Source organism: Variovorax sp. JS1663 (assembly GCF_002157355.1).
Classification (GTDB): Bacteria; Pseudomonadota; Gammaproteobacteria; order Burkholderiales; family Burkholderiaceae_C; genus Variovorax.
In genome coordinates, this window is sequence record NZ_LYMK01000029.1 from 1 (window position 1) to 56087 (window position 56087).

Here is a 56087-nt window from a genome sequence, read left to right on the forward strand (position 1 = left end):
GGCGCACCAAAGTGCGCAATCCACGATACCGGAGACGAGCCCCTCGCTGACCTATCGAGCGACCATGATGTCTAGTGTTGGCCCGAGACCTCGGGCTGCTCGGGCTGCACCGCGCGCGCATGCGGCGGCAGGTGCCAGAAGATCAGCGCCGAAGCCACCGTGATCAGTCCCATGCTGGCAAAAGTGGCCTGGAAGGCATGCAGCGTCGCCAGCGTGCTCGCGTGGCCGAACACCTCGCCGTAGCCGGCCAGCACCGCACTGGCGGCGGCCACGCCCAGGCTCATCGCCAGCATCTGCACCATCGACAACAGGCTGTTGCCGCTGCTGGCCATGTCCTGGTCGAGGTCGCGCAGCGTCACCGTGTTCATGGCGGTGAACTGGAGCGAATTGACCGCGCCGAAGGCGACGAGCTGCAGGATGTGCAGCGCCACGGGCTGCTCCGGCGCGGCCAGCCCGAAGCTGGCCATCGTGAGCCCGACCAGCGAGGTGTTGACCACCAGCACCCGGCGGTAGCCGAAGCGCGTGATCAGCGGCGTGGCCACCCGCTTCATCGCCACGCCGGCCAGCGCGATCGGCAGCATCATGAGTCCCGCCCGAAGCGGCGTGTAGCCCATCGACACCTGCAGCAGCAGCGGGATCAGGAACGGCATGCAGCCGCTGCCCAGGCGCGAGAACAGGTTGCCGAGCAGGCCGATGCTGAGCGTGGGAATGCCGAAGAGCGACGGATCGAAGAGCGGATCGGTGCGCCGCAGCGCATGCAGCCAGTAGGCGGTGATGCTCGCAAAACCGAAGACCAGCAGCAGCAGCACGCCGGCTTCACGCAGGCCGAGGCCCGAGACGCCATCCAGGGCAAGCGAGATCGCGACCATGCCGAAGGCCAGCATCGCGTAGCCGGCGCCGTCGAAGGGGCGCTGCAGCACGGCGCGCAGGTCCGGCATCAGCCGCAGGGTGGCGATGCAGCCGGCCAGCCCCACAGGCACGTTGATCAGGAAGATCCAGTGCCAGGACGCGTACTGCACCAGCCAGCCACCAAGGGTGGGGCCGAGCAGCGGGCCGATCAGCCCCGGGATCGCCACGAAACTCATCGCCGCCAGGAATTCGGCGCGCGGCACCGTGCGCAGCAACGCCAAGCGGCCCACCGGCAGCAGCAAGGCACCGCCCATCCCCTGCAGCACGCGCGCCGCCACCAGTGGCCCGATACCGCGCGACAGCGCGCAGGCCACCGAGCCGATCACGAAGAGGACAATGGCGGCGAAGAACACGCGCCGGGTACCGAAGCGATCGGCGATCCAGCCCGAGGCAGGGATCAGCATGGCCATCGTGAGCGAATAGGCCACCACCACCGACTGCATGCGCAGCGGGCTCTCGCCCAGGCTGGCGGCCATGGCGGGCAGGGCCGTGTTGATGATGGTGGCGTCCAGCGTCTGCATGAAGAAGCCGACGGCCACGAGCCACAGCAGGCTCTTGCGCGTGGAGAAGGTGGTGCTCATGAACGAGAAAGCCGCCCGAAGGCGGCTTTCGCAGGAGGCTCAGGCCCTCAGGCCGAGAAGCTGGATCCACACCCGCAGGTGCTCGTGGCGTTGGGGTTCTTGATCACGAACTGGGCGCCCTGGAGGTCTTCCTTGTAGTCGATCTCGGCGCCGACGAGGTACTGGTAGCTCATGGCGTCGATCAGCAGGGACACGCCGTTCTTGGTCATGGTCGTGTCGTCCTCGTTCACGATCTCGTCGAAGGTGAAGCCGTACTGGAAGCCCGAGCAGCCGCCGCCCTGGACGAAGACGCGCAGCTTGAGATCGGGGTTGCCCTCTTCGGCGATCAGGTCAGCCACCTTGGCGGCCGCACTGTCGGTGAAGACGATCGGGTCGGGCATCTGGGTTTGAACGTTGTCGGCGACGGCACTCATGGATGGAAACTCCTGTGGGGAGGCCGAACGCAGCGGCCAAGAAACAAATGCTACTGCAATAACCAAAAAGCCGCCCGGAGGCGGCTTTTTGACAGTGCGAGCAACAAGCCCAAAAGGCTCGGGCGACCGGTCAGCGTTTCGAGAACTGCTTGCGGCGGCGTGCGGAATGCAGACCGACCTTCTTCCGTTCCACTTCGCGGGCGTCGCGGGTCACGAAGCCGGCCTGGCTCAGCACGGGCTTGAGCGAGGCGTCATAGTCGATCAGCGCACGGGTGATACCGTGGCGGGTCGCGCCGGCCTGGCCCGATTCGCCGCCGCCAGCCACGTTGACCATGATGTCGAAGGTCTCGACGTTGTCGGTCAGGTACAGGGGCTGCTTGGCAATCATGATCGAGGTTTCACGGCCGAAGAACTCGGTGATGTCCTTGCCGTTGACCGTGATCTTGCCGGAGCCTTTTTTCAGAAACACGCGGGCGACGCTCGATTTGCGACGGCCGGTGCCATTGTTCCATTCACCAATCATTCGGAAGCTCCTTAGATTTCCAGCGCTTTGGGCTGTTGGGCGGTGTGCGGATGCTCGCCGCCGCCGTACACCTTGAGCTTCTTGATCATGGCGTAGCCCAGCGGACCCTTGGGCAGCATGCCCTTGACGGCCTTTTCCAGGGCGCGGCCCGGATGCTTGGCTTGCATGTCGCGGAAATTGGTGGCGGTGATGCCGCCCGGGTAGCCCGAATGGCGGTAGTACACCTTGTCGAGCGGCTTGGCGCCGGTGACACGCAGCTGGGCTGCATTGATGACGACGATGTAGTCGCCGGTATCGACGTGAGGCGTGTAAATGGCCTTGTGTTTGCCGCGCAAACGGAGAGCAACTTCGCTGGCTACTCGTCCGAGGACCTTGTCGGTCGCGTCAATCACAAACCACTCGTGCGTCACGTCAGCGGGTTTCGCGCTGAACGTTTTGGTCATGAGTTTTCCTGGCAGGAAAGAGGTTTGGCGGGCCCTTTTCCACGGTCGGTGTTCCTCTTTCGGGAACCTCTTAGGTGGGAAGATGGACTTCGCCGCGGGACCACTAAAGCGCTGCGAAGCCCGCGATTATATGAAATTCGGGGCAAGTCAGGCAAATCGCCCCGCAGGCGTCAGCGAAGCACGCGCACCAGCTCGATCGCCTCGTTGGTGGCACTGGCGTTCCCACGCCGGTGCTCCGCCTCGAAGCGCACGACCCGGCGCAGCTCGTTGGAATACCAGGCGGCCCCCTCGAAGCGGGTGCCGACCGGGGAAGCCCCGGTACCGTAGGAGGCGTAGATCCACCCGCTGTAGACGATCTGGAACACCCTCAGGTCGACACCATCCACCCGCATCGACCGCTCCCCGGTGACCACGGCATCCAGCTCGTGGCGCCATTTGTCCCCCGCGCTCGCCACGTAGTCCAGGTGCCAGCGCATCCCGGGCTTCACGTCCTTGCGCACCCAGCCGCCCGGCGGTGACGAGGCGTCGAACATCCCGCCGACCGGGGATGTCACGGACACCACCTGGCCGTCCGCCTTCTCAACGCGGCCGCCCATGTTGAAGAACAGCTCGTCGCCGGCAATGCGATCCAGCCGGTAGACGAACGTGGACTTGTTGCCGGTCAACCGGTCGGTGCGCACGTACTCGAGGATGTCGCCGGTGCGCAGCGGATCGGCCGGCCCGCGCACGCCCGCCAACCGGGCTTCGGCGGCCGGCCGCTGCGCCAGCGCCGCCTGGGCACGGGCGGGGACCTCCGCCAGTAACTCGGCCGGCACCGCGAAGTTCAGGTTGCCAGGGTCGCGCGCGCCGAAGGTGGTGATGCCGAGCAGACGCCCTTCGCTGTCGAACAAGCCGCCGCCGCTGGAGCCCGCCGAGAGCGCGGCTGTGGTCTGCAGCAGGCGGCCGTCCTCGCCGCCACGCAGGCCGGAAAGAATACCTTCGCTCAACGTGTTCTCCAGCCCTCGCGGACTGCCGATGGCATAGACCCGCTGTCCCACGCGCTCGGAGCCCGCCGGCGCGAACGGCACGGGCGGCTCGCGGAAGTTGGCCACCTTGATCTGGCACAGGTCGCGCTCGACGTCGGGGTATTCGAGCACGGCTTCGTAGCTGACGTTTTCCCGGTGGATCACGAAGCCGCTCGCCTTCGCCAGCACATGGCAATTGGTGACCAGCCGGCCCGGCGCCACCACGACGGCGCTGCCGCCGCCCAGCGGGCGCGCCTGTGCGTCGAAGGTGCGCACGGTCCAGACGCCGGGCGACGCCTTGGCAAACAGGACTTCGGGTTCAAGCGCCTGCGCGCTGCCTGCGGCCATGGCGATGGCCAGCAGCCCCGCCCGGATGAACGCGGCGCTCACGGCTTGGCCGGCAGCAATGCGTTGAGATCGTCCAGCGAGACCCGGACGGGCGACGCCGGACTCGCTGCTGTGGGCGCGGCGGACGCGCGCGCGACCGGAACGGGTTCCGGCGCAGCCGCTGGAGCCACTGGAGCGGCTGCCACCGCCGGGGCGGCAACGCGCTCGGCCTCGCGCTCCGCATCCTTTCGGGGCACCGTTGCCGGCGTAGGCGCCGCTGCCGCCACTTCGGTCGTGCCGAGCTTGACCCCCGCCAGGGCTTGGTCGCCCTGCTGGGCGCTGCGGTCGAAATAGCGCTGCTCGCCGAAGACCAGTTGCATCCAGCTCGGGTAGTTGAAACCCGAGCCGTTGCTGGCATCGACGGCCACGCCGATCAGCCCGCCAAGGATGATGTTGCCCACCATGCCCCCATTCACGCGCGACACCGCCTGCCCGCCCGCGGGTGCCTGGCCGTCGTGCGTGCAGTGGATCGAGAGATTGCCGCCCGACCGTTTGACCGGCACGCTCTGGCCGGACAGCGTCATGGCCTCGCTCTTGTCGTTGGCCAGCCTGCATTCGGCGCCCTCGATCACCCGGCCGGCCGGCGTGAGCGTCTCGATCTTGATCGCCTGCGTGGTGCCGTGTGTGACGGAGGCACAGCCGGTCAGAATAGACAACATGCCCGCGCACGCGCACAGGCCCCAGAATCTCCAGCTGGCTCCTCGCATTCCTCGATCCCTCAGTCATTGGTTGTAACGGCGCGAGAGTCTAGCCGTAACCCATTCTTCTTCCAGGCACTATTCCTCATGTTCAGCTACCGCCATGCCTTCCATGCCGGCAATCACGCCGACGTGCTCAAGCACACGGTGTTGATCGCCGTGCTCGACCACCTGCTGGAAAAAGAAACCGCGCTCACCGTGGTCGACACCCACGCCGGCGCCGGGCTTTACCGGCTCGACGGCGACTACGCGGGCACCAGCGGGGAGGCGGCCGAAGGGGTGCTGCGCCTGCTGTCGCCGGAAGCCCAGCCCGACGCAGCACCGGTGGCCGAAGCGCTGGCACGCTACCTGGCAGTGGTACGGGATTTCAATCCCAAGGGCGGCGCGCGCATCTACCCCGGCTCGCCCTTCATCACCCATCACCTGCTGCGCGAGCAGGACAAGCTCAAGCTCTTCGAACTGCATCCCACCGATGCGCGCACGCTCGCCGCGAACATCGCCCAATTGGAGGCCGGGCGCCAGATCGCGGTGCTGCGCGACGATGGCTTCGGCAGCGCCACCAAGTTCCTGCCACCGCCCTCGCGCCGGGCCCTGGTGCTGTGCGATCCGAGCTACGAGATCAAGAGCGACTACGCGCGCGTGCTCGACTTCATCGGCGCAGCGCTCAAGCGCTTCGCCACCGGGAGCTATGCGGTCTGGCACCCGATCATTCCGCGGCCGGAGGCACACGATCTGCCGCGCCGCCTCAAGACGCTGGCGACCAAGGCCGGCAAGCCCTGGCTGCATGCGACGCTCACGGTCAAGTCGAGCAAGATCGTGACGGACGCCGCCGGCGCCCAGCATCGTCCGGGCCTGCCGGCCAGCGGCATGTTCCTGATCAACCCGCCCTACACGCTCAAGGCGCAACTCGAGGCCGCGCTGCCGCTGATGGCCCAGCGCCTCGCGCAGGACCGCCACGCGTCCTTCTCGCTCGACGCCGGCGCCTGATCAGCGCCGCAGCCGCGGCGGCACTTCGCGGGTGCGCCGGGGCGCGAGCTGCTTGGCCGGCCTGGCGGCTGCCGCTTCAGGCGGCGCCGCATCGAGCGCGTCCGCGTCGAGCACCGTGTCGCCGCAGCGCGTGCTGTTCTTGTTCACGATGGAGAGCGCCACCTGCTTGATCCCGAGCCCCAGCATGCCCAGCGCATCTGCCGCGGCCCGGCTCAGGTCGATGATCCGCCCGGACGCATAGGGGCCACGGTCGTTGATGCGCACCAGCACCTCTCGCCCGTTGACCAGGCTGCGCACGCAGACGCGGGTGTTGAAGGGCAGCGTCTTGTGCGCGGCGGTCAAGGCCGTCATGTCGAAGCGTTCGCCGTTGGCGGTCTTGCGCTGGTGGAACTGGATGCCGTACCAGGAAGCGCCGCCGCGCTCGAAGATCTCGCTCGGCCCCGAGTCACCCGGGATGCCGTCGTCCTCCGCCGTGCCGGAGATCGCGAGGTCGTAGCGCACCGAGGGCACCTGCGACCGCGGCGGTGCACCGGCCGGCAGCGCAGGCTGGCGTGTCAGGGGACGCAGGCCGGTGCCGGGCACTTCGTTCGCCGGATCCGGCGGCTTGGGCTGCGTCGTACAGGCAGCCAGCGCGGCCGCCGCCACCACCAGCCCCAGCCTTTCCGCGAGCCGGCGCCCGCTCATCCGCCCCAGCCCAGCCGATCCAGCAACGCGAGCGTCGCCACCGACTGGTTCATGGTGTAGAAGTGCAGCGCGTGCGCCCCGCCCGCGCGCAGGCGCTCGCAGAGGTCCGTCACCACGTCCAGGCCAAAGGCCTTGATGGAGGCGGTGTCATCGCCGAAGCCCTGCAGCCGCAGCCGGATCCAGCGCGGGATCTCGGCGCCGCAGGCATCGGAGAAGCGCATCAGCTGCGTGGAACTGGTGATCGGCATGATGCCCGGCACGATCGGCGTGTCCAGGCCGAGCTTGCGTGCCTCGTCCACGAAGCGGAAGTAGGCCTCGGGGCTGAAGAAGTACTGCGTGATCGCCGAGTCGGCCCCGGCGCGCACCTTGGCCGCGAAGGCCTGCAGGTCGGCTTCGGGCGAGCGTGCCTGGGGATGCACCTCCGGATAGCAGGCCACCTCGATATGGAAGTCGCGACCGGTCTCTTCGCGGATGAAGGCCACCAGGTCGCTCGCGTAGTGGAACTCGCCGCCCATGCCGTAGCCGCTGGGCAGGTCGCCGCGCAGCGCGACCAGGCGCTTGACGCCCATGGCCTTCAGCGCCGCCAGCTGCTCGCGCACCGTGCTGCGGGTGGCGCCGATGCAGGAGAAGTGACAGGCCGCGTCGACCCCTTCCTCCAGGATCTCGCGCACCGCGCCGAAGGTGCCGGCCTGCGTGGAACCGCCGGCGCCGTAGGTCACCGAGCAGAACTCGGGTTGATGCGCATACAGCTGCTGGCGCACGGCGCGCAGCTTGACCACGCCTTCAGGCGTCTTGGGCGGAAAGAACTCAAAGCTCAACGGAAGGCGCACGGCCGGCTCCTGGTGTTCCGCTCGCGAGAGCGGCATGAATGAAGAATTCGCGGTTGCCGTCGCCGCCCGCGATCGGGCTGTCGAACCAGCCCCGCACCTGCAGGCCGAGCACCTCGCAGGCCGTGCGCAGACGTTGCTCGACCACCGGGTAGAGCGCGGCATCGCGCACGATGCCGCCCTTGCCGATCTGCGCCGGCTGCAGCTCGAATTGAGGCTTGACCAGCATCAGAAGCTCACCCTGGCTTGCGAGCAAGGGTAGCAGCGACGCCAGCACCAGGGTCAGCGAAATGAAGGACAGGTCGCCCACGATCAGGTCGAACGGAGCCTCCGCGCCCGGCGCGCCGCTCAAGATCGAGGCGTCGAGCGCACGCGCATTCACGCCTTCGAGGGCGGTCACGCGCGCATCGCCGCGCAGCCGCGCATGCAGTTGCCCATGCCCCACGTCCACGCCCACCACGTGGCGGGCCCCCTGCTGCAGCAGGCAGTCGGTAAAGCCGCCGGTGGACTGGCCGACGTCGAGGCAGCGCTTGCCCTTCACGTGGATGCCGGCAACGGCCAGCGCGCCCTCGAGCTTGAGTCCTCCGCGCGAGACGTAGCGTGCCTCGGCTGCATCGAGCAGCTCGAGCTCGGCATCCGGTGGCACCTCTTCACCGTTCTTGCCCACCGTGCGCCAGCTCATGCCGTCGCGCCAGCGCAGCCCGCCCGCGATCAGCCGCGAGGCCTGCGAGCGCGAGGCGGCCAGGCCGCGTTCGACGAGCAACTGGTCGGCGCGCACGGCTGCGCGGTCCGATCAGTAGCGGTAGGTGTCCGGCTTGTAGGGGCCGTTCTTGTCCACGCCGATGTAGGCGGCCTGGGCGTCGGTCAGCACCGTGAGCTGGGCGCCGAGCTTGGACAGCTGCAGGCGCGCGACCTTTTCGTCCAGGTGCTTGGGCAGCACATAGACCTTGCCGGCCTGGTACACGTCGGGCTTGGTGAAGAGCTCGATCTGCGCGATGGTCTGGTTGGCGAAGGAGGAGCTCATCACGTAGCTCGGGTGGCCCGTGCCGCAGCCCAGGTTCACCAGCCGGCCCTTGGCCAGCAGGATGATGCGTTTGCCATCCGGGAAGATCACGTGGTCGACCTGCGGCTTGATCTCCTCCCACTCGTACTTCTCGAGCGAGGCGACCTCGATCTCGTTGTCGAAGTGGCCGATGTTGCAGACGATCGCCTGGTCCTTCATCGCGGCCATGTGGGCGTGCGTGATGACGTCCTTGTTGCCGGTGGTGGTGACGAAGATGTCGGCCTTGTCGGCCGCATATTCCATCGTCACGACGCGGTAGCCTTCCATCGCGGCCTGCAGCGCGTTGATGGGGTCGATCTCGGTCACCCACACCTGGGCGCTCAGCGCGCGCAGGGCCTGGGCCGAGCCCTTGCCCACGTCACCGTAGCCGGCCACGCAGGCCACCTTGCCGGCGATCATCACGTCGGTGGCACGCTTGATGCCGTCCACCAGCGACTCGCGGCAGCCGTACAGGTTGTCGAACTTGCTCTTGGTCACCGAGTCGTTCACGTTGATGGCGCGGAACAGCAGCGTGCCCTTGGCGGCCATTTCGTTGAGGCGATGCACGCCGGTGGTGGTTTCCTCGGTCACGCCGATGATCTCGGCCGACTTGCGGGTGTACCAGGTGGGATCGACGGCCAGCTTGGCCTTGATCGCGGCGTAGAGGATGCGCTCTTCCTCGCTGGTCGGGTTGGCCAACACGCCCTGGTCCTTCTCGGCCTTCTGGCCCAGGTGCATGAGCAGCGTGGCATCGCCGCCGTCGTCCAGGATCATGTTCGGGCCTTCGCCGGCCGTGCCCTTGGGGCCGAAGTCGAAGATGCGGTGGGTGTAGTCCCAGTAGTCTTCCAGCGACTCGCCCTTGATCGCGAAGACCGGCGTGTCGGTCGCGGCGATGGCTGCGGCGGCATGGTCCTGCGTCGAGAAGATGTTGCAGGAGGCCCAGCGCACGGTGGCGCCCAGCGCCTGCAAGGTCTCGATCAGCACCGCGGTCTGGATCGTCATGTGCAGCGAGCCGGTGATGCGCGCGCCCTTCAGGGGCTGGCTCTTGGCGTACTCGTCGCGGATGGCCATCAGGCCGGGCATTTCGGTTTCCGCGATGCGGATTTCCTTGCGGCCCCAGGCGGCCAGGGAGATGTCGGCGATCGCCTGGTCGGCGGCGGATTTGAGAACAGCGCTCATGTTTGGCTCCAAAACAAAGTTTGAAAATGCCGCTGGGTCGGGCTGGGTCGGGGTCGAAGACTCACCGCGAGAACAGCGGGTGAGCGTGGTTGCGATGGGGTCCGAGCCTCACGCCTGATGGCGCTGCAACGCTCCTCGGAAGCGGCGAATTTTACCTGAGCGGCGCCCGGATGCCACCGGCAACGATAATCGCCGGTTCGGCCGGCCGCCGCGGCCGCCTTCGATCTCCGCGCCTTTCCATGTCCTTCGCCTCCGAAACCCGCCGCCGCCGCACCTTCGCGATCATTTCCCACCCGGACGCCGGCAAGACCACGCTGACCGAGAAGCTGCTGCTGTTCTCCGGCGCGATCCAGATCGCCGGCTCGGTGAAGGCGCGCAAGGCCTCGCGGCACGCTACCTCCGACTGGATGGAGATCGAGAAGCAGCGCGGCATCTCGGTGGCCAGCTCGGTGATGCAGATGGCCTACCGCGAGCACGTGATCAACCTGCTCGACACCCCCGGCCACAAGGACTTTTCGGAAGACACCTACCGCGTGCTGACCGCGGTCGACTCGGCCCTGATGGTGATCGACGCAGCCAACGGCGTGGAGGCGCAGACCCGGCGCCTGATCGAGGTCTGCCGCCAGCGCGACACGCCCATCATCACCTTCGTCAACAAGATGGACCGCGAGGTGCGCGAGCCGCTGGAGCTGCTCGACGAGATCGAGCGCGAACTGGGCATGCCCTGCGTGCCCATGACCTGGCCGGTGGGCCAGGGCAAGAGTTTCGGCGGCATCATCAACCTGCGCACCCAGGCGATGACGGTGTTCGAGTCGGGCAGCGAGCGCCTGCCGCAGGACTTCGAGACCATCCCCCTGTCCGACGGCGGCACGCTGCAGAAGCGCTTCGGCCACGAGTTCGAGACCGCGACGGAGAGCATGGAGCTCGCCACCGGCGCCTCCCCCGCCTGGGACCGCGAGGCCTTCCTGGCCGGCAAGCAGACGCCCGTGTTCTTCGGCTCCGGCGTCAACAACTTCGGCGTGATGGAGGTGCTGGACGCCCTGGTCGACCTGGCACCGCCGCCGCAGCCGCGCATCAGCACCACGCTGGTCAACCGCCAGCCGGTGGTGCGCGAGATCCTGCCCGACGACAAGGATTTCGCCGGCGTGGTGTTCAAGGTGCAGGCCAACATGGATGCCAACCACCGCGACCGCATCGCCTTCGTGCGCATGGCCTCGGGCAAGTACACGCCGGGCATGAAGCTGAAAGTGCAGCGCACCGCCAAGGAGCTGCGCCCGACCAGCGTGGTCACCTTCATGAGCCAGCGCCGCGAGGCGGTGGAAGAGGCCTACGCCGGTGACATCGTCGGCTTCACCACCCATGGCGGCGTGCAGCTGGGCGACACCATCACCGACGGCGCCTCGCTGCAGTTCACCGGCCTGCCCTTCTTCGCGCCCGAGCTGTTCATGACCGTGATCCTGAAGAACCCGCTGCGCACCAAGCAGTTGCAGCAAGGCCTGGCCCAGTTGGGCGAGGAAGGCGCGATCCAGGTGTTCCGGCCCGAGGTGGGCGGCCCCATGCTGCTGGGCGCCGTGGGCCAGTTGCAGTTCGAAGTGGTGCAGCATCGGCTGAAGACCGAATACGACGCCGATGTGAGGCTGGAGGGCTGCCAGTACACCGGCGCGCGCTGGATCACCGCCGACACGCCGGCCGAGCTGCGCGCCTTCACCGACGCCTACCCTGCCCGCATGGCGCGCGATGCGGCCGACACGCTGGCCTACCTGTGCACCTCGCCCTACGACGTGCGGCTGGCGCAGGAGCGCTTCCCCAAGATCCATTTCCATCCGCTGCGCGAGCATGCGGGCCTGGCGCTGCAGACGGCCGGCTGATGCAGCCCCTCTCGCAATGGCCGCCTGCGGCGCGTCGCGACCTGGTGGGCGTGTTCACCGACATCGACGACACGCTGACCACCGAGGGCGCGGTCACGTCCGATGTGCTCGACGCGCTGGGCGCCCTGCGGGCCGCCGGCCTCGCGCGGGTCGCCATCACCGGACGGCCGGTCGGCTGGAGCGAGCCCTTCGCGGCGGTCTGGCCGGTGGATGCGATCGTGGCCGAGAACGGCGCCGTGGCCCTGGTGCGCACCGCCAAGGGTGCGGTCGAGAAGCGCTACCAGCAGGACGCCGTGACGCGCGCGCACAACTTCGAACGCATGCAGGCGGTGCTGGCGCGCGTCGAGCGCGAGATCCCTGGCGCGCGCCGCGCAACCGACTCCGCGGGGCGCGAGTGCGACATTGCCGTCGACCACAGCGAGTTCACCCGGCTGGACGACGCCACCATCGCGCAGGTGGTCGCGCTGATGCGCGGCGAAGGCATGCATGCCACGGTCAGCAGCATCCACGTCAACGGCTGGTACGGCGACCACAACAAGCTCGAAGGCGCGCGCTGGATCGTGCGCGAGCTCTGGGGCCGGCAGCTCGGCGACGAAATGCAGCACTGGGCCTACGTGGGCGACTCCACCAACGATGCGCTGATGTTCGAGCATTTCGCGCACAGCATCGGGGTGGCCAACGTGCGCCGCTTCGAGAGTGCGCTGTCGCACCTGCCGCGCTACGTGGCGCCCAGCGAGCGCGGCGCGGGCTTCGCCGAGGTGGCGGCCGCCATCCTCCAGGCCCGCGCTTGAAGCGAAGGATCTTCAGGGCACGCTGAAGGCGACCGGCTTCGTGCCCGCCATGGTCCGGCCGTCGCCGTTGTTGACGAACTCGGCCCGCGCTGTGTAGCTGCCCTTGGGCGGGTGGAGCCAGAGTTCGGTCTGGCCGCCGTCGAGCTCGATCAGCTCGGCCTTTTGCCCCGGCCGCTCCAGCACGAGCCGGAAGTGGCCCGTTTCCGCCAGCTTCGGCGCCGCATGCGCGACGTTGTAGCCGCTCGCATGCAGCTGGATGCGCAGCGGCGGGACCTGCGCGCTCTTGTCCGCCGGACTCAGCATCTCGATGCGCGGCGTGCCCAGCAGGCTGGCCGGCGCGACGCCCTTGTTCTGCTTGCTGACCATGAACCGCAGCGGCTTGCTGTACACGAAAAATGGGATGTGCCCCTGGTCGGCCAGCACCAGGCGCAGCGTGTAGCTGCCCGGCGGCAGGTCCACCACCGTTTCCATCTGGCCCTTGCCGAAATGGATGTACTGCTCGGTAAAGGGCAGCGGCTTGCGGAAGTCCAGGGGCAGAGGCTGGTTGATCAGAAGGTGATGGTGGCCCGCATGGCCCGCGCTGTGCCCGGCGGGCACGATGCCGCGCATCGAGAGCCCGAATCGCGCGACGAAGGGCGATTCCAGCGTGGCGCCATCCTTCAGGTTGCTGAAGTAGGCCTCCGGCGCCCAGTTGGGCGGCGGCACCACCCACTTGTGGGTGGGGAGTTCGCCCTGCTCCGCGGGCGCGGTCGGCGCCTGTGCGAGCGCGGCGCCCATGGAAAAGACGAGGCAGGCGAGCGCCAGGATCTTGCGCAGCGACGCGCACCGACGTGGATAGACCGACATTGAGACTTCCCCCTTCGAAGAAGTTGATTTTTACATCGGTTTACATCGGACTCGCCGCACGCCATGCCCCCCCCCGTGACGCATGCCACGTACGCCGCACACATCCCCAGCTCAGCGCAGGTGCGACCGCACCCACCGCACGATGTCCGCCGCGCCCATCGCACCGGCCTGGCGTGCGATCTCGCGACCGCCCTGGAACAACGCCAGCGTCGGGATGCTGCGGATGTTGAAGCGCGCGCCGAGGCCCGGCACGGCCTCGGTGTCGACCTTGGCCAGCCGGACCTGCGGCTCCAGCTGGGCCGCCGCCTGCTCGAAGCCAGGCGCCATTTGGCGACAGGGCCCGCACCAGGGGGCCCAGAAATCCACCAGCACCGGGATCTCGTTGCGGCCGACATGGCGATCGAAGGCGGCGGCATCCAGCGCCGTCGAGTGGCCGGTGAAGAGCGGCTGGTGGCAGTTGCCGCAATCCGGTGCGCTTCCCATCTGCGCGCTGCGCACGCGGTTGGTGGTGTGGCAATGCGGGCAGACGACGTGCAGCGATTCGTTCATTGGCAGTTCCTGCGGGGTATCTGTTTGACGTGGGGCTCGCCGCGGTGATTGCAAGCCGCCTGTGGCGCCACAATGCCGCGCATGGACTGCCGCATCCGAACCATGCGCCCCGGCGAAGTCGCGCTCGCCATCGAGTGGGCGGCGCGCGAAGGCTGGAATCCCGGCCTGCACGACGCCGCGTGCTTCCACGCGGCCGATCCCGATGGCTTTCTCGTCGCCGAGCGCGAGGGCGAGGCGGTGGGCTGCATCTCCGCGGTCTCCTATGCGGGACAGCTCGGCTTCATCGGCCTGTACATCGTGCAGCCGGCCTGGCGTGGGCGCGGCGTCGGGCTGCAGTTGTGGCAGGCCGGGATGGCACGCCTGTCGGGCAGGGTGGTCGGCCTCGACGGCGTGCCGGCGCAGCAGGACAACTACCGCAAGAGCGGCTTTGTGCTGGCCTGGAACAACGCGCGCTTTGCCGGCACGGCGCGCGAAGCCGCATCTGCCACGCCGTCGCAGATCGTGGCGCTCGCCTCGGTCGACTTCGCCGCGCTGTGCACCGACGACCGCCGCGTCTTCCCTGCCCCGCGCGCAGCCTTTCTGCGCCAATGGATCGCGATGCCCGAGGCCGCGGGCGTGGCCTGGATGGAGGACGGCCGCCTGGCAGGCTGGGGCCTGATCCGCCGCTGCCGCGAGGGCCACAAGATCGGCCCGCTGGTGGCCGACGGCCGCGGGATCGCCGACGCCCTGTACGCTGCACTGTGCGCCCGCGTGCCCGCGGGCGACGCCGTCTACCTCGACGTGCCCCTTCCCAACGCGGCCGCCGTGGCATTGGCACAGGCCCAGGGCCTCCGCAGCGTCTTCGAGACCGCCCGCATGTACGCGGGCCCGGCGCCCGCCGTCGAGCTGCAGCGGATCTACGGCGTCACCACCTTCGAGCTGGGCTGACGCCTGCCCTCTGCACTCATTGCGGCTTGGCCAGCCCCAGCTTCTCGATCAGCGCCTTCTCGCGCGCGAAGGTGGTCTGGGCAAACTTCGTGTAGTCGGCCGAGCTCAGGTAGTTGGGCAGCATGTCGTAGCGCCCCAGGGCGGCCACGTAGCTGGGCTCCTCCATCGCCTGCTTGAAGGCGTCGTGCAGCTTCTTCACGACCTCCGGCGGCGTGCCCTTCGGCGCACCGATGCCGAAGGGCGAGTTCTGCACGATGTCGTAGCCCAGTTCCTTCAGCGTCGGCGCGTCGGGGAACTTGGCCAGCCGCTTCTCGCCCCAGGTGTTCAGCACGCGCAGCTTGCCGGCCTCCACCTGCGGCGCGAAGCCGGTGCTGTCGGCCGCGGCCATCAACTGGCCGCTGATCACCGCCAGCATCAGGTCGGCGCTGCCCTTGTACGGCACATGCTGCAGCTCGATGCCGGCCTGCTGCGCGATCAGCTCGGTCGTGAGGTGGGGGCTGGTCAGGGTGCCGGTCGAGCCGTAGGTCAGCTTGCCGGGATTGGCCTTGGCATAGGCGACGAAGTCCTTCCACGTCTTGAAGGGACTGTCGGCCGGCACGACGATACCGAAGGCGTAGCCGGTGACGTTGATCACGTAGTTGATGTCCTTCACCGGGTCCCAGTTGATCTTGGTGGTGTAGGGCAGGCGGAAGACGCCCAGCGGGATCTGGCCGACGGTGTAGCCGTCGGCCGGCGCCGTCTGCAGCGCCTGCGCCGGCAGCGTGCCGCCGGCTCCGGGCTTGTTCTCGACCACGATCGGCTGGCCGATGATCTTTGAGGCGTTGTCGGCCAGCTGCCGCATGGTGATGTCGGTGGGCCCGCCGGCCGGGAAGGCGATCACCAGCTTGATCGGCTTGGCGGGAAAGGCCTGGGCGTGTGCGAGGGAAACGGTCAGGCCTAGCACAGCGGCGCACAGAAGGGAACGACGAAACATGGAAGGCTCCAGGACAGCAAAGGCCGTCATTTGGCCGCGCCCGCGCCCGCCGGGGCAATCCGGACAGACCCCCGGCCTGTCGCCGCGGCGTCAGCCCGCGCGGTGCATGAAGCCGTCGAGCACGTTCACCGCGTTGATGCCCACCGCCTCCACCGCGTAGCCGCCCTCGAAGACAAACACGGTGGGCAGGCCGGCACCCGCCAGGTCCTCGCCGATGCGCAGGTAGTCGGGCGTGGCCAGACGGAAGCCGGCGATGGGGTCGCCCTCGAAGGTGTCGAGCCCGAGCGACACCACCAGCGCGCCCGGCCGGAAGTCGGCGATGCCGCGCAGCGCCTCCCGCAGCGCCTCGCGCCAGCGCTCGAAGCCGGTGCCGCGCGGCAGCGGCAGGTTGCGGTTGAAGCCCAGCCCGGCGCCAGCACCCTGCTCGTCCGCATAGCCCAGGTAATAGGGGTATTCGGTGTGCGGGTCGCCGTGGAGGCTGGTGAACTGCACGTCGGCGCGCTCGTAGAAGATCGCCTGCGTGCCGTTGCCGTGGTGGTAGTCGATGTCCAGCACCGCCACGCGCTCGACGCCCGCATCGCGCAGCGCCTGCGCCGCGATCGCGGCGTTGTTCAGGAAGCAGTAGCCGCCGAAGAAATCCACGCCGGCGTGGTGGCCTGGCGGGCGCGTCAAGGCGAAGGCGGCGCGCTCGCCCCGCAGCACGTGGCCGGCCGCGGCCAGCGCGCAGCCGGCGCCGGCGCGCGCGGCCGCCCAGGTGCCACTGGTGAGCGGCGTGCCCGCATCGTAGGAAAAGAGGCCCATGCGCGCCGCGAAGCTGGCAGGCAGCACGTCGTGGCGGAAGCTGCGGATCGGCCAGCAGGAAGGCAGCGCATCGCGCTGCGCATTGGCAGGATCCAGCGCGACCCATTCGTCCCAGGCGCCGGCCAGGAATTCGAGATAGCGCGGCGCATGGACCCGCGCCAGCACCGCCAGGTCGGGCTCGCGCGGCTCCTCCACCGGCCCGAGTCCGCGGCGCTTCAGCGCCGCCAGCACGTAGTCGGCGCGCGAGGGCACCTCGAAGCAGGGCACCAGCTCGCCGCGGAACATCTCCACCTTGCCCTGGTGCAGCACGTGCTGCGCGTTGTAGACGGTGCGCATCAGGCTTCCCTGCGGACCGGGCGCGGTTCGGCCAGTGCAGGCTGCACGGGAAGCTGCAGCACCTCGTGGCGGCCGGCGCCACGCGCCAGCACCGGCGCCAGCGCCACGCCGGTGTGGGTGCGCAGGCGCACCACCTCCTCCGGCGGCGCGGCCGCCACCACGCGGCCGCCGCCGTCGCCGCCCTCGGGACCGAGGTCGATCAGCCAGTCGGCCTCGGCGATCACGTCGAGGTCATGCTCGATCACCACCACGCTGTGCCCCCCGTTCACCAGGCGGTGCAGCACGTGGATCAGCTTCTCGACATCGGCCATGTGCAGGCCCACCGTGGGCTCGTCCAGCACGTAGAGCGTGTGCGGCGCCTTGTTGCCGCGGCGCGTGACGTCGTCGCGCACCTTGGAGAGCTCGGTCACCAGCTTGATGCGCTGCGCCTCGCCGCCCGAAAGCGTGGGCGAGGGCTGGCCCAGCGTGAGATAGCCCAGCCCCACGTCCTTGAGCAGCTGCAGCGGATGGCTGATGTTGGGCATGGAGGCGAAGAACTCCACCGCCTCGTCCACCTCCATCTGCAGCACGTCGCCGATGCTCTTGCCGCGCCAGCTCACGGCCAGCGTCTCGGGGTTGAAGCGCGCGCCGTGGCAGACCTCGCAGGGCACCTTGACGTCGGGCAGGAAGCTCATCTCGATCGTGCGCACGCCCGCGCCCTCGCAGCCCGGGCAGCGGCCCTCGCCGGTGTTGAAGCTGAAGCGGCCCGGGCCATAGCCGCGCGCCTTGGCTTCCAGGGTGTCGGCGAACAGCTTGCGGATGGTGTCCCAGAAGCCGATGTAGGTCGCGGGACAGCTGCGCGGCGTCTTGCCGATGGGCGTCTGGTCGACCTCGAGCACGCGGTCGATGGTCTCGTAGCCCTCCACGGCGGCGCAGCCCGCCCAGGCCGGGCGCTTGCCCGCGGCATCGGCATCGCGGCCCGCCTTGGTCATGCGCTGCACGACGATCGCATGCACGTTGGCCAGCAGCACGTCGCGCGCCAGCGTGGACTTGCCGGAACCGCTGACGCCGGTCACGGCCACCAGGCGATGCAACGGCAGCGAAACCGTGACCTGCTGAAGGTTGTGCAGGCTGGCGCCGCGCACGGTGAGCCAGTCGGGCGCGCCGGGCTCGGGCGCCGGTACCGGGCGGCGCGGCTGCAGCGGATGCCGGATCGCATCGCGCAGGTAGCGGCCGGTCTGGGACTCATGTGCAGCCTCCAGGTCGGCCACCATGCCCTGCGCCACCAGCCGCCCGCCGCGCTTGCCCGCGCTCGGGCCGATGTCGATGATGTGATCCGCGCGCCGGATGGTGTCCTCGTCGTGTTCCACCACCACCAGCGTGTTGCCCTTCTCGCCAAGCTTGTGCAGCGCATCCAGCAGGATGCGGTTGTCGCGCGCATGCAGGCCGATGGTGGGCTCGTCCAGCACGTAGCACACGCCCTGCAGGTTGCTGCCCAGCTGCGCCGCGAGCCGGATGCGCTGGGCCTCCCCGCCCGAGAGCGTGGGCGCGCCGCGGTCCAGCGTGAGGTAGCCCAGGCCCACCTCCTCGAGGAATTCGAGGCGGCTCCGGATCTCGGGCACCAGGTCGCGGGCGATCTCGGCCTGGCGGCCGGTCAGCGCGATGCGGTCGAACCAGATGCGGATGTCGGTCACGCTCATGCGGGCCAGTTGGGTGATGCCGATGCCCCCTTCGCCGCCGGCGCCGAAGAGCACCGCCCGCGCGGTCGGGTTCAGGCGCGTCCCCTGGCAGGTCGGACAGGCCACGTCCCCCACGTCCTCCGCCTCGGGCTCGGCGAAGGTCTGTTCGCGCCCGCGGTTGTCCTCAGCCATCGTCGAGTCGTCGTAGACCTTGCGCTGCTCCTTGGTCAGCTTGACGCCGGTCCCCACGCAGTCCGGGCACCAGCCATGCTTGCTGTTGTAGGAGAACAGGCGCGGGTCCAGCTCCGCGTAGCTGGTGCTGCACACCGGGCAGGCGCGCAGCGTGGAGAAGACATGGACACGGCCGATGCCGGCCGTGGGCGCACCGGCCATCATGGCGCCGCGCAATCCCGTCAGCTCGCTCAGCACGTGCACCACGCCCTTGCCGTGCTCCAGCGCCCGCGCCAGCGCCTCGCGCAGCTCGGCCTCCTTGTCCGGCTCCACGTCCAGGCTGGCCACCGGCAGCTCGATGGTGTGCTCCTTGAAGCGGTCGATGCGCGGAAAGCCGGTGGTCGGCAGGAACTCGCCGTCCACCCGCAAATGGGTGAAGCCGCGCGGCCGCGCCCAGTCGGCCAGCTCGGTGTAGACGCCCTTGCGGTTGCTCACCAGCGGCGCCAGCAGGCCGACGTGCTGGCCGCGGAAGTTCTTCAGCAGCTGCGCCGCGATGCTGTCCGGCGTCTGCGGCTGCACCGCCGCCCCGTCGTGCACGCAGTGCTGCACGCCCAGCTTCACGTACAACAGGCGCAGGAAATGCCAGACCTCGGTGGTGGTGCCCACCGTGCTCTTGCGCCCGCCGCGGGAAAGCCGCTGCTCGATCGCCACCGTGGGCGGGATGCCGTAGACCGCATCCACCTCCGGCCGCCCGGCCGGCTGCACGATGCTGCGCGCATACGCGTTGAGCGATTCGAGATAGCGCCGCTGCCCCTCGTTGAACAGGATGTCGAAGGCCAGCGTGGACTTGCCCGAGCCGCTGACGCCGGTCACCACGCTGAACTTGCCGCGCGGGATGTCCACCGACAGGTTCTTGAGGTTGTGCTCGCGGGCATGGACGATCTGCACCGCATCGCGGCCCGGCGCCGGCTGGGCGTTCGCCGCGTAGGCGCGGGCGGCGCGCTCGGCCACCTTGTAGGCGCCGGGGCCGATGGCCAGCTCGTAGTCGACCAGCGCCGCGCCGGTCAGCGAGGCGCGGTTCTCGCGCACCTGCTCGGGCGTGCCCACCGCCACCACCTGGCCGCCGCCCTCGCCGCCCTCGGGGCCGAGGTCGATGATCCAGTCGCTGGCGCGGATGACGTCGAGGTTGTGCTCGATCACGATCAGCGAATGGCCGGCATCGAGCAGCTTGCGCAGCGCGCGCATCAGCCGCGCGATGTCGTCGAAATGCAGCCCGGTGGTCGGCTCGTCGAACAGGAACAGCGTGCCCTTGCGCGCCAGCGGCTGCTTGCTGGCGCTGGCGTTCTTCGCCGCCTCGGCCAGGAAGCCCGCAAGCTTGAGCCGCTGCGCCTCGCCGCCGGAGAGCGTGGGCACCGGCTGGCCCAGCTTCACGTAATCCAGGCCCACGTCGACGATTGGCTGCAGCGTGCGCAGCACCTCGCGGTCCTCCGCGAACAGGGCAGCCGCCTCCGCCACGGTGAGCTCGAGGATGTCGGCGACGTTGTGGTTGCGCCCGCCGCGCTCGATCTTCACCTCCAGGATCTCTGGGCGGTAGCGCTTGCCGTCGCAGTCCGGGCAGCGCAGGTACACGTCCGACAGGAACTGCATCTCCACATGCTCGAAGCCGGAGCCACCGCAGGTGGGGCAGCGCCCGTCGCCGCTGTTGAAGCTGAACTTCGAGGCGGTGTAGCCGCGCTGCTTCGACAGCGCCGCGGTGGCGAAGATCTCGCGGACCGCATCCCATGCGCCGACGTAGCTCGCCGGATTGGAGCGTGCCGTCTTGCCGATCGGCGACTGGTCGACGAAGACCACTTCGCCGAGCTGCTCGGCCCCGAGCAGCCGGTCGTGCGCGCCCGGTGTCTCGGTGGCCTTGCCGAAATGCCGCATCAGCGCGGGCGCCAGCACGTCCTGGATCAGGGTGGACTTGCCGGAGCCGCTGACGCCGGTCACGCACACCAGCCGCGCGAGCGGGAACTCGACGCTGATGCCCTGCAGGTTGTGCTCGCGCACGCCCTCGAGCACCAGGCGCGGCGTGTTGTCGCTCACCATGCGCTTGAAGCCCATGCCGATCTGCTTGCGTCCGCCCAGGTACTGGCCGGTCAGCGTGTCAGCGCTGCGCAGGTCGCCGGTGCTGCCGTCGAACACGATCCGTCCGCCGCGCGCGCCGGGGCCCGGCCCCATGTCGATCACGCGGTCGGCGGCCAGCATCACGGCCGGGTCGTGCTCCACCACCACCAGCGTGTTGCCGGCGTCGCGCAGGCGCAGCATGGCCTCGGTGATGCGGTTCATGTCGCGCGGATGCAGGCCGATGCTGGGCTCGTCCAGAACGAACAGGGTGTTGACCAGCGAGGTGCCCAGCGCGGTCGTCAGGTTGATGCGCTGCACCTCGCCGCCGCTCAGGGTGCGGCTCTGGCGGTCGAGTGTGAGGTAGCCGATGCCGACGTCGTGCAGGTAGCGCAGACGGGTGGTGATCTCCTCGAAGAGGAGCTTGAGGGCCTGCGCTTCGCCATGCCTTACTCCTTCCCCCTCTGGGGGAAGGCTGGGATGGGGGCTCGGGGCCTGTGCACGCGCCGTATGCCCCCTCCCCTGCCCTCCCCCAGAGGGGGAGGGTGCCTCGTTCATGCCGTCGAAGAACTGCCGCAACCGCTCGATCGGCAGCAGCATCAGGTCATGCAGGCACAGGCCCGGCAATGCCTCGAGCTGCCCGCGCGACCACTTCACGCCCACCGGCATGAAGCGCTTCGACGGCGGCAGCACCGCGTCCGCATCCTCCTTGCTGCCGATGCGCCACAGCAGGCTCTCCAGCTTCAGCCGCGCGCCTGCGCAAACGGGACAGGGCGTGTAGCTGCGGTACTTGGACAAGAGCACGCGGATGTGCATCTTGTAGGCCTTGCTCTCCAGGTAGCCGAAGAAGCGCCGCACGCCATACCACTGCTGATTCCACTTGCCGTTCCAATGGGGCGAGCCGTCGATCACCCAGGCCTGCTGCTCGGGCGTGAGCTTGTTCCAGGGCGTGTCGCGCGGGATGCCGGCCGCCTCGGCATGGCGCATCAGGTCGTCCTGCGCTTCCTTCCAGGCGGGGGTCTGGATGGTCTTGATGGCGCCGGCGCGCAGGGTGAGCTTGTCGTTGGGAATGACCAGGCCCAGGTCCACGCCGATAACGCGGCCGAAGCCGCGACAGGTCTCGCAGGCGCCCACGGCCGAGTTGAAGGAGAACATCGAGGGGATGGGGTCCGCATAGCGGATGTCGCTCTCCGGGCAGTGCAGGCCCGTGGAAAACTTCCAGACGTCCGGATCGGCGCCCTCTTGCGCAGACAAGGCATGCACGGTCAGGCGGCCGCTGCCGCGCTTGAGCGCCACCTCGATCGCTTCGATCACCCGCGCGCGCTCCGCATTCGCCATGCGGAAGCGGTCCGCCACCACGTCCAGCACCTTGCGCGGACCGGTCGGCGTGGCGACCTCGCGCTCGCCCTGGACGCGCGTGAAGCCGCTGGCCGACAGCCACTGCGCGACCTCGTCGGCACTGGTGCCGGCCGGCAGCTCGACCGGGAAGGTGAGCACCACGCGCGGGTCGCCGGCAGCAGCGGCGCGCGAGACGAGCTCGGCATAGATGGAATCAGGCGTGTCATGCCGCACCGGCAGCGCCGTCTCCCGGTCGAACAACTGCGCGGCCCGGGCATACAGCAACTTCAGGTGATCGTTGAGCTCGGTCATCGTGCCGACCGTCGAGCGCGAAGAGCGCACCGGGTTGGTCTGGTCGATGGCGATGGCGGGCGGCACGCCCTCCACCTTGTCGACCGCCGGCTTGTCCATGCGATCGAGAAATTGCCGCGCATAGGCCGAGAAGGTCTCGACATAGCGGCGCTGGCCTTCGGCGTAGAGGGTATCGAACACCAGGCTCGACTTGCCCGAGCCGCTCGGGCCGGTGACCACGGTCATTTCGCCGGTGCGGATGTCGAGGTCGAGGTTCTGGAGGTTGTGCTGGCGTGCACCGCGAATCCGGATGGAGCCCTGTGTCATGAATGCCTTGGGAATGGGGCAGACATTCTAGGAACCGCGGCGAGGCTTCGTGCAAAGCATCACAAGGCCGATCACGGGGCAGGGGTTTCCACGGATAAGGGCTTTGCGTCAATTCGGTAACAAATAGGCGCCCTTTCGTTTCCTCCCCTCCACTCCTCCCCAATCATTCCCCATGAACAAGATGCGCGCGCTCAGCGTCGCCGGACTGCTGGCGCTCGCCAGCCTCGGTGCCTCCGCCCAGATCCTGATCGGCCAGACCGCTGGCATCACCGGCTCGGTGGCGGCCAGCGTCAACGAGACCATCGCCGGCGCCCAGCTGGTGATCGACGCCGCCAACGCCCAGGGCGGCATCCACGGCGAGAAGATCGAAGTCCTGCGGATGGACGACGGCTTCGACGTCAAGCGGGCCGGCGAGAACGCGCGCGTGCTGATCGAGGACAAGAAGGTCGTGGCCCTCTTCATGAGCCGCGGCACGCCGCATTCGCAGGCCATCATCCCCTGGCTCGACAAGTACGGCGTGGCGCTGATCGGCCCGTCCACAGGCGCCATGGTGCTGCACAAGCCTGTGCAGCGGCATGTCTTCAACGTGCGTTCTTCCTACCAGCGCGAGGCCGAAAAGGCAGTCGCCCACCTGCTCACCATCGGCGTCAACCGTATCGCGGTGGTCCACGTCACCGACTCCTTCGGCCAGGATGCGCTGGAAGGCGCAATGGCCGGCTTCGACAAGGGCAAGGCCAAGCCGGCCGCGATCGTGCAGGCCGACCGCGACAAGCCGGACTATGCGGCCATCGTGCCGAAGATCACGGCCGCCGAGGCCCAGGCCGTCGTGTGGATCGGCTCCGGAACCGCCGTCGTCGAAGGCGTGAAGGCGCTGCGTGCCGCGGGCTCCGCGGCCCAGGTGGTCACGCTCTCCAACAATGCGTCCTCGGGCTTCATCAAGCAGCTGGGCGACGCCAGCCGCGGCGTGATCGTCACCCAGGTCTTTCCCAACGAGCGCTCGATCGGCCAGCCGATGGTCAAGGAAGCGCTGGGACTCGCGCGCGCCAAGGGCCAGAACGAGCTTTCGCCGGCGGCGCTGGAAGGCTTCGCCTCGGCCAAGGTGCTGGTCGAGGCCCTGCGCCGCGCAGGGCCCAAGCCCACCCGCGCCAAGGTGATCGCGGCGCTCGAGGGGCTGCGCAACTTCGACCTGGGCGGCGGGCTGGAAGTCAGCTACTCGCCGCAGGACCACTCGGGCATCGATTTCGCCGACCTGTCCATCATCAGCGACGGCAGGTTCAAGCGCTGACGGCTGCGGGCACGCGGCAGGGGCTACTTCGACTTCTCAGCGGGCTCCGGCGTGTGCGTGATGTCACCGCCGTGCTTTTCCCCCGACATGTCCACCTTGTCCCCCGCCTGCATGAGCACGAACAGCGCGATGGCGGCAAAGACGACGAAGGCAACGGCGATTTTCCACATGGTCGGTCTCCTGGGGGATGTTCAAGAAATGTTCAAGAAAAAGGCCTCGTGCCACACGCAGCATGGCACGAAGCCTCTTTGTTGAACACGGAGGACCGCCACGGCAGCCCTCCGGGAAATCGCCTTCTCAGTCCTTGGCGTAGATGTCCACGTCCTTGGTTTCGCGCACGAACAGCGTGCCCACCACCAGGGTCATGCCCGCGATGATGATCGGGTACCAGAGACCGTTGTACATGTTGCCGGTCGAGGCCACGATCGCGAAGGCGGTGGTCGGCAGCAGGCCGCCGAACCAGCCGTTGCCGATGTGGTACGGCAGGCTCATCGAGGTGTAGCGGATGCGGGTCGGGAACAGCTCGACCAGCATGGCGGCGATCGGGCCGTAGACCATGGTGACCAGGATCACCAGGTAGGTCAGCAGCACCACGACCATCAGCTTGTTCATCTTCGCCGGATCGGCCTTGGCCGGGTAGCCCGCCGCCTTGAGGTCATCGGACACGCCCTTCTTGAAGGCGGCGATCTCCTTGCCCGAGGCCTCGTCGAACTTGTGGTTGACCACATTGCCGATCGGCGCCTCGACCGTCTTGTCGCCGATCTTCACGACCGCCTTGGAGCCGGGGGGGCCTTCGATGTTGTCGTAGCTCACCGAGTTCTGCACCAGGTAGCGCTTGGCGATGTCGCAGGAGCTCTTGAAGTCGATCTCGCGCGCCACCGGGTTGCCCTGGAAGGAGCAGGACTTCGGATCGGCCGTCACCGTCACGCCGGCGGTCGCCTGGGCCTTGGCCAGGTCGGGGTTGGCGTAGGTGGTCAGGGCCTTGAAGACCGGGAAGTAGGTCACCACCGCCAGCAGGCAGCCGGCCATGATGATGGGCTTGCGGCCGATCTTGTCGGACAGCGTGCCGAAGATCACGAAGAAGGGCGTGCCGATCAGCAGCGCGGCCGCGATCATCAGGTTGGCGCTGGTGGCATCGACCTTGAGCTGCTGCGTCAGGAAGAAGAGCGCGTAGAACTGGCCCGAGTACCAGACCACGGCCTGGCCGGCGGTCAGGCCGACGAGCGCCAGGATCACGATCTTCAGGTTCTTCCACTCACCGAAGGACTCGGCCAGCGGCGCCTTCGAGGTCTTGCCCTCGGCCTTCATGCGCTGGAAGGCCGGCGATTCCGACAGCGACAGCCGGATCCACACCGAGATGGCCAGGAGCGCGATCGACACCAGGAAGGGCACGCGCCAGCCCCAGGCGGCGAAGGCATCCTCGCCGAGCCAGGTGCGTACGCCCAGGATCACCAGCAGGCTCAGGAACAGGCCGAGCGTGGCGGTGGTCTGGATCCAGGAGGTGTAGGCACCGCGCTTGCCGTGCGGCGAGTGCTCGGCTACGTAGGTGGCGGCACCGCCGTACTCGCCGCCGAGCGCCAGGCCCTGCAGCATGCGCAGCGCGATCAGGATCACGGGCGCCGCCACGCCGATGGTGGCGTAGCTGGGCAGCAAGCCGACGATGAAGGTCGACAGGCCCATGATCAGGATCGTCACCAGGAAGGTGTACTTGCGGCCGATCATGTCGCCGAGCCGGCCGAACACGATGGCGCCGAAGGGACGCACCAGGAAGCCTGCCGCGAAGGCCAGCAGCGCGAAGATGAAGGCCGCGCCCGCATCCAGGCCGCTGAAGAACTGCTTGGCGATGATCGCCGCGAGCGAGCCGTACAGATAGAAGTCGTACCACTCGAACACGGTGCCGAGCGAGGAAGCGAAGATGACCTTCTTTTCCTCCGCGGACATGGGCCGGGGGGCACTGTGAGGCGCTCCCCTTGAATCAAGTGTGGCTGCCATTCGTCGTCTCCTAAATATTCGACCCACGGCGTGGGGCGTGATCGAATTCTTGGAGCGTCGACTGACCCTAGGCTTTCGCCAAACTGAATCGTCGCTGACGATTTAAGGTGAAACCCGGTGCGCGCGTTTCAGCCTGTAAGAAATTCAGGGTTTGCCTCAGGGTTTGCCGCTGCGCAGCAGCGATGGGCGGGCCGGCGCGGCATCCCAGTCGGGGCCCTGGAACCACGCGTCGCCGCGCAGGCAGGCGGCGAGCATCGCCAAGCCGTCGAAGCCCCAGAAGCAGCGTCCGTCGACCTCGAAGGCCGGCACGCCGAACACGCCGCCGGCAACGGCGGCGTCGGTGTTGGCCTTGAGCTGGGCCTTGACCTCGTCGCCGCCCGCATCCCGCTGCAGGCGCAACTGGGCGGCCAGTGCGGCCAGCCGGCCCCCATCGCCCGGCTCGCCACCGCCTTGCCAGACATGGCGAAAGAGGGTCTCGGCCACATGGCGGCTGATGTCGCCATCCTTCGTGGTCGCCAGCGCCAGCCGCAGATGCGGCAGCGGGTTGAAGGGGTGCAAGGCCGGCATCTCGATGGCAATGCCGTGGGCCCGCCCCAGCCACAGCACCTGCCTGTAGGTCCAGGCCCGCTTCGCCGGGATCTCGGCCGGCCCCAGCTGGCCATGGTGCTTGAGCAGCGCGCCCAGCAGCACCGGCCGGTAGGCCACGTTGTAGCCCAGGCCCTCGAGCGCCTGCGGCAGGTGCTCGAAGGCCAGGTAAGCGTACGGGGAGATGAAGTCCAGGTGAAAAACGATCTGCTTCACGGCCTGTCCTCCGCCGACACCAGAAAACCGGCCTCCGCACGCAGCTCGACCGCGCGCCAGACGGCGCGCTTGTCCGCGTCGTCCATCGTGCGCCAGGCCGCGATCTCGTCGATGGTGCGGAGGCACCCTTCGCAGAAGCCGCTCGCGGCATCCATGCGGCACACCGAGATGCAGGGCGAGGGCACGTCCTGCGGCACACCGCGCGCCGCGACCGCGCGCTCGATCAGCGTCAGTGCCTCCTCCACGCTCACACCACGTCCACCACCGGCGCGCCGGTCAGGGCTTCAAGATCGCGCGGCGTGAGCTGCACCACCGCGTGCGGGTGACCCGCCGCGGCCCAGACCTCCTCGAAGCGGAACAGCTCGCGGTCGATCAGCATCACCGGCGCCGTGGCATGCGCGAAGGGCGAGACGCCGCCGATCGAGAAGCCGGTCGTGCGCTTGACGAACTCGGCATCGGCCCTTCCCAGCTTCGCGCCGACCAGTGCCTCGACCTTCTTCTCGTCCACCCGCTTGTCGCCCGAGGTCACGACCAGCACCGCCGCCTCGTCGCTCTTGCGGCGGAACACGATGCTCTTGGCGATCTGCGCGACCGAGATGCCCAGCGCGTCGGCAGCCTGCTGCGCGGTGCGGCAGGCATCATCGAGCATGCGCGGCGAATGCGGGTGACCTCTTTCCTGCAGAAGGCGCGCGACACGCTGCACGCCATCGGGCAGGCCGTTGACTTCAGCACCACACATGCTCAGCCTTGTCTCTTGGTGCGGATGGCCTTGGACACGCGCGAGTTCGGCTCGCGGCCCAGCGCCTGGTTGATGTAGACGCCCGCATCGATGAGCTGGTCGAGGTCGATGCCGGTCTCGATGCCCATGCCGTGCAGCATGTAGACCACGTCCTCGGTCGCCACGTTGCCCGTCGCGCCCTTGGCGAAGGGGCAGCCGCCCAGCCCGCCGACGGAGGTGTCGAACTGCCAGATGCCCAGCTCCAGGCTGGCGAGGGTATTGGACAGGGCCTGTCCGTAGGTGTCGTGGTAGTGGCCGGACACCTCGTCGATGCCGTAGTGCGCGAGCGTCGCCTCCAGCGCACGCCGCACCTTCAGCGGCGTGCCCACGCCGATGGTGTCGGCAACGCCCACGTGCTGCACGCCGATGCCCTTCATCAGCTTCGCCAGCATGTCCACGCGCTCGGGCGCGATCTCGCCCTCGTAGGGGCAGCCGACGGTGCACGACATCGCACCGCGCACGAAGATCCCCTTCGCGCGCGCCGCCTCGGCCACCGGCCGGAAGCGCTCGATGCTCTCGGCGATGGAGCAGTTGATGTTCTTCTGGCTGAAGGCCTCGCTGGCGGCGCCGAAGACCACGATCTCGTCGGGCCACTCCTCGCGCGGCGCGGCGATGGCAGCCTCGAAGCCCTTCATGTTGGGCGTGAGCACCGAGTAGCGCACGCCGGCCTGGCGCCGGATACCGTGCATCACCTCGGCGTTGTCCGCCATCTGCGGCACCCACTTGGGGCTGACGAAGCTGGTGACCTCGATCTCCTTGAGGCCGGCTTCCTGCAGGCGATGCACCAGGCCGATCTTGACCTCGGCCGGAACGGCCTGCTTCTCGTTCTGCAGGCCGTCGCGCGGGCCGACGTCGACGAGCTTGACGCGGGAGGGGAGTTGCATGGCGGTGTCTCTCGTGGGGTGTTGCTCAGTATCCGCGCTTCGGATCGACCACGCCGGCCACGGGCTCTCCCCGCTCGATCGCGCGGATCTTGCCGGCGATCTGGGCGATGGAGGCCTCGCGCATCGTGCGTGCCGAGCCATGCGGCGTGACGGTGATCTTCGGATGGCGCCAGAAGGGATGGTCGGCCGGCAGCGGCTCGACCTCGAACACGTCGAGCGTCGCGCCGGCGAGCTGGCCACTGTCCAGGAGCGGAATCAGATCGGCCTCGACCAGGTGCGCGCCGCGCGCGACGTTGATCAGGTAGCCGCCGGGCTCGCCCTGGTTCAGGCGGGAGAGGTTGCGGCTGTTCAGGATGCCGCGGGTGGCCTCGGTCAGCGGCAGCAGGTTGACCAGCACGCGGCTGGCGCCGAGGAAGTCATCGAAGGCCGCCTCGCCGGCGAAGCAGCGCAGGCCCTCGACCGCCTTGGGCGAGCGGCTCCAACCATTGACCGGGAACTCGAACTGCCCGATCGCCCGGGCCACGCGCTCGCCCAGCACGCCCAGGCCCATCACGCCGACCGCGAAGTCCGCCCGCTCGCGCGGCTTGCGGAACGCCCAGCGGCCCTCGCGCGCCTCGGCCTCGTAGAAGTCGAACTCGCGGAAATGGCGGATCAGCGCATGGCACACGTACTCGGCCATCTGGACCGACATGCCGGCGTCGTCGAGGCGCACGACCTGGGTCTCGGGCGGCAGCTTCAGCTGGAGCAGCGCATCGACGCCGGCGCCGATGTTGAACAGGCCGCGCAACCCCGGTTGCGCATCGATGAAGTCCTGCGGCGGAGCCCAGACCACCGCGTGATCAGCCTGCGGGGCGCCGGGCTCCCACGCTTGGATGTCGGCATCGGGCAGCGCGGCGCGCAGGCCTTCTACCCAGGGCTCCGGGCGGGTTTGGGTCAAGCAGACGGTGATTCGCATGCCTTCAAGCTTAAGCCGCAATGCGCAACAGCTCCGCGCCCTCGGCCACCTGGTCGCCGGGCAGGTAGAGGAGTTCCTCGACCGTCCCATCCGCCGGCGCGGCGATGGTGTGTTCCATCTTCATCGCCTCCATCACCGCCAGCGCCTGGCCGCGACTGACCTTGTCGCCGGCCTTGACGGCGAAGGACACCACCTTGCCCGGCATGGGCGCCGTCAGCCGGCCGCCCTCCGCATGCGCATCTCCGGCATGGGCCAGGCGATCCAGGGCCACGATGCGGCTCGCGCCCTCGGGGGCGAAGACATGGGTGGTGGCGCCCTCTTCGTAGACGTCCAGGGTGCGCCGCAGGCCGTCGAACTGCAGCTCGACCTGGCCCGCGGGCAGCGGCCCGAAGGCGAGCGGCCCTTCGACCCCGCCCACCTGCAGCCACAGGCTGCCGTCGCGCTTGTAGCGCAGCAGCGCCTGGCGCTCCTCGCCGCGGAACTCGAAGTCGAAGCGGCGCTGGTATTCACCGAAGCCACGCCAGCCATCACGGCGGGCGAACGGGTCGGCCGGCGCTGCTGCGCGCTCGGCCACCAGCACGCGCACCACCGCCGAGGCCGCCGCCAGCGGCAGGCCCAGCGGCTCGCGGTCGAAGAGCACGGCGCGCTCGCGCTCGATCAGCGCGGTGTCCAGGTTGGCATGCGCGAAGGAGTCGGTGCGCAGCACGCCGCGCAGGAACTGCACGTTGGTCGCCACGCCGACGATGTGCGTCTGGGCCAGCGCCGCGTCCAGCCGCGCCAGCGCCTCCTCGCGGGTGGAGCCGTGCACGATCAGCTTGGCGATCATCGAATCGTAGAAGGGCGAGATGGTGTCGCCCTCGCGCACGCCGTCGTCGATGCGCACGCGGCTGCGCTGGAAGGCCGTGGCCTGCGGCTTGCGGTAGACGCGCAGGGTGCCGGTGGCGGGCAGGAAGTTGTTGTCGGGGTTCTCGGCGCAGATGCGGGCCTCGATCGCATGGCCGTTGATCTGCAGCTGCTCCTGCTTCAGCGGCAGCGGCTCGCCCGACGCGACACGCAGTTGCCATTCGACGAGGTCCAGGCCGGTGATCGCCTCGGTCACCGGATGCTCCACCTGCAGGCGCGTGTTCATCTCCATGAAAAAAAAGTTCATGGTTCCATCGCCGCGCTGCTCGACGATGAATTCCACCGTGCCGGCGCCCACGTACTTCACCGCGCGCGCGGCGGCCACCGCGGCCTCGCCCATCTCGCGCCGCATCGCCTCGGTCATGCCGGGCGCGGGCGCCTCCTCCAGCACCTTCTGGTGGCGCCGCTGCACCGAGCAGTCGCGCTCGAACAGGTAGACGTAGTGGCCCTGCGTGTCGCCGAAGACCTGGATCTCGATGTGGCGCGGGCGCTGCACGTATTTCTCGACCAGCACCGCGTCGTCGCCGAAGCTGTTGATGGCCTCGCGCTGGCAGGAGGCGAGCGCGGCGGCGAAGTCGGCCGCCTTCTCCACCACGCGCATGCCCTTGCCGCCGCCGCCGGCGCTGGCCTTGATCAGCACCGGGTAGCCGATGCGGCCGGCCTCGCGCGCGAGCAGCTCCGGATCCTGGTCCTTGCCGTGGTAGCCGGGCACCAGGGGCACGCCGGCCTTCTCCATCAGTTGCTTGGACTCGGCCTTCAGGCCCATGGCCTGGATGGCCGACGGCGGCGGGCCGATGAAGACCAGGCCGGCCTCGGCACAGGCGCGCGCGAAGTCCTCGTTTTCGCTCAGGAAGCCGTAGCCCGGGTGCACGGCCTGGGCGCCGGTGGCCTTGGCCGCTTCCAGGATCTTCTCCCACCGCAGGTAGCTGTCCTTGGGCGCGCTGCCGCCCAGGTGCACCGACTCGTCGCAGGCGTGCACGTGGTTGGCATGCGCGTCGGCATCGGAGTAGACGGCGACCGTGCGGATGGCCATGCGGCGCGCGGTGGCGGCAACGCGGCAGGCGATTTCGCCGCGGTTGGCGATGAGGATCTTCTTGAACATGGCAGGGGCTTCCTTGTGGGCGGGAAAAAGACTCAGGCGTCGCTCGTCCGCATGCCCAGCCGCGCCAGCAGCGCGCGGTCCTTCGCGGCTTGCGGGTTGGCGGTGGTCAGCAGGCGATCGCCGTAGAAGATGGAATTGGCGCCGGCCATGAAGCACAGCGCCTGCAGGGCCTCGTCCATCTGCTCGCGGCCGGCGGACAGGCGCACCATGGTCCTGGGCATGGTGATGCGCGCCACGGCGATGGTGCGGACGAACTCGAAGGGATCGAGCGGCTCGGTGCCGGCCAGGGGCGTGCCCTCGACCTGCACCAGGTTGTTGATGGGCACCGACTCGGGGTAGGGGTCGAGGTTCGCCAGTTGCGCGATCAGCCCGGCGCGCTCCAGGCGCGACTCGCCCATGCCGACGATGCCGCCGCAGCAGACGTTGATGCCGGCCTCGCGCACGTGGCCCAGGGTGTCGAGGCGGTCCTGGTAGGTGCGGGTGGTGATGATCTTGTCGTAGAACTCGGGCGCGCTGTCGAGGTTGTGGTTGTAGTAGTCGAGGCCGGCGTCCTTGAGCTGCCGCGCCTGCTCGGCCTTGAGCATGCCGAGCGTGACGCAGGTCTCCAGGCCCATGGCCTTGACGCCGCGCACCATGTCCATCACCGGTTCGAGGTGCCTGTCCTTGGGGCTGCGCCAGGCGGCCCCCATGCAGAAGCGGCTGGCGCCGTTGTCCTTGGCGGCCTGGGCCGCGGCGAGCACCTCGTCCAGGGCCATGAGCTTCTCGGCCTTGACGCCGGCGTCGTGGTGCGCGCTCTGCGGGCAGTAGCCGCAGTCCTCCTCGCAGCCGCCGGTCTTGATCGACAGCAGGGTGGAGAGCTGCACGGTGTTGGCATCGAAATGTGCGCGGTGCACCTGCTGGGCGCGGAACAGCAGGTCGTTGAAGGGCAGCTCGAAGAGGGCGGCGACGCGTTCGACGCGCCAGTCGGCGTCCTGGGGGATGGCGTGCTGCGCGGCCTTGCGATCGATGAAGCTGAGGGTGTGTTCCATGGGGTTTTGCTTGGTGTTCGTTTCAGGCGGCCAGTGCCGCGTCGCTGCGCAGGGCGCGCAGGTCGAGGTGGCGGGCGGCGCTGGCGGCATCAGGCGCGGCCAGGTGCGGCACCACGCCGATGAGCGGGGCGCCGAGGCGCTCGCGCAGGGTGTCGATGTTGGCCTGCAGGGCCAGCATGTGGGGATCGATCACGCTGCCGGCCCAGCCGGCGAGCCGCAGGCCGCGGGCGCGGATGGCCTCGGCCGTCAGCAGCGCATGGTTGAGGCAGCCGAGCCGCAGGCCCACCACGAGGATGACCGGCAGGCCCAGCACCTGCGCGAGGTCGGCGCCGTCGAGGTCCTCGGCCAGGGGCACACGGAAGCCGCCCGCCCCTTCCACCACGACCGCGTCGGCGCGCTGCGCGAGGGCCTCGTAGGCGCCGCGCAGCTTTGGCAATTCGATGCGAACGCCCTCTTCCCGCGCGGCCAGGTGTGGCGACATCGGCGCACGCAGCAGGCAGGGGCAGCGCAGCGCGAGCGGCGCGTCGACGTTGCCCGCGGCGTCGAGGCGCAGCACGTCCTCGTTGGCCCATGCGCCATCGATCTGCTCGACGCCCGCGGCCACCGGCTTCATGCCGACGGCGCGCAGGCCCGAGGACGCGAGCGAGAACAGCAGAGCGCTGCTGATCAGCGTCTTTCCGACACCGGTGTCGGTGCCGGTCACGAAGCAGTGCAGCGTCATGCCGCCTCCTTCCAGGGCTGGGCCAACGCCCGCCCCAGGGCATCGACCAGCCGCGCGACATCGGCCTCGCCATGGCTGGCCGACAGCGCGATGCGCAGCCGCGCGGTGCCGGCGGGCACGGTGGGCGGGCGGATCGCACCGACGCGCAGGCCGAAGCCGTCGAGCTGCGCCGACAGCTGCATGGCGCGCGCGTTGTCGCCCACGATCAGCGGCTGGATCGCGGTCGGCGAATCGGGCATCCAGGCGCTGCCGTCGGCCGGCAGCAGCGCGTGCACGCCCTCGCGCAGTTGCGCGATGCGCGCGCGCAGCTGCGCCCGGCGCCGGGCGCCCTCCTCGCCCTCGATCAGGTCCAGGCTGGTGAGCAGCGCGTGCGCGATGGCCGGCGGCGCGGCGGTGGTGAAGATGTAGGTGCGCGCGCGCTGCACCAGGTAGTCGATCACGGTGCGGTGCGCAGCCACGAAGGCGCCCGACACGCCGGCCGCCTTGCCCAGCGTACCGATCAGAATCAGCCGCTCGGAGCGCAGGCCGGTGGCCTCCAGCACGCCGTGGCCGCGCGCGCCCAGCACGCCGAAGCCGTGCGCGTCGTCCAGCACCAGCCAGGCATCGTGGCGCTCGGCCAGCGCCAGCAGCTCGGCCACGGGGGCGATGTTGCCGTCCATGCTGAACACGGCATCGCTGACGATCACCTTGACCGGCGCATCGCAGGCGCCAAGCTGCGTGTCGAGGGCCCGCATGTCGCAGTGCGGGTAGCGCCGGACGCTTGCCCGGGCCAGCCGGGTGCCGTCGATCAGCGAGGCATGGTTGAGCGTCTCGGAGAAGATCACCGCGTCGGCGCCGCCGAGCGCCGACAGCACCGCCAGGTTGGCCATGTAGCCGGTGCAGAAGAACAGGCTCTGCGCCTCGGGGATGTGGGGCGCCATCCAGCCGGCCAGCCGCTCCTCGAGCTGCGCATGGGCGCGCGAATGGCCGAGGATCAGGTGCGAGCCGCCGCTGCCGGCGCCGTAGCGGGCAGCGCCCTCGGCCAGCGCCGCGGCCAGCGCGGGATGCGCGGCCAGGCCCAGGTAGTCGTTGCTGCTGAAAGCCAGCATGGTGCGCGGCGCCGCGGCGCCGGCCAGCGTGAGACGCTGCTCTGGCGCGCAGGGCGTCTCGGCGATCTGGCGGCGGCGGCGCAGCGACTGGGCGTCGAGCGCCTCGATCTCGTGCTGGAGGCGGTCAAGCAAGCGCGACATCGCGGTCCTCCGCCGTCCGGGACGCCGCCACGGCATCGAGCGTGGCCAGGGTGCCTTCGACCAGCCGATCGATCTCGGCATCTCCGATCACGTAGGGCGGCATCAGGTAGACGGTGCTGCCGATCGGGCGCATCAGCAGGCCCTGCCTGCGCGCAGCGAGATGGAAGCGCTCGGCGAAGCGCGGTCCGGATTGGCGCACGTCGAAGGCGGTGATCATCCCGCGCTGCCGCAGGTGCTCGGCGCGAGACGGGTCCAGCCCCTCGCGCAGCCGCTGCAGGATGCGCGCGGCGCGCCCCCGGTTGCGGCTCAGCACGTCCTCCCGCTCGAACAGGTCCAGCGTCGCCAGCGCCGCGCGGCAGGCCAGCGCATTGCCGGTGTAGGAATGCGAATGCAGGAAGCTGCGCGCCACGTCCTCGTCGACGAAGCCCTGGTAGATGGCCTCGCGCGTCATCACCAGGGCGAGCGGCAGGTAGCCGCCGCTGATGCCCTTCGACAGGCACAGGAAGTCGGGCCAGATGCCCGCCTGCTCGCAGGCGAAGAAGCTGCCGCTGCGCCCGCAGCCGACGGCGATCTCGTCGGCGATCAGGTGCACGCCATGGCGGTCGCAGGCCGCGCGCACGCGGCGCAGGTACTCGGGGTCGTGCATCGCCATGCCGGCGGCGCACTGCACCAGCGGCTCGACGATGACGGCGGCGATGCTGTCGTGCCGCTCGGCCAGCAAGGCGTCGAGTGCATCGGCGGCGCGGCGGGCCACCGCCGGCGCGTCCTCGCCCGGCCGGCCGCCGCGCGCATCCGGCGACGGGGCGAGATGGACGTCGCGCAGCAGCGGCGCATAGGCATCGCGGAACACGGCCACGTCGGTCACGTGCAGCGCGCCCAGGGTCTCGCCGTGGTAGCCCCCGCGCAGCGCGACGAAGCCGCGCTTGCCGCCGCGGCCGGCGTTGCGCCAGGCATGGAAGCTCATCTTCAGGGCAATCTCCACGGCCGAGGCGCCGTCGGAGGCGTAGAAGCAATGGCCCAGCGCATGCCCGGTCAGCGCGGACAGGCGCTCGGCCAGCTCGACCGCCGGCGCATGGGTGCAGCCGGCCAGCATCACGTGCGGCAGCGTGTCGAGCTGCTCGCGCAGCGCGGCATTGATGGCCGGATGCGCATGGCCGAACAGGTTGACCCACCAGGAGCTGGTGGCGTCGAGGTAGCGCCGGCCATCGTGGTCGATGAGCCAGACGCCCTCGCCGCGGGCGATGGGCAGCGGCGGCACCGCCTCGAGGCGGATGCTCTGCGTGCAGGGATGCCACACATGGCGCCGGCTGCGCTGCTGCCAGTCGGCATTGCGCGAAGGGGCGGTGGGTGGCGACGGAGGATTCAGTGACGGCATGGATGCGTTCCTTGTTCCACGGTGCTCGGGCCGCGCATCGTAGGCAGGCGCCCGGCGCACCGCAAACAAGCGGTTGCCGGATCAATGCATGCGGATTGCGCGACGTTCGCCGCCGTTCGAATCATCTTTGCCTCAACGTCATCCAACCGGCCGGCTTCTCGCCGCCCGCGCTGTTACAAAAAAACTAGACTTGGCCGTCCTCGCGCCGTGGGACGCGGAAGGCGGGCGTCACGCCGGGATCGGGCTTGCCGCTGAAGATGCGGGCCAGGCGCGAGAACAGCGCACGCAGGAAGCGCCAGCTCTTGCGGATCAGCCAGACCGAGAGCACCAGCAGCGCAATGAAGACCAGCATGAACACGAACGGATGCGCCACCGCGAGCCACAGGCCCGCCGGCACCATCCCGTCTTCGACCAGCGAGGCGCCCACGTTGCTGAAGGGCTCGGGCGAGGTGTTGATGGCCGCGCGCGTGGTGGACTTGGCCACGTGCGCCGTCGCGGCGAAGCTGCCGCCCAGCAGTGCGGCGACCACCGCCATCAGCGCGTGGTCGGCGCCGAACACGCTGGCCGCGAGGGCTGCGCCGGCGGGGATGCGGATCACGGTGTGGACCATGTCCCAGAGCGAATCGAGGCCCGGAATCTTGTCGGCGAAGAATTCGATGAAGACCATGAAGCCGCTGGCCGCGATCACCACCGGATGCGCGAGCATTTGCAGGCCGTTCGGCAGCGGTACCCAGCCGAGGTAGCCGGCCAGCCCCGTCAGCAGCACCACCAGGTAGAGGCGCACGCCGCTGGCCCAGCCGATGGCGGCGGCCAGGGCGAGCAGCTGGGGCAGGTCGAGCTGGGTCATTCGCAGCAGGCCTTCAGCCGACGATCCAGGAAGGCTTGCGCTTTTGCAGGAAGGCCTGCACGCCCTCGCGGCCTTCCTCGCTGGCGCGGATGTCGGCGATGCCTTGCACGGTCTTTTCGATCAGGGCGTCGTCGATCTCTCGGCCGGCGACATCGGCGATGAGCTGCTTGCAGGCGCGCACCGCCGCCGGACTGGCGCTCGTGAAAGCCTTGACGATCTCCGCCACCTTGGCGTCGAGCGCATCGGCCGCGACCACCTCGTGCACGAAGCCGATGCGGTGCGCCTCGGCGGCGCCGAAGCGCTCGGCCGTGAGAAACCAGCGCTGCGCGGCACGCGTGCCCATGGCGCGCAGTACGTAGGGGCTGATGGTGGCGGGGATCAGGCCGATCTTCACCTCGCTCAGGCAGTACCAGGCCGTGTCCACCGACACCGCCACGTCGCAGGCGGCCACCAGCCCCATGCCGCCGGCATAGACGTCGCCCTGTACACGGGCGATGACCGGCTTGGGACTGTCGTGGATGGTGCGCAGCATCTGCGCCAGCCCGCCGGCATCGGCGAGGTTCTGTTCGTGCGTGAACTCGGCCGCGCGGCGCATCCAGTTGAGGTTGGCGCCGGCGCAGAAGGCCGGGCCGTTGGCGCCGAGCACGATGGCCCGCACCTCCGGCGCCGCGCTGGCCTGCGAGAAGGCGTCGCTCAGCTCGCGGATGACGACATCGTCGAAGGCATTGCGCAATTCCGGGCGATTGAGCCAGATGCGCGCGACCGCGCCATCAAAGCCGAGTTCCAAGGTGGTGAAGTTGCTCATGCGCCGTGCTTCCGTTCGTTCATTGCTTCGCTTCCTGCTGAAGCAGGTAGACCCAATCCAGCTCGGGCCCCGGCTGGACCATGCCCGTCAACGCCGCCGTGAGCTGCCCGCGATGGTGAGTCGCATGGTTGAACACATGGCCCAGCGCCGGCGCGAAGGGAATGTTCACCTGCTCGCCGTTGTTGCGCGTGTAGGCCAGCTGGCCGTCGTAACGCTCGGGCGCGAACGTGGCGAGCCAGGGCGTCCAGCGCGTGACCGCCTGGCGCAGCGCCTCGCACACGGCCGCGCGCTCCGCGTGCAGCTCGGTGTTCAGCGGGATGCGCGGCGAATGGCCTTCGGCAAAGCGCGCAAACCAGATGTTGTCGGTCACCAGCAGGTGGTTGACGGTGCCGTGCACCGAGCGGAAGTAGAGGCCGCAGTCGCGCCGCCAGTCCGCATCGGACAGGCTCTTGAGATTGACGTCGAGCAGCTTGTGCGTGGCCCACACGTGGTAGCGCGCGAGGCTCGAGAAGTAGTTCTGCAGCGACATGGCCTCTCCTCTCTACATCCGGAAAACGCCGAACTTCGGCTCTGGCACCGGCGCGTGCCGCGCGGCAGCCAGACCCAGGGCCAGCACGCGGCGCGTGTCGGCCGGGTCGATGATGCCGTCGTCCCACAGTCGGGCGGTGGCGTAATAGGGGTGGCCCTGCTGCTCGTACTGCTGGCGTATGGGGGCCTTGAAGGCTTCCTCTTCCTCGGCGCTCCACTGGCCGCCCTTGGCCTCGATGCCGTCGCGCTTGACGGTGGCGAGCACGCTGGAGGCCTGCTCGCCGCCCATCACGCTGATGCGCGCGTTGGGCCACATCCAGAGGAAGCGCGGCGAATAGGCGCGGCCGCACATGCCGTAGTTGCCGGCGCCGAAGCTGCCGCCGATGATGATGGTGAACTTGGGCACGTTGACGGTGGCCACCGCCGTCACCATCTTGGCGCCGTGGCGCGCGATGCCCTCGTTCTCGTACTTGCGCCCGACCATGAAGCCGGTGATGTTCTGCAGGAACACCAGCGGGATCTTCCGGTGGCCGCACAGCTCGATGAAGTGCGCCCCCTTCTGTGCCGACTCGGAGAACAGGATGCCGTTGTTGGCCACGATGCCGACCGGCATGCCTTCGATCTCGGCGAAGCCGCAGACCAAAGTGGCGCCGAAGCGGGCCTTGAACTCGTGAAACTCGCTGCCGTCGACGACGCGGGCGATGATCTCGCGCACGTCGAAGGGCTTGCGGGTGTCGGTGGGGATCACGCCGTAGAGCTCTTCGGCGGGGAAGGCCGGCAGGCGGGACTCGCGCGTCTCCGATGCGGGTTGGCCGCCACTCTGGGCATTGAGGTTCGCAACTGCCGTGCGCGCCAGCGCCAGCGCATGCAGGTCGTTCTGCGCCAGGTGGTCGGCCACGCCCGAAAGCCGCGTGTGTACGTCGCCGCCGCCCAGGTCCTCCGCCGTCACCACCTCGCCGGTGGCCGCCTTCACGAGCGGCGGGCCGCCCAGGAAGATGGTGCCCTGCTCCTTGACGATGATGGACTCGTCGCTCATCGCCGGCACGTAGGCGCCGCCGGCCGTGCAGGAGCCCATCACCACCGCGATCTGGGCGATGCCCTGCGCGCTCATGTTGGCCTGGTTGTAGAAGATGCGGCCGAAGTGGTCGCGGTCGGGGAACACTTCGTCCTGGTTGGGCAGATTGGCGCCGCCCGAGTCGACCAGGTAGATGCAGGGCAGACGGTTCTGCTCGGCGATCTCCTGCGCGCGCAGGTGCTTCTTGACCGTCATGGGGTAGTAGGTGCCGCCCTTCACGGTCGCGTCGTTGCACACGATCATGCAGTCCACACCGCTCACGCGGCCGATGCCGGCGATCAGGCCGGCGCCAGGCGCCGCGCCGTGGTACATCGCGTGGGCCGCCAGCGGTGCGATCTCGAGGAAGGGCGTGCCGGGGTCCAGCAGATGCGCCACGCGGTCGCGCGGCAGCAGCTTGCCGCGCGCGGTGTGCTTGCTGCGCGCGGCCTCGCCGCCGCCGGCCTCCACCTTGGCGAACTGGGTGTGCAGGTCTTCCACCAGCGCGCGCATGGCGGCGGCATTGGCCTGGAACTCCGCCGAGCGGGCATTCAGTTTGGTTTCGAGTTGGCTCATGCGATTGCTTATGCGGTTTTTTCGTCGTCGAGTCCGAGTTGCTGCTTCATCGCTTCGCGGATCTTGAATTTCTGGATCTTGCCAGTCACGGTCATCGGGAACTCCTTGACGAACTCGATGTACTTCGGGACCTTGTAGTGCGCGATCTGCCCCTTGCAGAATGCGCGCACCTCGTCGGCCGTGAGCTGCTGGCCCGGCTTGGCGATGATCCAGGCGCACAGCTCCTCGCCGTATTTCCTGTCGGGCAGGCCGACCACCTGCACGTCCTGGATCTTCGGATGTCGGTAGAGGAACTCCTCGATCTCGCGCGGGTAGATGTTCTCGCCGCCGCGGATCACCAGGTCCTTGATGCGGCCGACGATGTTGACGTAGCCCTCGGCATCCATGGTGGCGAGGTCGCCGGTGTGCATCCAGCCCTCGGGGTCGATGGCCTCGCGGGTCTTCTCCTCGTCCTCCCAGTAGCCGTGCATCACCGAGTAGCCGCGGGTGCAGAACTCGCCCGAGGCGCCTGGCGCGACGATGGCGCCGGTCTCCGGGTCGACGATCTTGATCTCCAGGTGCGGCTGTACCTTGCCGACGGTGGAGACGCGCCTGTCCAGCGGCGTGTCGGTGGAGCTCTGGCAGCTTACCGGGCTGGTCTCGGTCATGCCGTAGGCGATGGTGATCTCCGACAGGTGCATCTGGTCCACCACCCGCTTCATCACCTCGGTCGGACACGGCGAGCCGGCCATGATGCCGGTGCGCAGCGAGCTCAGGTCGAACTCCTGGAAGCGCGGATGGTCCAGCTCGGCGATGAACATGGTCGGCACGCCGTGCAGGCCGGTGCAGCGCTCGTCCTGCACGGTCTGCAGCACGGTGAGCGGGTCGAAGCCGTCGTTCGGGTAGACGATGGCGGCGCCGTGCGTGAGGCAGGCCAGGTTGCCCAGCACCATGCCGAAGCAGTGGTAGAGCGGCACCGGGATGCACAGCCGGTCCTCCGGCGTGAGCTTCATGCACTCGCCGATGAAGAAGCCGTTGTTGAGGATGTTGCGGTGGGTGAGCGTGGCGCCCTTGGGGAAGCCGGTGGTGCCGCTGGTGAACTGGATGTTGACCGGGTCGGTGGCCTTCAGCGTCTTCGCGACCTCGGACACGCGCGGGTCGTCGGACCGGCCCTTTTCCAGCAGGGCGGAGAACCGCGTCAGACCCGGCAGGTCCTCGCCCTGCCCCTCGACGTCGATCCAGGCCACGGTGCGCAGATGCGGCAGCCGGGCCGCCTGGAGGGCGCCGGGCTGCGCGCCCGCCAGCTCGGGCGCCAGCTCGCGCAGCATGCCCACGTAGTCGCTGGTCTTGAAGCTCTTCATCGTGACCAGCACCTTGCAGCCCACCTTGTTGAGCGCGTACTCGAGCTCGGCGGTACGGTAGGCCGGGTTGATGTTGACCAGGACGAGGCCGACCTTGGCGGTGGCGATCTGCATCAGCACCCAGGCCACGTTGTTGTGCGACCAGATGCCGATGCGGTCCCCGGGCACGAGGCCCAGCGAGAGCAGCGCGCTGGCCAGGCGGTCGGCCTCGCGCTGCAGCTCGAGGTAGCTCAGGCGCCGGCCCTCGTGCGCGCTGACCAGCGCGTCGCGACCGCCCTGGCGGCGCGCCATGTCGTCGAAGAAGTCGCCGATGGTCTGCTCGATCAGCGGGACGTTCGTGGGACCGCGGTCGATGCTCTCAGTCAATGCCATACCGTCTCCTGTTTTTGCTCCCTCTCCCCCTGGGAGAGGGCGGGGGTGAGGGCATCGGACCTTTGAAACCGGCGTTGCGACGGATACGGCCGGTGCCCTCACCCTAACCTCTCCCAAAGGGAGAGGGAATCATCACGCCGTCTCGGCGAACAGTTCGCGCCCGATCAGCATGCGGCGGATCTCGCTGGTGCCGGCCCCGATCTCGTACAGCTTGGCATCGCGCCACAGCCGCTCGACCGGGAACTCCTTGGTGTAGCCGACGCCGCCCAGGGCCTGGATCGCCTCGCCGGCCATCCAGGTCGCCTTCTCGGCCGAGTAGAGGATGGCGCCGGCCGCGTCCTTGCGGAAGGTGCGCGCATGGTCGGCGCGATCACAGGCCTTGCCCACGGCATAGACGTAGGCGCGGGTGGCCTGCCAGGTGGAGTACATGTCGGCCAGCTTGCCCTGCATCAGCTGGAACTCTCCGATGCTCTGGCCGAACTGCTTGCGCTCGTGCACGAAGGGGATCACCGCGTCCATGCAGGCGGCCATGATGCCGAGCGGTCCGCCCGACAGCACGGCGCGCTCGTAGTCCAGGCCGCTCATCAGCACCCTGGCGCCCTGGCCCTCCCCGCCCAGCACGTTCTCCTCCGGCACCTCGCAGTTGTCGAAGAACAGCGGGAAGGTGTTGGAGCCGCGCATGCCCAGTTTGTCCAGCTTGGTGCCGGCGGAGAAGCCCTTGAAGCTCTTCTCCACGATGAAGGCAGTCATGCCGCGCGCGCCCATCTCGGGCTCGGTCTTGGCGTAGATGACCAGGGTGTCGGCGTCGCCGCCGTTGGTGATCCACATCTTGCCGCCGTTGAGCACGTAGCGGTCGCCCTTCTTCTCGGCGCGCAGCTTCATGCTGACCACGTCGGAGCCGGCATTGGGCTCGCTCATCGCCAGCGCGCCGACGTGCTCGCCGCTCACCAGCTTGGGCAGGTACTTCTTCTTCTGGGCTTCGCTGCCGTTGCGGTGGATCTGGTTGACGCAGAGGTTGGAGTGGGCGCCATAGGACAGGCCGACCGAGGCGGAGGCGCGCGAGACCTCTTCCATCGCCACGATGTGGGCCAGGTAGCCGAGCTCGGTGCCGCCGTATTCCTCTTTCACCGTCATGCCGTGCAGGCCGAGCTCGCCGAGCTTCTTCCACAGGTCGTGCGGGAAGAGGTTCTCGCGGTCGATCTCGGCGGCGCGCGGCGCGATCTCGTGGGCGGCGAAGTCGGCGATCGCGTTGCGCAGCGAGTCGATGGTCTCGCCGAGGTCGAAGTTGAGGCCGGGGTCGTGCATGGGGCTGTCTCCTGGGGTGCGGGTTCGGTCGCGTCGGAAATCCCGCGCGGCAGCCGCAGCTTACGCCGGGTGCCGTTGCATTTGGCGTCACAATGGTTGCATATTGCGCCATCGAAATTCCGAAGATCCGTGACCGCCTCCCCTTTCAAGCCAGCCAGCCGCGCTGCCACGCCCATGGCCTTCGTGCGAGCGATCGTGCTGGGCTACGAGCGCTACGGCAAGGATCCGTCGCAGGCCCTGGCTCAGGCACAGATTGCGCCGCGCGAGCTGGCCCGACCGCAGGCCCGCGTGACGGCGGCCCAGTTCGAGACGCTGTCGGGCCACGCGATGCAGGAGCTGGACGACGAGGCGCTGGGCTGGTTCCGCCGCCGCCTGCCCTGGGGCACCTACGGCATGCTGTGCCGGGCCTCGCTGAGCGCGCCCAACCTGGGCGTGGCGATCAAGCGCTGGTGCCGCCATCACCGCCTGCTGACCGAGGACATCGGCCTCGAGCTCACGGTGGCGGACGGGCTGGCCACGGTCACGATCCGCGAACACGTGGCGCTGGGCGCGCTGCGCGAGTTCTGCCTGGTGTCCAACCTGCGCTTCCTGCATGGCTACGCCTCCTGGGTGATCGATTCGCGCGTCTCGCTGCGGTCGGCGCGCTTTCCCTTCGAGGCGCCGCCGCACCACGATGCCTACCCGCTGATGTTCGGCGGCGAGCTGCATTTCGGTGCCGAGGCCGCGAGCTACAGCTTCGACGAGCGCTACCTGGCACTGCCGCTGCGCCGCGACGAGCAGACGCTGCGGACCATGCTGCGGCGCGCCCTGCCGCTGACGGTGCTGCAGTACCGCCGCGACCGGCTGCTGGGGCAGCGGGTGCGCGAGCTGCTGCGCGCGCAGGGCCGGCAGGCAGCCACGGCGGAATCGCTGGCCGTGCTGCTCAACGTCTCGGCGCGCACCCTGCACCGGCAGCTGCAGGAAGAAGGCCTCTCGCTGCAGCAGCTCAAGGACGCGGTGCGCCACGAGCAGGCGGCCGAGCAGTTGCGGCGCACCGAGCGGCCGATCAAGAACATCGCGCTCGGGGTCGGATTTCGCAACGAGAAAAGCTTCTCGCGCGCCTTTCGCACCTGGTCCGGGATGACCCCGGGGGCATTCCGGCGCACCGGCGCAACTGGACAAAAGGAGGGGTTGTCGCGCGGCGAGAATTTGTGACAAAGTTCGCCGCCCCGCCGCCGCATGCGCTCAACGCCGACAGGCGGCGTCCCCTTCTCCGCCTAGGATCGAGGCATGCAGATTCCCGACACCGACACTTCCGAATACGCGGCGCTGATCGAGTTTGCCGCCACCTCGGGCCGCTCTCGGGTTCACCCTCATGTCGAAAAGAACGCCGACCAGCTCATTGCGCGCTTCTGGTCTACCCGCGCGCAGGCCATGACCCAGGCGCTGACCGCGATGGCCAAGGCCGCCGTCCGGAAGCGCGACTGATCAGGCCGGCACGGCGGGCCAGGCCGCCAGCAGCGCTGGCAACTGCGCCATGTCGCTGAACACGTGCGCCACGCCGGCCGCCCGCAGCGCCTCCGGGCCGCTGTGACCCAGGTCGCCGGGGCTGTAGCCGAACACCGTGGCGCCGGCCGCGACGCCGGCGGTGGCGCCGGTCACCGTGTCCTCCACCACCGCGCAGCGGGCCGGGTCCACGCCCAGCGCCGCGGCGGCCGCCAGGTAGACGTCGGGCGCGGGCTTGGAGCGCGGCGTCTCGTGGCCGCTGAAGATGCGGCCTTCGAAGGCATCGAGCAGCCCCACCTTCTCCAGTTGCAGGCGCACCTTGTGCCGGTCGGCGCCCGACGCGCAGGCGATGCGGCCGTCCAGCGCGCGATGCAGGGCGCGCACCGCGACCGGCGCGCCGGCGATCTCGATCAGCTCGCTGTCCAGCGCCGCATTGCGCCGCTGCCAGAATTCGGCCAGCCAGTCGGGCGTGACGGTGAAGCCGGTCTTCGCCTCGATCAGCGCGGTTTCGTCGCGGACCGCCTTGCCGGTGAAGATGCGCATCGCCTCCTGCGCGCTGAGCTGCCAGCCCAGCTCGCCGAGCATCTCGGCGAGCACGCGGTTGGTGATGGGTTCGGAGTCGACGAGGACGCCGTCGCAATCGAAGAGGACGGCGTCGAAGGGAAGAGAAGGCATGAAGCGATGGTAACCACCACTTCATGCCGTTCCATGCCGCTGCTGGCTCAGGCCGTCTGGATCGGGATGTACATCTCGCCGCCCGCCGCCTTGAACTCGGCCGACTTGCCGGCCATGCCATCGGCCACCGCCGCCTTCTCGTCGAGGCCGCGCGAGGCCGCGTACTCCCGCACCTCCTGCGTGATCTTCATCGAGCAGAACTTCGGCCCGCACATGGAGCAGAAATGCGCCACCTTGCTGGCGTCCTTGGGCAGGGTCTCGTCATGGAACTCGCGCGCGGTGTCCGGGTCCAGGCCCAGGTTGAACTGGTCCTGCCACCGGAACTCGAAGCGCGCCTTGGACAGCGCGTCGTCGCGCGCCCGCGCGCCTGGATGGCCCTTCGCCACATCGGCCGCATGGGCCGCGATCTTGTAGGCGATGATGCCCTGCTTCACATCCTCGCGGTCGGGCAGGCCCAGGTGCTCCTTGGGCGTGACGTAGCACAGCATCGCGGTGCCGGCCCAGCCGATCATGGCGGCGCCGATGGCGCTGGCGATGTGGTCGTAGCCCGGCGCGATGTCGATGGTCAGCGGCCCCAGCGTGTAGAAGGGCGCCTCGTGGCAGTGCTTGAGCTGCTCGTCCATGTTGGCCTGGACCATGTGCATGGGCACGTGGCCGGGGCCCTCGATCATGGTCTGGACATCATGCTTCCATGCGATCTGCGTGAGCTCGCCCAGGGTGCGCAGCTCGGCGAACTGGGCCTCGTCGTTGGCATCGGCCGCGCAGCCGGGACGCAGGCCGTCGCCGAGCGAGAAGCTCACGTCGTAGGCCTTCATGATCTCGCAGATGTCCTCGAAGTGCGTGTAGAGGAAGCTCTCCTTGTGGTGGGCGATGCACCACTTGGCCATGATCGAGCCGCCGCGCGAGACGATGCCGGTGCGGCGGTCCGCGGTCAGGTGGATGAAGGGCAGGCGCAAGCCGGCATGGATGGTGAAGTAGTCCACCCCCTGCTCGGCCTGCTCGACCAGCGTGTCGCGGTAGATCTCCCAGGTCAGGTCTTCGGCCACGCCGCCCACCTTCTCGAGCGCCTGATAGATCGGCACGGTGCCGATGGGCACCGGGCTGTTGCGCACGATCCAGTCGCGCGTGGTGTGGATGTTGCGGCCGGTGGAGAGGTCCATCACGTTGTCGGCGCCCCAGCGGATTGCCCACACGAGTTTCTCCACCTCCTCCTCGATGCTGGAGGTCACGGCCGAGTTGCCGATGTTGGCGTTGATCTTGACCAGGAAGTTGCGGCCGATCGCCATCGGCTCGACTTCGGAGTGGTTGATGTTGGCGGGGATGATGGCGCGGCCGCGCGCCACTTCGTCGCGCACGAACTCGGGCGTGATGAGCTTCGGGATCTGCGCGCCCATCGGGTTTCCGGCCAGGCGCTTTTCGCGCGCCGCATCGGCCAGGTACTCGGCCATCCACTCGCGCCGGCCGTTCTCGCGCAGCGCCACGTATTCCATCTCGGGGGTGACGATGCCGCGGCGGGCGTAGTGCATCTGCGTCACATTGCGTCCGGATACGGCGCGGCGCGGCTGGCGCTGCAGGCCGGAGGCGGCGGCGCGAAGCCCGGCCAGTTTCTGCGCGTCGCGGTCGGCATGGGTGGCGCCGTCGTCGAGCATCTGGCGCACGCGGCCGATGTAGGGCTCGGTGTCGTTGCGCTCGGCGATCCACGCCCCGCGCACGCTGGGCAGGCCGCGGCGCACGTCGATCTCGGCCGCGGGATCGGTGTAGGGCCCGGAAGTGTCGTAGAGCGACACGACCTCGCCGTTGGTCAGGTGCACGTCGCGCACCGGCACCTGGATGTCGGGGCGTCGCGGACTGACGATGGTGCTCTTGGTGGACGCGGGAAAGGGCTCGCGCGTCAGCGTGAGCAGGGAGGCGAACTTGTAGTGGTCATTCACGGCGGGGCACTCCTTCGGTTGGATGGGTGCTCCGCAATCGCTCCAGGATCGGCGCGACGGAAAAAAGGGAATTCCGTGGCCGGGGAGTCGCAGCTCTTCTTACGCTGGTATGAACCAGATCAAGTTCGCGGGTTCGGCCAACTTGGCCATCTCAGCACGCAGCCTGCGTGCACCCCGGAGCGGGATCGATTCTAGGGGGCGATCGCGCCGGGGATCAAGCGGGATGTGCGGCGACGTCCGCCAGCGGCGCCGGCGCGGAGGCCAGTGCGTCGGCCGCCACCCAGGCCGCGATGCCCCCGGCGAGCACGCGCACACGCGGCAGGCCGGCCTGGTTCAACAGGCGCGCAGCCGCAATGGCCGTCTCGTCGTTCGGGCAATCGCAGAACACCACCAGCTCGCGTGCCGCCTGCAGCTCGGTCAGGCGATCCGCCAATTGGCCGTAGGTGATGCCAACGGCACCAGGCAGGACACGCTCGTCGATGAGGCGCGTTTCCACCGAGCGCAGATCGACCACCGTGAGGCGCCGGCCGGCATCGAGCGCCTCGCGCAGCGCGCTCACCTCGATGTGCTCGATGTCCTCGCCCCGGCGCGCGATGCGGCGCGCCCGGTAGCGCCAGCCGACGAAGACCGCCAGCAGCAGCGCACCCACCACCGTGGCCGTGAGACCGACACTGGACATCACGGCCAGCACGTCCTGGATGGCCGCGTGGAACATAGCACCGAGGCCCAGGAAACCCAGCGACCAGATCAGCGCCGCCAGCGTCTCGTAGGCGATGAAGCGCGTGTTCGACATGCCCAGCGCCCCCGCCATCGGCGGTGCGACCACCGACACGCCCGGCACGAACTTGGCCGCGATCAGCGACAGGCCGCCCCAGCGGCCGAGAATCGATTCGCTGCGGCGCACGCAGGTGTCGGCCGACAGAGAGATGCGGCAGAGGAAGCGCATCACACGGTAGCCCCAGCGGCGCCCGGCCAGAAACCAGGCACCGTCACCGACGATGTTGCCCAGCACCGCGGCCAGCAGCACCACCCCGAAGGACAGCTGGCCGCCCGCGGCCAGCCCGCCGGCCACGACCAGGAACGGCGCCGCCGGCACCGGCGCACCCAAGCGCGTCGCCGCCGTGGCCAGGAAGACCACGACGGCGCCTTGTGCGGAGAGAAGGGCGATGAGGTCGTTCATCGCTACTCTCCCGTGCCGGCGCGTGCCGGTGGCAGGACGGCCGCGGCGCTGCGCGTGCTGGTCACGCTGCGCAGGTCGATGTCCGAGAAATAGGCCAGGCCATGGCCATGCGTGTTGTCGGCGTCGGCCGAGACCGCCACCGCGATCACGTCAGGCAGCGTGTCGCCCGCCTCTTCGCCGAAGGCGCGGCGGTAGTCGGCCAGCAGATTGCGGCGCTCGCCGAGCCAGTTGCCGGCCGTGCCGGTCGGGCCCGATTCGAGCACCACCATCCGGATGCGCCGGGTGAAGGCATTGACCAGCTCGGTGCCCTTGGCTTCCTTCTGGTCCCACACGTAGCACAGGGCCTCGGTGGGCACGTCCTCGCCGGTGGTACGGCGCGCCAGCGCGATCTTGGTGCGCTCGCCGAAGGACAGGCGATCGGCCGGGAAGTCGAAGAAGACGCACAGCTTGGCCGCGCCGTCGTCGCCGGCGCGGCTGCGCAGGTCGGCGTCCTGCACGAAGGCGTCGACGCGCCAGCGCCAGGCCAGCGTGGTGGAGGGATTGAGCGGCACGCGGGTGGCATGCACCAGGTTGCCGTAGGACTGGTCGGCCTCGACCTTGAGGACCTTCTTGCCGCCTTCCTGGACCACCTCGAAGCGGGTGGGCGTCTTGCCGGGCAGGCTGGCGAAGCGCCAGGGCTCGGGCGCCTGGGTGCCGCGCGCGCTGGAGAAGGGCGCCACCACGGCCTCGTCCGCCCGGGCGATGGCCGGCGTCGCCAGCCAGAGCGCAACGGCGGCGATCGGCGCGGCCATCACCGCGGCGATCCAGCGGTGAATGGTCGGGATGATCGTGCTGCGCGCTGCCATGGTGTCCTCGGTCGTACTTCCTGCTTGAGTCTGGGGGGAGTCTGAGGGTGAAAGCGCCGCAGATAAAGTAGCCAGAAGGAATCGGACTGTCTCCTTTTCGCGCACAATGCGCGGCCCCGCTATCGAATCCGTAGCAAACCACCCAGCCTGGATGCGACGATCGCGCAGCCCAGGCGCCGGAGCGAATCAGCGCAGGTCGCCGTCGAGGTAGTACCAACGGAGGAGGCCACCCTGCCCCACCTCGCGCATGAAACGGCTGCGCTCGTGCAATCGCGTGGCCGCGCCCGAGCGGCCGCGCTGGCGGGCGACGAATTCCACCTCGGCATGGTCCGCATCGACGGCGCGATGGGCGCGCACCTCAAGGCCCAGCCACCGGGTGCCCGGCTCGAAGTCCAGGCGCTCGGGCCGCTTCGATGAATGCCAGGTGGCCAGCAGATACTCGGCGCGCTCGCACACGAAGGCAGCGTAGCGCGAGCGCATCAGGGACTCGGCATCGGGCGCGGGCGTGCGCTCGAAGTCGTCCAGGTAGCGGCCGCAGCAGGCCGCATAGGCGAGCGCGGCGCCGTGGCGGTCTCGGCGGCCGCAGGGGCAGGGATCGGGCAAGGGACCGGGCATGGCGCTGCGGATTGTCCCCCTGGAACGCCCCATGGCGCGCCGCTTGCTCGCGCCCTAGTCTCCGCACGAGGAGAAAACGGCGATGTACCTCAAGACTTCGGAACAACAGGCGCTGCGCCGCATCTTCGCGCTGCTCGCCGAGGACGCCGGCGAGCGCGAAATCCGCGAACACATGGGCTGGGCGCTGCTGGACCTGCTGCAGGCGGACCAGTTCGCCTCCTTCGTCTGGGACGCGGACAGCGGCAGCTTCGGCCGGCGGGTCGCGCTCAACATGGACCCGGGCAATCTCGACCGCTATGCGCAGTGGCACCAGCACCACGATCCGATCACCTTCGTGCTGCAGTCGCGCCGGCATGCCACGCGCGTGACCGAGGTGATGCCGCAGCGCGAACTGATGCGCACGCCCTTCTTCAACGACTTCCTCGCGCGCGACGGCCTGCACTGGGGCTTGAACCTGCATGCCTTCGACGGCCAGTGCGCGCTGGGCGACCTGCGCATCTGGCGGCGCCGTGGGCGCGGCGATTTCGGCGAGCACGAGACATCGCTGGTCGACCTGATCGAGCCGGCCTTCATCGGTGCCCTGCAGCGCGCGCAGCGGCGGGCCTGGCCGGCGACTGTGCGCGAGGCCGCCTGGGCCAGCCTGAGCCCGCGCGAGCAACAGGTCGCGCATGCCGTCTGCGAAGGCCTGACCGACAAGGAGATCGCGCGGCGCACGGGCGTCGGCGTGCCGACGGTGCGCACCTACCTGCGGCGCATCTTCGCCAAGCTGGGCATCGAGCGGCGCGCCGCCCTCGCCGCCTGGGCGGCGCCGGGCACGGGGCACTGAGCCCCTTTACTTGGCCGGCGCCGGCACGCGGCCGAGCACCCCCTCCACAGCCATCCCGACCGCCAGCAGGCGCCGGTCGCTGCCGGCCGGGCCGTCAAGCTCCAGCCCCACCGGCAGGCCGCTGGTCGCGCCCAGCCCCGACGGCAATTGCAGCCCCGGAATACCGGCATTGCTGCCGGGATCGGTGTTCTGGATCAGCAGGCCGAAGTTCTCAAGGCTGCTGGATTCCGGATTGGCCGGCAGCGCCACGCGCGGCACGGTGGGAAAGACCAGCGCGTCGAGCCGGTTCTTCTTGAAGGTGTCGCGGTAGAGCTTCTGCAACGCCGGCCGCGCCTTGCGCATCGCGTTGTCGTACACCGGCTTCGCATCGACCACGCCCTTCTCCGCCGGCAGCTTGCGCGGCAGCACCAGGCCGTCGAAGGTGCCCTTGACGTCCGGGCTGGCGATGCCGGCCGCCAACTGGCGGATGTCGACGCCGGCGCGGTACCTCGTCAGGTAGGCGGACAGGTCGTCGTGGATCTCGTAGAGCGCCACCGGGAAGCTGACCGCGCCATTGAGCTCGGCCAGCTTCGGCATCTCCACATCGACCAGCGTGACGCCCGCGGCGCGCAGCTTGGCCAGCGCGGCGTCGGTGGCGACGCGGGTGTCCTCGTCGAGGTTGGCGTAGAAGCCCTTCACCACGCCGAGCCGCACGCGCTTCGGATCGGCCGCGACCACCGGCGCGCCGCCGGCGATGGCGCGGTCCAGCAGCGCCAGGTCGGCCACCGAGAGCCCCATGGGTCCGGCGGTGTCGCGCGTGTGCGAGATCGGCACGATGCCCTGTTGCGAATAGCGGCCCACGGTGGGGCGCAGCGCCGCGCAGCCGTTGAAGGCGCAGGGGATGCGCACCGAGCCGCCGGTGTCCGTGCCCAGGGCGGCCGGCGCCATGCGCGCGCCCAGCGCCGCGCCGTTGCCCGACGAGGAGCCCCCGGCCACGCGGCTCGCGTCGTAGGCATTGCGCACGCCTACCTCGGGCCCGCTCTGGAAAGCCGGGTTGTAGCCGCTGACGCCGAAGGCCAGCTCGTGCATGTGGGTCTTGCCCAGCACGACGGCGCCGGCCGCGCGCAGCTTGGCGACCACCGGTGCGTCGGCACCCGCCACGAAGCTCTTGAGCGCGGGCGTGCCGGCGCTGGTCGGCAGGCCCAGGACCTGGATGTTGTCTTTGATCACCACCGGCAGCCCGCCCAGCGGCTTGCAGGGCCCGCCGCGCTTGCGCACCGCATCGGCCGCGCGCGCGGCCTTCATGGCGCCGGCCTCGTCCAGGGTGATGAAGGCGTTGAGCTGCGCCTTGGCCTTGGCCTGCGCGAGGTAGGCCGAGACCAGTTGCTCGCTGGTCAGCGAGCCGGCGCACAGCCGGGCGGCGGCGTCGCTGGCGGTGAGCGTGGCGATGTCGGGTGGCGCGGGCTGCGCGAGCGCGCATGGTGCAAGGACAGCCGCGCACAGCGCGGACACCGCGGCGCGAACGGCACGGACCCGAAGGGGGATGGGCATGGCGGACTCCTCCGTGAAGCGAAGCCGCCATGTTGCGCCGGCTGGCGGCGCCTGTCTGTCATCCGTATCGATGACAGGCGTCTCAGGCCAGCGCTCGCTGGATCAGCAGCTTCTGGATGTCCGAGGTGCCTTCGTAGATCTGGCACACGCGCACGTCGCGGTAGATGCGCTCCAGCGGGAAGTCGTTGACGTAGCCATAGCCGCCCAAGGTCTGGATGGCCGCGCTGCAGACCCGTTCGGCCATCTCGCTGGCGAACAGCTTGGCCATGGCCGCCTCCTTCAGGCAGGGCAGGCCGGCATCGCGCAGGCTGGCCGCATGCCAGATCAGTTGCCGCGCGGCCTCCAGCTGCGTCGCGCAGTCCGCCAGGCGGAAGCCCACCGCCTGCTGCTCGAAAATGGCCTGGCCGAAGGCCTGCCGCTCCTTGGCATACGCGATGGCGACCTCGAAGGCGCTGCGCGCCATGCCCACGCTCTGGGCGGCGATGCCGATGCGTCCGCCCTCCAGCGCGCCGAGCGCAATCTTGTAGCCCTCGCCTTCCTGGCCGATCAGGTTCTCGGCCGGGATGCGGCAGCCGTCGAAGTTGATCTGGGCGGTGTCGCTGGAATGCTGGCCCAGCTTGTCCTCCAGCCGGGCCACGGTGTAGCCGGGCGCATCGGTTGGCACGATGAAGGCGCTCATCCCGCGCTTGCCCGCGCCCTTGTCGGTGACCGCGATGACGATCGCGACCTGCCCGTTCTTGCCGCTGGTGATGAACTGCTTGACGCCATCGATCACCCAGCCGTCGCCGTCCCTGCGCGCGGTGGTGCGCAACGACGACGCATCGCTGCCCGCCTGCGGCTCTGTCAGGCAGAAGGCGCCGAGCATCTGTCCCTGCGCCAGCGGCTGCAGCCATTGCTTCTTCTGCGCCGCATTGCCGTAGCGCATGAGGATGGCGTTGACCGGGCAGTTGGTGACGCTGATGGCGGTGCTGGTGCCGCCGTCGCCGGCCGCGATTTCCTCCAGCACCAGGGCCAGGGTGAGGTAGTCGAGGCCAGCGCCGCCGTCCTCCTCGGGCACGCAGATGCCGTAGGCGCCCAGCGCCGCGAGGCCGGCATGCGCCTCCTTGGGGAACAGGTGCTCGCGGTCCCAGCGCGCGGCATGGGGCCACAGCTGTTCCTGCGCGAAGGCGCGCACCGCGTCGCGGATGGCTTCCTGGTCGGGGGTCAGCAGCATGGGGCCTCCTGGGTGACGGTCACTTCGAGGCGCCGAGGTCCATGATCAGCTTGCCGGCCATGTACAGGCGGCGCGGGATCGCGTCGATCATCACGTACTCGGCCTGGTCGCTGTGGTAGCCGAAGCCCGGCAGGCCCAGGCTCTCGATCACCGGCTTGCCGGACAGGGCGGCATAGGCGGCGTCGGTGCCGCCGCCGGTGCGCTCCTCGATGCCCAGGGTGCCGCCGGCCTCCTTGTAATAGACCACCGCCTTGTCGACCAGCTTCTTGCCGCCCTCGCCCGCATTGAAGGCCGGACGGCCGCGGGTGACCAGCACCTGGACCTCCGCGTCCTTGAGCTTCTTCTTCTGCGCGCGCTCCTGCAGCGTCTTCATCGCGGCCTCGAAGTCCTCGTTGCGCGCGTAGCGCACATCGGCATTGAGGGTGGCGCTGTCGGGGATGATGTTGGAGACCGCGCCAGCCTTGGCGATGGTCCAGTTGAAGCGCAGGTTCTTCGACTTGTCGTCCAGGTCCATGGTGCGCAGCACCAGGTCGGAGGCCTCGACCAGCGCGTTGACGCCCAGCTCCGGCGCCGCGCCCGCGTGCGAAGCCTTGCCCTTGATGTTGACCTGCACGTAGGCGATGCCGGAGGTGCCCAGCGACAGCTTCTCGGACTCGGCACCGGTGGGCTCGAAGGACAACACGAAGTCGCTGGCCTTGGCCTCTTCCTGGATCAGGTCGCGCGAGCCGAAGGAGCCTTTTTCCTCGTCGGTGTTGTACAGCACGGTGAGGGTGCCGAAGTCCTGGAAGCCGCGCGCCTTCAGCAGCTTGAGGGTGTGCAGGATGACGGCGTTGCCGCCCTTGTCGTCCGCGATGCCGGGACCGTAGGCCTTGTTGCCCTCGACGCGGAACGGCGCCTTGGCGAGGATGCCCTTGAGGTACACCGTGTCCATGTGGGACATGAGCAGGATGTTCTTGCCGCCCTTGCCCTTGAGCTTGCCGACGATGTTGTCGCCGACCACCAGGCCGGCCGACTTGTGTCGGGTGACGGTGAAGCCCAGCGCCTTGAGCTCGTCCTTGAAGAACTTGCCGGCAGCCGCCAGACCTTCGGCATCCCCTGTGCCGGTCTCGATGTTGACCAGGCGCTCCAGCGTCTTGACCACGGCCGGCTGTTCGGCGGTGGCGGCCGCGAACAGGGCCTCGTCACGGGTCTGGCTCCAGGCAGTGGACGCAAGAAAGGCAGTGGAAAGAAGGGCGGCCAGTGCGCTGTGATGGAAGGCCGGATGCATGTGGTGAGTCTCCCGTAATGGATTAACACTCCATTCTAGGAGTGCATGTATGCGACAGGAGCTGCCAGGCGCAGGCGCAAAAAAAGTCACCGGCGCCTGCCGGTGATCGCAAAAATTGTCAGGCGCTTCAGGCGGCCTGCAGCGAGGCAGCCGACCTCGCGAGGGCACGCGCGCTGAGCTGCGCGCTGGTTCGCAGCACGCCTTGCCAGTACCGCTCCACCGCCTCGAGGCCGCCGGCCTTTTCCTGCTGCTCGAAGGGCAGGAACAGGGTCCAGTCGTTGAGGCCGAGGAAATGAGAACGAAAGACGTCGCCGTGAAAACCCGCAGTCTCTTCTGCCGTCACATCCCGCGTGATGTAGCGGCCGTTCGCGAACTGGGCTTCGAGGGCATCGAGATAGGCGCCGGCCATGGCGACCCGAATCCTGGCGAGCTCGTCCTCGGTGAGGCGCTGCGCGGTCTCCAGCGAAAGACCGGGCACGACACCGCCTTTCGTGCCGGCAGCCCCGTCGATGTCGCCGGTCGCCCAGCATGCGTAGTAATAGCCGCGGTCCGCGAAATAGCTGTAGAACGAAACGACGCGCCCCCTGGACAGGAGAGCGCGCAGCTCGCGGCACTGGACCTTCGAGATCGAAGATGGCATGAACACTCCAGCAAGGGTCGATCGCACACCGAATGGCGGTACCCCTTGCCCACATCACCGCCTTCGACCCGGCTCGAACTGCAGTTATCGTGCCCGCGCGCATTCAGACCAGTTCGAGCGCGACGGCGGTGCCTTCGCCGCCGCCGATGCACAGCGTCGCCACGCCGCGCTTCTTGCCCTTTTGCTGCAGTGCATGAATCAGCGTGACCATGATGCGCGCGCCGCTCGCGCCGATCGGGTGGCCCAGGGCGCAGGCGCCGCCATGCACGTTGACCGCCGCGTGCGGCACGCCGAGCTCGTGCATCAGCGCCATCGGCACCACGGCGAAGGCCTCGTTGACCTCCCACAGGTCCACGTCCTTCACGCCCCAGCCGGTCTTCTTGAAGAGCTTGGCCACCGCCCCCACCGGCGCGGTCGAAAACCACTCGGGCTGCTGCGCATGGGTGGCGTGACCGAGGATGCGCGCGATCGGCTTGGCGCCCAGCTTCTTCGCGGTGCTCTCGGTCATCATCACCAGCGCCGCCGCGCCGTCGTTGATCGAGGAGCTGGAGGCGGCGGTGATGGTGCCGCCCTCTTTCTTGAAGGCAGGCTTGAGCGTGGGAATCTTGTCGAGCCTGACCTTGCCCGGGCCCTCGTCGATCTCGATCAGCGTGTCGCCGGCGCGGCCCTTGACCAGCACCGGCGCGATCTCGGCCTTGAAGGCGCCCGAGCTGGTGGCCGCCTTGGCGCGCTCCACGCTGGCGATGGCGAACTCGTCCTGCTGCGCGCGCGTGAACTTGTACTTGGCGGCGCAGTCCTCGCCGAAGGTGCCCATGGAGCGGCCGGGCTGGTAGGCGTCCTCCAGGCCGTCGAGCATCATGTGGTCGAAGATGCGGTCGTGGCCCATCCGGTAGCCGCCGCGGCCCTTGAGCATCAGGTAGGGCGCGTTGGTCATGCTTTCCATGCCGCCGGCCACCATCAGCTCGTGGGTGCCGGCCAGCAGCATGTCGTACGCCAGCATCGCGGCCTTCATGGCCGAGCCGCACATCTTGCTGAGGGTGACGGCCCCCGCGCTGTCGGGCAGGCCGCCCTTGTAGGCCGCCTGGCGCGCCGGGGCCTGGCCCTGGCCGGCCATCAGGCAGTTGCCGAACAGCACCTCGCCGACAGCGTCGGCCGCGATGCCGGCACGCTCGACGGCGGCCTTGATGGCCACGCCGCCGAGGTCATGGGCTGCGAGGGAAGAGAAATCGCCCTGGAAGCCACCCATGGGGGTGCGGGCGGCGCCGACGATGACGATGGATTCACTCATGAACGATCTCCTTGAAAAAAATGGTCTGTCGTCAGTTCAAAGTCACATGCCCTTCATAG

Annotated in this window: 51 protein-coding genes and 2 riboswitches; of the genes, 8 read left to right on the plus strand and 43 right to left on the minus strand. The window is 69.0% G+C overall.

The window, feature by feature from the left end:
• Window positions 1-71: 71 nt before the first annotated feature.
• The 6 genes from mdtD to A8M77_RS22365 all read right to left on the minus strand — a co-directional run bounded on the left by mdtD (window position 72) and on the right by A8M77_RS22365 (window position 4919).
• On the minus strand, window positions 72-1490 hold the full coding sequence (gene mdtD / locus A8M77_RS22340; protein WP_086923708.1) for a multidrug transporter subunit MdtD: 1419 nt from the start codon (window positions 1488-1490) through the stop codon (window positions 72-74).
• Between the two features lie 47 nt (window positions 1491-1537).
• The gene (gene erpA, locus A8M77_RS22345; RefSeq protein ID WP_086923709.1) at window positions 1538-1903 is read right to left on the minus strand and encodes an iron-sulfur cluster insertion protein ErpA; all 366 of its coding nucleotides are present in this window, start codon (window positions 1901-1903) and stop codon (window positions 1538-1540) included.
• A gap of 130 nt (window positions 1904-2033) precedes the next feature.
• Window positions 2034-2426, minus strand: coding sequence for a 30S ribosomal protein S9 (gene rpsI / locus A8M77_RS22350; RefSeq protein WP_086923710.1), 393 nt, complete (start codon window positions 2424-2426; stop codon window positions 2034-2036).
• An 11-nt stretch (window positions 2427-2437) separates the two neighbouring features.
• Window positions 2438-2869: a 50S ribosomal protein L13 gene (gene rplM / locus A8M77_RS22355; protein WP_086923711.1), complete on the minus strand. Its 432-nt coding sequence runs from the start codon at window positions 2867-2869 to the stop codon at window positions 2438-2440.
• A 170-nt stretch (window positions 2870-3039) separates the two neighbouring features.
• Window positions 3040-4263 carry a S1C family serine protease gene (locus A8M77_RS22360; protein ID WP_086923712.1) on the minus strand — a complete coding sequence of 408 codons (1224 nt, stop codon included), beginning with the start codon at window positions 4261-4263 and terminating at the stop codon, window positions 3040-3042.
• Window positions 4260-4919 (minus strand): hypothetical protein, encoded by a 660-nt coding sequence (locus A8M77_RS22365; RefSeq protein WP_086923713.1) that lies wholly within the window; start codon window positions 4917-4919, stop codon window positions 4260-4262. The genes A8M77_RS22360 and A8M77_RS22365 overlap by 4 nt, the downstream gene beginning before the upstream one ends.
• A 126-nt stretch (window positions 4920-5045) precedes the next feature.
• Between A8M77_RS22365 and A8M77_RS22370 the strand changes: the two genes are divergently transcribed.
• Window positions 5046-5945, plus strand: a complete 900-nt coding sequence (locus A8M77_RS22370; protein ID WP_086923714.1) for a 23S rRNA (adenine(2030)-N(6))-methyltransferase RlmJ — start codon at window positions 5046-5048, stop codon at window positions 5943-5945.
• Here A8M77_RS22370 and A8M77_RS22375 read toward each other — a convergent pair whose 3' ends face one another.
• From A8M77_RS22375 to ahcY, 4 genes are read right to left on the minus strand one after another with little or no spacing between them, the layout of a single operon-like run.
• A complete protein-coding gene (locus A8M77_RS22375) occupies window positions 5946-6629 on the minus strand; it encodes a septal ring lytic transglycosylase RlpA family protein (protein WP_086923715.1) in 684 nt (227 codons plus the stop codon). It lies immediately after the preceding gene.
• Window positions 6626-7459 (minus strand): methylenetetrahydrofolate reductase [NAD(P)H], encoded by an 834-nt coding sequence (metF, locus tag A8M77_RS22380; protein ID WP_086923716.1) that lies wholly within the window; start codon window positions 7457-7459, stop codon window positions 6626-6628. The genes A8M77_RS22375 and metF overlap by 4 nt, the downstream gene beginning before the upstream one ends.
• Entirely contained in the window at window positions 7437-8234 is a 798-nt protein-coding gene (locus A8M77_RS22385) for a TlyA family RNA methyltransferase (RefSeq protein WP_086923717.1), read from the minus strand. Before A8M77_RS22385 ends, metF begins: the two co-directional genes overlap by 23 nt.
• A gap of 15 nt (window positions 8235-8249) precedes the next feature.
• The gene (gene ahcY, locus A8M77_RS22390; protein WP_086923718.1) at window positions 8250-9677 is read right to left on the minus strand and encodes an adenosylhomocysteinase; all 1428 of its coding nucleotides are present in this window, start codon (window positions 9675-9677) and stop codon (window positions 8250-8252) included.
• 74 nt (window positions 9678-9751) lie between these two features.
• Window positions 9752-9819, minus strand: a riboswitch (S-adenosyl-L-homocysteine riboswitch).
• Window positions 9820-9916: 97 nt separating this feature from the next.
• Between ahcY and A8M77_RS22395 the strand changes: the two genes are divergently transcribed.
• Entirely contained in the window at window positions 9917-11545 is a 1629-nt protein-coding gene (locus A8M77_RS22395) for a peptide chain release factor 3 (protein ID WP_086923719.1), read from the plus strand.
• Window positions 11545-12336 (plus strand): HAD-IIB family hydrolase, encoded by a 792-nt coding sequence (locus tag A8M77_RS22400; RefSeq protein ID WP_086923720.1) that lies wholly within the window; start codon window positions 11545-11547, stop codon window positions 12334-12336. The genes A8M77_RS22395 and A8M77_RS22400 overlap by 1 nt, the downstream gene beginning before the upstream one ends.
• A 12-nt stretch (window positions 12337-12348) precedes the next feature.
• On the opposite strand, the gene A8M77_RS22405 is transcribed toward A8M77_RS22400, so the two are convergent.
• Window positions 12349-13182 (minus strand): DUF4399 domain-containing protein, encoded by an 834-nt coding sequence (locus A8M77_RS22405; RefSeq protein ID WP_086923721.1) that lies wholly within the window; start codon window positions 13180-13182, stop codon window positions 12349-12351.
• Window positions 13183-13293: 111 nt separating this feature from the next.
• Window positions 13294-13731 carry a thioredoxin TrxC gene (gene trxC, locus A8M77_RS22410; protein WP_086923722.1) on the minus strand — a complete coding sequence of 146 codons (438 nt, stop codon included), beginning with the start codon at window positions 13729-13731 and terminating at the stop codon, window positions 13294-13296.
• A gap of 81 nt (window positions 13732-13812) precedes the next feature.
• Here trxC and A8M77_RS22415 point away from each other — a divergent pair, with 81 nt between their 5' ends.
• Window positions 13813-14658 (plus strand): GNAT family N-acetyltransferase, encoded by an 846-nt coding sequence (locus A8M77_RS22415; protein WP_086923785.1) that lies wholly within the window; start codon window positions 13813-13815, stop codon window positions 14656-14658.
• Between the two features lie 16 nt (window positions 14659-14674).
• On the opposite strand, the gene A8M77_RS22420 is transcribed toward A8M77_RS22415, so the two are convergent.
• The 3 genes from A8M77_RS22420 to uvrA all read right to left on the minus strand — a co-directional run bounded on the left by A8M77_RS22420 (window position 14675) and on the right by uvrA (window position 22656).
• Complete coding sequence (locus A8M77_RS22420; protein WP_086923723.1) at window positions 14675-15631, minus strand: Bug family tripartite tricarboxylate transporter substrate binding protein; 957 nt, start codon at window positions 15629-15631, stop codon at window positions 14675-14677.
• A 90-nt stretch (window positions 15632-15721) separates the two neighbouring features.
• Window positions 15722-16768, minus strand: coding sequence for a histone deacetylase family protein (locus A8M77_RS22425; protein ID WP_086923724.1), 1047 nt, complete (start codon window positions 16766-16768; stop codon window positions 15722-15724).
• Window positions 16768-22656, minus strand: coding sequence for an excinuclease ABC subunit UvrA (gene uvrA, locus A8M77_RS22430; RefSeq protein ID WP_238136923.1), 5889 nt, complete (start codon window positions 22654-22656; stop codon window positions 16768-16770). Before uvrA ends, A8M77_RS22425 begins: the two co-directional genes overlap by 1 nt.
• Before the next feature lie 172 nt (window positions 22657-22828).
• On the opposite strand from uvrA, the gene A8M77_RS22435 reads away from it, so the two are divergent.
• Complete coding sequence (locus A8M77_RS22435; protein ID WP_086923725.1) at window positions 22829-23941, plus strand: ABC transporter substrate-binding protein; 1113 nt, start codon at window positions 22829-22831, stop codon at window positions 23939-23941.
• A gap of 23 nt (window positions 23942-23964) precedes the next feature.
• Here the strand turns inward: A8M77_RS22435 and A8M77_RS36485 are convergent, their stop codons facing one another.
• From A8M77_RS36485 to A8M77_RS22520, 18 genes are all read right to left on the minus strand, one after another.
• Window positions 23965-24111: a hypothetical protein gene (locus A8M77_RS36485; RefSeq protein WP_192871658.1), complete on the minus strand. Its 147-nt coding sequence runs from the start codon at window positions 24109-24111 to the stop codon at window positions 23965-23967.
• A 127-nt stretch (window positions 24112-24238) separates the two neighbouring features.
• A complete protein-coding gene (locus A8M77_RS22440) occupies window positions 24239-25933 on the minus strand; it encodes an MFS transporter (protein ID WP_086923726.1) in 1695 nt (564 codons plus the stop codon).
• Between the two features lie 156 nt (window positions 25934-26089).
• Window positions 26090-26734 (minus strand): 2-hydroxychromene-2-carboxylate isomerase, encoded by a 645-nt coding sequence (locus A8M77_RS22445; RefSeq protein ID WP_086923727.1) that lies wholly within the window; start codon window positions 26732-26734, stop codon window positions 26090-26092.
• Window positions 26731-26979: a DUF1289 domain-containing protein gene (locus A8M77_RS36945; RefSeq protein WP_238136925.1), complete on the minus strand. Its 249-nt coding sequence runs from the start codon at window positions 26977-26979 to the stop codon at window positions 26731-26733. The genes A8M77_RS22445 and A8M77_RS36945 overlap by 4 nt, the downstream gene beginning before the upstream one ends.
• A 2-nt stretch (window positions 26980-26981) precedes the next feature.
• Window positions 26982-27473 carry a YbaK/EbsC family protein gene (locus A8M77_RS22455; RefSeq protein WP_086923728.1) on the minus strand — a complete coding sequence of 164 codons (492 nt, stop codon included), beginning with the start codon at window positions 27471-27473 and terminating at the stop codon, window positions 26982-26984.
• Window positions 27474-27475: 2 nt separating this feature from the next.
• The gene (locus A8M77_RS22460; RefSeq protein WP_086923729.1) at window positions 27476-28396 is read right to left on the minus strand and encodes a hydroxymethylglutaryl-CoA lyase; all 921 of its coding nucleotides are present in this window, start codon (window positions 28394-28396) and stop codon (window positions 27476-27478) included.
• A 25-nt stretch (window positions 28397-28421) separates the two neighbouring features.
• Window positions 28422-29351 carry a 2-hydroxyacid dehydrogenase gene (locus A8M77_RS22465; protein ID WP_086923730.1) on the minus strand — a complete coding sequence of 310 codons (930 nt, stop codon included), beginning with the start codon at window positions 29349-29351 and terminating at the stop codon, window positions 28422-28424.
• A 10-nt stretch (window positions 29352-29361) separates the two neighbouring features.
• Complete coding sequence (locus A8M77_RS22470; protein ID WP_086923731.1) at window positions 29362-31356, minus strand: acetyl/propionyl/methylcrotonyl-CoA carboxylase subunit alpha; 1995 nt, start codon at window positions 31354-31356, stop codon at window positions 29362-29364.
• Window positions 31357-31388: 32 nt separating this feature from the next.
• Window positions 31389-32384, minus strand: coding sequence for a biotin synthase BioB (gene bioB, locus A8M77_RS22475; RefSeq protein ID WP_086923732.1), 996 nt, complete (start codon window positions 32382-32384; stop codon window positions 31389-31391).
• A 22-nt stretch (window positions 32385-32406) separates the two neighbouring features.
• A complete protein-coding gene (bioD, locus tag A8M77_RS22480) occupies window positions 32407-33105 on the minus strand; it encodes a dethiobiotin synthase (RefSeq protein WP_086923733.1) in 699 nt (232 codons plus the stop codon).
• The gene (bioF, locus tag A8M77_RS22485) at window positions 33102-34334 is read right to left on the minus strand and encodes an 8-amino-7-oxononanoate synthase (protein WP_086923734.1); all 1233 of its coding nucleotides are present in this window, start codon (window positions 34332-34334) and stop codon (window positions 33102-33104) included. Before bioF ends, bioD begins: the two co-directional genes overlap by 4 nt.
• Window positions 34318-35709, minus strand: a complete 1392-nt coding sequence (locus A8M77_RS22490; RefSeq protein ID WP_086923735.1) for an adenosylmethionine--8-amino-7-oxononanoate transaminase — start codon at window positions 35707-35709, stop codon at window positions 34318-34320. The genes bioF and A8M77_RS22490 overlap by 17 nt, the downstream gene beginning before the upstream one ends.
• Window positions 35710-35893: 184 nt before the next feature.
• Window positions 35894-36556 (minus strand): DUF4126 domain-containing protein, encoded by a 663-nt coding sequence (locus tag A8M77_RS22495; protein WP_086923736.1) that lies wholly within the window; start codon window positions 36554-36556, stop codon window positions 35894-35896.
• 13 nt (window positions 36557-36569) lie between these two features.
• Entirely contained in the window at window positions 36570-37361 is a 792-nt protein-coding gene (locus tag A8M77_RS22500) for an enoyl-CoA hydratase/isomerase family protein (RefSeq protein WP_086923737.1), read from the minus strand.
• A 19-nt stretch (window positions 37362-37380) separates the two neighbouring features.
• Window positions 37381-37890, minus strand: a complete 510-nt coding sequence (locus A8M77_RS22505; RefSeq protein WP_086923738.1) for a DinB family protein — start codon at window positions 37888-37890, stop codon at window positions 37381-37383.
• 12 nt (window positions 37891-37902) lie between these two features.
• The gene (locus tag A8M77_RS22510) at window positions 37903-39516 is read right to left on the minus strand and encodes a carboxyl transferase domain-containing protein (protein WP_086923739.1); all 1614 of its coding nucleotides are present in this window, start codon (window positions 39514-39516) and stop codon (window positions 37903-37905) included.
• Between the two features lie 8 nt (window positions 39517-39524).
• Window positions 39525-41228 carry an AMP-binding protein gene (locus tag A8M77_RS22515; protein ID WP_086923740.1) on the minus strand — a complete coding sequence of 568 codons (1704 nt, stop codon included), beginning with the start codon at window positions 41226-41228 and terminating at the stop codon, window positions 39525-39527.
• 132 nt (window positions 41229-41360) lie between these two features.
• Window positions 41361-42533, minus strand: coding sequence for an isovaleryl-CoA dehydrogenase (locus A8M77_RS22520; RefSeq protein ID WP_086923741.1), 1173 nt, complete (start codon window positions 42531-42533; stop codon window positions 41361-41363).
• Between the two features lie 174 nt (window positions 42534-42707).
• On the opposite strand from A8M77_RS22520, the gene A8M77_RS22525 reads away from it, so the two are divergent.
• Complete coding sequence (locus A8M77_RS22525) at window positions 42708-43727, plus strand: AraC family transcriptional regulator (protein WP_086923742.1); 1020 nt, start codon at window positions 42708-42710, stop codon at window positions 43725-43727.
• Window positions 43728-43802: 75 nt separating this feature from the next.
• The gene (locus A8M77_RS22530; protein WP_086923743.1) at window positions 43803-44000 is read left to right on the plus strand and encodes a hypothetical protein; all 198 of its coding nucleotides are present in this window, start codon (window positions 43803-43805) and stop codon (window positions 43998-44000) included.
• Here the strand turns inward: A8M77_RS22530 and A8M77_RS22535 are convergent, their stop codons facing one another.
• The 5 genes from A8M77_RS22535 to A8M77_RS22555 form a co-directional block, all read right to left on the minus strand.
• Complete coding sequence (locus A8M77_RS22535; RefSeq protein ID WP_086923744.1) at window positions 44001-44693, minus strand: HAD family hydrolase; 693 nt, start codon at window positions 44691-44693, stop codon at window positions 44001-44003.
• A gap of 47 nt (window positions 44694-44740) precedes the next feature.
• Window positions 44741-46624, minus strand: coding sequence for a phosphomethylpyrimidine synthase ThiC (thiC, locus tag A8M77_RS22540; RefSeq protein ID WP_086923745.1), 1884 nt, complete (start codon window positions 46622-46624; stop codon window positions 44741-44743).
• 79 nt (window positions 46625-46703) lie between these two features.
• A riboswitch (TPP riboswitch) is annotated at window positions 46704-46811 on the minus strand.
• 27 nt (window positions 46812-46838) lie between these two features.
• Window positions 46839-47804, minus strand: a complete 966-nt coding sequence (locus A8M77_RS22545; RefSeq protein WP_086923746.1) for a VTT domain-containing protein — start codon at window positions 47802-47804, stop codon at window positions 46839-46841.
• A 2-nt stretch (window positions 47805-47806) separates the two neighbouring features.
• Window positions 47807-48649, minus strand: coding sequence for a DUF3047 domain-containing protein (locus tag A8M77_RS22550; protein WP_086923747.1), 843 nt, complete (start codon window positions 48647-48649; stop codon window positions 47807-47809).
• 186 nt (window positions 48650-48835) lie between these two features.
• Complete coding sequence (locus A8M77_RS22555; RefSeq protein WP_086923748.1) at window positions 48836-49264, minus strand: YchJ family protein; 429 nt, start codon at window positions 49262-49264, stop codon at window positions 48836-48838.
• Window positions 49265-49346: 82 nt separating this feature from the next.
• Here A8M77_RS22555 and A8M77_RS22560 point away from each other — a divergent pair, with 82 nt between their 5' ends.
• Complete coding sequence (locus tag A8M77_RS22560; protein WP_086923749.1) at window positions 49347-50090, plus strand: helix-turn-helix transcriptional regulator; 744 nt, start codon at window positions 49347-49349, stop codon at window positions 50088-50090.
• Between the two features lie 6 nt (window positions 50091-50096).
• Here the strand turns inward: A8M77_RS22560 and iaaH are convergent, their stop codons facing one another.
• From iaaH to A8M77_RS22585, 5 genes are all read right to left on the minus strand, one after another.
• Entirely contained in the window at window positions 50097-51620 is a 1524-nt protein-coding gene (gene iaaH, locus A8M77_RS22565) for an indoleacetamide hydrolase (RefSeq protein ID WP_086923750.1), read from the minus strand.
• A gap of 82 nt (window positions 51621-51702) precedes the next feature.
• Window positions 51703-52833, minus strand: coding sequence for an acyl-CoA dehydrogenase family protein (locus A8M77_RS22570; protein ID WP_086923751.1), 1131 nt, complete (start codon window positions 52831-52833; stop codon window positions 51703-51705).
• A 19-nt stretch (window positions 52834-52852) separates the two neighbouring features.
• On the minus strand, window positions 52853-54100 hold the full coding sequence (locus A8M77_RS22575; RefSeq protein WP_086923752.1) for a glutamate carboxypeptidase: 1248 nt from the start codon (window positions 54098-54100) through the stop codon (window positions 52853-52855).
• Window positions 54101-54227: 127 nt separating this feature from the next.
• Complete coding sequence (locus A8M77_RS22580; protein ID WP_086923753.1) at window positions 54228-54740, minus strand: hypothetical protein; 513 nt, start codon at window positions 54738-54740, stop codon at window positions 54228-54230.
• 103 nt (window positions 54741-54843) lie between these two features.
• Entirely contained in the window at window positions 54844-56028 is a 1185-nt protein-coding gene (locus tag A8M77_RS22585) for an acetyl-CoA C-acyltransferase (RefSeq protein ID WP_086923754.1), read from the minus strand.
• Between the last annotated feature and the right edge of the window lie 59 nt (window positions 56029-56087).

Excerpts from the sequence above, each read along its gene's own strand:
- bioB (WP_086923732.1), bottom strand. The coding sequence starts at position 32,384 with ATGGAACACACCCTCAGCTTCATCGATCGCAAGGCCGCGCAGCACGCC.
- A8M77_RS22535 (WP_086923744.1), bottom strand. The coding sequence starts at position 44,693 with ATGCCTTCTCTTCCCTTCGACGCCGTCCTCTTCGATTGCGACGGCGTC.
- bioD (WP_086923733.1), bottom strand. The coding sequence starts at position 33,105 with ATGACGCTGCACTGCTTCGTGACCGGCACCGACACCGGTGTCGGAAAG.
- A8M77_RS22435 (WP_086923725.1), top strand. The coding sequence starts at position 22,829 with ATGAACAAGATGCGCGCGCTCAGCGTCGCCGGACTGCTGGCGCTCGCC.
- A8M77_RS22505 (WP_086923738.1), bottom strand. The coding sequence starts at position 37,890 with ATGTCGCTGCAGAACTACTTCTCGAGCCTCGCGCGCTACCACGTGTGG.
- A8M77_RS22470 (WP_086923731.1), bottom strand. The coding sequence starts at position 31,356 with ATGTTCAAGAAGATCCTCATCGCCAACCGCGGCGAAATCGCCTGCCGC.
- trxC (WP_086923722.1), bottom strand. The coding sequence starts at position 13,731 with ATGAACGAATCGCTGCACGTCGTCTGCCCGCATTGCCACACCACCAAC.
- A8M77_RS22465 (WP_086923730.1), bottom strand. The coding sequence starts at position 29,351 with ATGCGAATCACCGTCTGCTTGACCCAAACCCGCCCGGAGCCCTGGGTA.
- bioF (WP_086923734.1), bottom strand. The coding sequence starts at position 34,334 with ATGTCGCGCTTGCTTGACCGCCTCCAGCACGAGATCGAGGCGCTCGAC.
- A8M77_RS22570 (WP_086923751.1), bottom strand. The coding sequence starts at position 52,833 with ATGCTGCTGACCCCCGACCAGGAAGCCATCCGCGACGCGGTGCGCGCC.
- rplM (WP_086923711.1), bottom strand. The coding sequence starts at position 2,869 with ATGACCAAAACGTTCAGCGCGAAACCCGCTGACGTGACGCACGAGTGG.
- A8M77_RS22575 (WP_086923752.1), bottom strand. The coding sequence starts at position 54,100 with ATGCATCCGGCCTTCCATCACAGCGCACTGGCCGCCCTTCTTTCCACT.
- A8M77_RS22460 (WP_086923729.1), bottom strand. The coding sequence starts at position 28,396 with ATGCAACTCCCCTCCCGCGTCAAGCTCGTCGACGTCGGCCCGCGCGAC.
- A8M77_RS22395 (WP_086923719.1), top strand. The coding sequence starts at position 9,917 with ATGTCCTTCGCCTCCGAAACCCGCCGCCGCCGCACCTTCGCGATCATT.
- A8M77_RS22585 (WP_086923754.1), bottom strand. The coding sequence starts at position 56,028 with ATGAGTGAATCCATCGTCATCGTCGGCGCCGCCCGCACCCCCATGGGT.
- A8M77_RS22420 (WP_086923723.1), bottom strand. The coding sequence starts at position 15,631 with ATGTTTCGTCGTTCCCTTCTGTGCGCCGCTGTGCTAGGCCTGACCGTT.
- A8M77_RS22425 (WP_086923724.1), bottom strand. The coding sequence starts at position 16,768 with ATGCGCACCGTCTACAACGCGCAGCACGTGCTGCACCAGGGCAAGGTG.
- A8M77_RS22415 (WP_086923785.1), top strand. The coding sequence starts at position 13,813 with ATGGACTGCCGCATCCGAACCATGCGCCCCGGCGAAGTCGCGCTCGCC.
- A8M77_RS22560 (WP_086923749.1), top strand. The coding sequence starts at position 49,347 with ATGTACCTCAAGACTTCGGAACAACAGGCGCTGCGCCGCATCTTCGCG.
- A8M77_RS22550 (WP_086923747.1), bottom strand. The coding sequence starts at position 48,649 with ATGGCAGCGCGCAGCACGATCATCCCGACCATTCACCGCTGGATCGCC.
- uvrA (WP_238136923.1), bottom strand. The coding sequence starts at position 22,656 with ATGACACAGGGCTCCATCCGGATTCGCGGTGCACGCCAGCACAACCTC.
- A8M77_RS22530 (WP_086923743.1), top strand. The coding sequence starts at position 43,803 with ATGCAGATTCCCGACACCGACACTTCCGAATACGCGGCGCTGATCGAG.
- A8M77_RS36485 (WP_192871658.1), bottom strand. The coding sequence starts at position 24,111 with ATGTGGAAAATCGCCGTTGCCTTCGTCGTCTTTGCCGCCATCGCGCTG.
- A8M77_RS22555 (WP_086923748.1), bottom strand. The coding sequence starts at position 49,264 with ATGCCCGGTCCCTTGCCCGATCCCTGCCCCTGCGGCCGCCGAGACCGC.
- A8M77_RS22365 (WP_086923713.1), bottom strand. The coding sequence starts at position 4,919 with ATGTTGTCTATTCTGACCGGCTGTGCCTCCGTCACACACGGCACCACG.
- A8M77_RS22455 (WP_086923728.1), bottom strand. The coding sequence starts at position 27,473 with ATGTGTGGTGCTGAAGTCAACGGCCTGCCCGATGGCGTGCAGCGTGTC.
- erpA (WP_086923709.1), bottom strand. The coding sequence starts at position 1,903 with ATGAGTGCCGTCGCCGACAACGTTCAAACCCAGATGCCCGACCCGATC.
- A8M77_RS22520 (WP_086923741.1), bottom strand. The coding sequence starts at position 42,533 with ATGCACGACCCCGGCCTCAACTTCGACCTCGGCGAGACCATCGACTCG.
- A8M77_RS22405 (WP_086923721.1), bottom strand. The coding sequence starts at position 13,182 with ATGTCGGTCTATCCACGTCGGTGCGCGTCGCTGCGCAAGATCCTGGCG.
- A8M77_RS22580 (WP_086923753.1), bottom strand. The coding sequence starts at position 54,740 with ATGCCATCTTCGATCTCGAAGGTCCAGTGCCGCGAGCTGCGCGCTCTC.
- A8M77_RS22500 (WP_086923737.1), bottom strand. The coding sequence starts at position 37,361 with ATGAGCAACTTCACCACCTTGGAACTCGGCTTTGATGGCGCGGTCGCG.
- A8M77_RS22375 (WP_086923715.1), bottom strand. The coding sequence starts at position 6,629 with ATGAGCGGGCGCCGGCTCGCGGAAAGGCTGGGGCTGGTGGTGGCGGCG.
- A8M77_RS22490 (WP_086923735.1), bottom strand. The coding sequence starts at position 35,709 with ATGCCGTCACTGAATCCTCCGTCGCCACCCACCGCCCCTTCGCGCAAT.
- ahcY (WP_086923718.1), bottom strand. The coding sequence starts at position 9,677 with ATGAGCGCTGTTCTCAAATCCGCCGCCGACCAGGCGATCGCCGACATC.
- mdtD (WP_086923708.1), bottom strand. The coding sequence starts at position 1,490 with ATGAGCACCACCTTCTCCACGCGCAAGAGCCTGCTGTGGCTCGTGGCC.
- A8M77_RS22440 (WP_086923726.1), bottom strand. The coding sequence starts at position 25,933 with ATGGCAGCCACACTTGATTCAAGGGGAGCGCCTCACAGTGCCCCCCGG.
- A8M77_RS22400 (WP_086923720.1), top strand. The coding sequence starts at position 11,545 with ATGCAGCCCCTCTCGCAATGGCCGCCTGCGGCGCGTCGCGACCTGGTG.
- A8M77_RS22525 (WP_086923742.1), top strand. The coding sequence starts at position 42,708 with ATGGCCTTCGTGCGAGCGATCGTGCTGGGCTACGAGCGCTACGGCAAG.
- iaaH (WP_086923750.1), bottom strand. The coding sequence starts at position 51,620 with ATGCCCATCCCCCTTCGGGTCCGTGCCGTTCGCGCCGCGGTGTCCGCG.
- A8M77_RS22370 (WP_086923714.1), top strand. The coding sequence starts at position 5,046 with ATGTTCAGCTACCGCCATGCCTTCCATGCCGGCAATCACGCCGACGTG.
- A8M77_RS22545 (WP_086923746.1), bottom strand. The coding sequence starts at position 47,804 with ATGAACGACCTCATCGCCCTTCTCTCCGCACAAGGCGCCGTCGTGGTC.
- A8M77_RS22510 (WP_086923739.1), bottom strand. The coding sequence starts at position 39,516 with ATGAGCCAACTCGAAACCAAACTGAATGCCCGCTCGGCGGAGTTCCAG.
- A8M77_RS22515 (WP_086923740.1), bottom strand. The coding sequence starts at position 41,228 with ATGGCATTGACTGAGAGCATCGACCGCGGTCCCACGAACGTCCCGCTG.
- A8M77_RS22495 (WP_086923736.1), bottom strand. The coding sequence starts at position 36,556 with ATGACCCAGCTCGACCTGCCCCAGCTGCTCGCCCTGGCCGCCGCCATC.
- rpsI (WP_086923710.1), bottom strand. The coding sequence starts at position 2,426 with ATGATTGGTGAATGGAACAATGGCACCGGCCGTCGCAAATCGAGCGTC.